The organism is Streptomyces sp. NPDC006332 (assembly GCF_040612855.1).
GTDB lineage: Bacteria > Actinomycetota > Actinomycetes > Streptomycetales > Streptomycetaceae > Streptomyces.
Genome location: NZ_JBEXRA010000057.1, coordinates 1 through 53,163, shown reverse-complemented (window position 1 = coordinate 53,163; position 53,163 = coordinate 1). Strand labels below are relative to the sequence as shown.

47 protein-coding genes and 3 pseudogenes are annotated in these 53,163 nt (G+C 69.5%); 29 read left to right on the top strand and 21 right to left on the bottom strand.

Going from position 1 to position 53,163, the window contains the following annotated elements; translation table 11 throughout:
• The 5 genes from ABZ027_RS35710 to ABZ027_RS35690 all read left to right on the top strand — a co-directional run.
• Nucleotides 1–983 (top strand): VWA domain-containing protein (locus ABZ027_RS35710; RefSeq protein WP_356775785.1); only part of this gene is annotated, 983 nt, incomplete at its 5' end.
• 161 nt (nucleotides 984–1,144) lie between these two features.
• Nucleotides 1,145–2,860 carry a methionine--tRNA ligase gene (gene metG, locus ABZ027_RS35705; protein WP_356775783.1) on the top strand — a complete coding sequence of 572 codons (1,716 nt, stop codon included), beginning with the start codon at nucleotides 1,145–1,147 and terminating at the stop codon, nucleotides 2,858–2,860.
• Between the two features lie 113 nt (nucleotides 2,861–2,973).
• Nucleotides 2,974–3,450 carry a hypothetical protein gene (locus ABZ027_RS35700; RefSeq protein ID WP_356775795.1) on the top strand — a complete coding sequence of 159 codons (477 nt, stop codon included), beginning with the start codon at nucleotides 2,974–2,976 and terminating at the stop codon, nucleotides 3,448–3,450.
• An 88-nt stretch (nucleotides 3,451–3,538) separates the two neighbouring features.
• The gene (locus tag ABZ027_RS35695; RefSeq protein WP_356775781.1) at nucleotides 3,539–3,907 is read left to right on the top strand and encodes a MerR family transcriptional regulator; all 369 of its coding nucleotides are present in this window, start codon (nucleotides 3,539–3,541) and stop codon (nucleotides 3,905–3,907) included.
• Nucleotides 3,908–3,953: 46 nt separating this feature from the next.
• The gene (locus ABZ027_RS35690) at nucleotides 3,954–4,970 is read left to right on the top strand and encodes a zinc-binding dehydrogenase (RefSeq protein ID WP_356775779.1); all 1,017 of its coding nucleotides are present in this window, start codon (nucleotides 3,954–3,956) and stop codon (nucleotides 4,968–4,970) included.
• 48 nt (nucleotides 4,971–5,018) lie between these two features.
• Here the strand turns inward: ABZ027_RS35690 and ABZ027_RS35685 are convergent, their stop codons facing one another.
• Nucleotides 5,019–5,228 (bottom strand): DUF397 domain-containing protein, encoded by a 210-nt coding sequence (locus ABZ027_RS35685; RefSeq protein ID WP_356775777.1) that lies wholly within the window; start codon nucleotides 5,226–5,228, stop codon nucleotides 5,019–5,021.
• Nucleotides 5,225–5,518 (bottom strand): annotated as a pseudogene (locus tag ABZ027_RS35680) (Scr1 family TA system antitoxin-like transcriptional regulator); the annotation flags it as partial. The pseudogene ABZ027_RS35680 and the gene ABZ027_RS35685, both read right to left, overlap by 4 nt.
• Between ABZ027_RS35680 and ABZ027_RS35675 the strand changes: the two are divergent.
• From ABZ027_RS35675 to ABZ027_RS35655, 5 genes are all read left to right on the top strand, one after another.
• Nucleotides 5,484–5,921, top strand: a complete 438-nt coding sequence (locus ABZ027_RS35675; protein ID WP_356775793.1) for an ATP-binding protein — start codon at nucleotides 5,484–5,486, stop codon at nucleotides 5,919–5,921. The pseudogene ABZ027_RS35680 and the gene ABZ027_RS35675 sit on opposite strands and share 35 nt — an antisense overlap.
• A 231-nt stretch (nucleotides 5,922–6,152) precedes the next feature.
• Nucleotides 6,153–7,013, top strand: a complete 861-nt coding sequence (locus ABZ027_RS35670) for a helix-turn-helix domain-containing protein (protein ID WP_356775775.1) — start codon at nucleotides 6,153–6,155, stop codon at nucleotides 7,011–7,013.
• Nucleotides 7,014–7,028: 15 nt separating this feature from the next.
• Nucleotides 7,029–7,910, top strand: coding sequence for a hypothetical protein (locus ABZ027_RS35665; RefSeq protein WP_356775773.1), 882 nt, complete (start codon nucleotides 7,029–7,031; stop codon nucleotides 7,908–7,910).
• Between the two features lie 207 nt (nucleotides 7,911–8,117).
• On the top strand, nucleotides 8,118–8,381 hold the full coding sequence (locus ABZ027_RS35660) for a hypothetical protein (protein ID WP_356775771.1): 264 nt from the start codon (nucleotides 8,118–8,120) through the stop codon (nucleotides 8,379–8,381).
• A 205-nt stretch (nucleotides 8,382–8,586) separates the two neighbouring features.
• Nucleotides 8,587–9,198, top strand: a complete 612-nt coding sequence (locus tag ABZ027_RS35655; RefSeq protein WP_356775769.1) for a hypothetical protein — start codon at nucleotides 8,587–8,589, stop codon at nucleotides 9,196–9,198.
• Nucleotides 9,199–9,200: 2 nt separating this feature from the next.
• Here ABZ027_RS35655 and ABZ027_RS35650 read toward each other — a convergent pair.
• Nucleotides 9,201–9,371: pseudogene (locus tag ABZ027_RS35650) on the bottom strand (pectate lyase); the annotation flags it as partial.
• A gap of 7 nt (nucleotides 9,372–9,378) precedes the next feature.
• Nucleotides 9,379–10,215, bottom strand: a complete 837-nt coding sequence (locus ABZ027_RS35645; protein WP_356775767.1) for a helix-turn-helix transcriptional regulator — start codon at nucleotides 10,213–10,215, stop codon at nucleotides 9,379–9,381.
• Nucleotides 10,216–10,327: 112 nt separating this feature from the next.
• Between ABZ027_RS35645 and ABZ027_RS35640 the strand changes: the two genes are divergently transcribed.
• Nucleotides 10,328–10,924 (top strand): NAD(P)H-dependent oxidoreductase, encoded by a 597-nt coding sequence (locus ABZ027_RS35640; protein ID WP_356775765.1) that lies wholly within the window; start codon nucleotides 10,328–10,330, stop codon nucleotides 10,922–10,924.
• 100 nt (nucleotides 10,925–11,024) lie between these two features.
• Here the strand turns inward: ABZ027_RS35640 and ABZ027_RS35635 are convergent, their stop codons facing one another.
• Nucleotides 11,025–12,371 (bottom strand): polysaccharide lyase family 1 protein, encoded by a 1,347-nt coding sequence (locus tag ABZ027_RS35635; protein WP_356775763.1) that lies wholly within the window; start codon nucleotides 12,369–12,371, stop codon nucleotides 11,025–11,027.
• Between the two features lie 203 nt (nucleotides 12,372–12,574).
• Between ABZ027_RS35635 and ABZ027_RS35630 the strand changes: the two genes are divergently transcribed.
• Both ABZ027_RS35630 and ABZ027_RS35625 read left to right on the top strand, forming a co-directional pair.
• Nucleotides 12,575–12,940: a PH domain-containing protein gene (locus tag ABZ027_RS35630; RefSeq protein ID WP_356775761.1), complete on the top strand. Its 366-nt coding sequence runs from the start codon at nucleotides 12,575–12,577 to the stop codon at nucleotides 12,938–12,940.
• A gap of 67 nt (nucleotides 12,941–13,007) precedes the next feature.
• Nucleotides 13,008–14,459 carry an ATP-binding protein gene (locus ABZ027_RS35625; RefSeq protein WP_356775759.1) on the top strand — a complete coding sequence of 484 codons (1,452 nt, stop codon included), beginning with the start codon at nucleotides 13,008–13,010 and terminating at the stop codon, nucleotides 14,457–14,459.
• A 634-nt stretch (nucleotides 14,460–15,093) separates the two neighbouring features.
• On the opposite strand, the gene ABZ027_RS35620 is transcribed toward ABZ027_RS35625, so the two are convergent.
• From ABZ027_RS35620 to aspS, 4 genes are all read right to left on the bottom strand, one after another.
• Nucleotides 15,094–16,437 carry an MFS transporter gene (locus ABZ027_RS35620; RefSeq protein WP_356775757.1) on the bottom strand — a complete coding sequence of 448 codons (1,344 nt, stop codon included), beginning with the start codon at nucleotides 16,435–16,437 and terminating at the stop codon, nucleotides 15,094–15,096.
• Between the two features lie 164 nt (nucleotides 16,438–16,601).
• Nucleotides 16,602–17,552 (bottom strand): intradiol ring-cleavage dioxygenase, encoded by a 951-nt coding sequence (locus ABZ027_RS35615; protein WP_356775755.1) that lies wholly within the window; start codon nucleotides 17,550–17,552, stop codon nucleotides 16,602–16,604.
• Nucleotides 17,553–17,707: 155 nt separating this feature from the next.
• Nucleotides 17,708–18,592, bottom strand: coding sequence for an intradiol ring-cleavage dioxygenase (locus tag ABZ027_RS35610; protein ID WP_356775791.1), 885 nt, complete (start codon nucleotides 18,590–18,592; stop codon nucleotides 17,708–17,710).
• A 206-nt stretch (nucleotides 18,593–18,798) separates the two neighbouring features.
• Nucleotides 18,799–20,562, bottom strand: coding sequence for an aspartate--tRNA ligase (aspS, locus tag ABZ027_RS35605; RefSeq protein WP_356775753.1), 1,764 nt, complete (start codon nucleotides 20,560–20,562; stop codon nucleotides 18,799–18,801).
• Nucleotides 20,563–20,771: 209 nt separating this feature from the next.
• Between aspS and ABZ027_RS35600 the strand changes: the two are divergent.
• Nucleotides 20,772–22,892, top strand: a pseudogene (locus ABZ027_RS35600) (SpoIIE family protein phosphatase); the annotation flags it as partial.
• Here ABZ027_RS35600 and ABZ027_RS35595 read toward each other — a convergent pair.
• The 3 genes from ABZ027_RS35595 to ABZ027_RS35585 all read right to left on the bottom strand — a co-directional run bounded on the left by ABZ027_RS35595 (nucleotide 22,883) and on the right by ABZ027_RS35585 (nucleotide 25,889).
• Entirely contained in the window at nucleotides 22,883–24,031 is a 1,149-nt protein-coding gene (locus tag ABZ027_RS35595) for an AI-2E family transporter (protein ID WP_356775752.1), read from the bottom strand. The pseudogene ABZ027_RS35600 and the gene ABZ027_RS35595 overlap by 10 nt on opposite strands.
• Before the next feature lie 231 nt (nucleotides 24,032–24,262).
• Complete coding sequence (locus ABZ027_RS35590) at nucleotides 24,263–25,234, bottom strand: pirin family protein (RefSeq protein WP_356775750.1); 972 nt, start codon at nucleotides 25,232–25,234, stop codon at nucleotides 24,263–24,265.
• 181 nt (nucleotides 25,235–25,415) lie between these two features.
• Entirely contained in the window at nucleotides 25,416–25,889 is a 474-nt protein-coding gene (locus ABZ027_RS35585; RefSeq protein ID WP_356775748.1) for an SseB family protein, read from the bottom strand.
• Between the two features lie 153 nt (nucleotides 25,890–26,042).
• On the opposite strand from ABZ027_RS35585, the gene ABZ027_RS35580 reads away from it, so the two are divergent.
• The 5 genes from ABZ027_RS35580 to ABZ027_RS35560 all read left to right on the top strand — a co-directional run bounded on the left by ABZ027_RS35580 (nucleotide 26,043) and on the right by ABZ027_RS35560 (nucleotide 31,328).
• Entirely contained in the window at nucleotides 26,043–27,884 is a 1,842-nt protein-coding gene (locus ABZ027_RS35580) for an acyl-CoA dehydrogenase (RefSeq protein WP_356775746.1), read from the top strand.
• Between the two features lie 94 nt (nucleotides 27,885–27,978).
• Nucleotides 27,979–29,304, top strand: a complete 1,326-nt coding sequence (locus ABZ027_RS35575) for a M18 family aminopeptidase (protein ID WP_356775744.1) — start codon at nucleotides 27,979–27,981, stop codon at nucleotides 29,302–29,304.
• A gap of 99 nt (nucleotides 29,305–29,403) precedes the next feature.
• Nucleotides 29,404–29,649 carry a DUF6458 family protein gene (locus ABZ027_RS35570; protein ID WP_356775742.1) on the top strand — a complete coding sequence of 82 codons (246 nt, stop codon included), beginning with the start codon at nucleotides 29,404–29,406 and terminating at the stop codon, nucleotides 29,647–29,649.
• A gap of 419 nt (nucleotides 29,650–30,068) precedes the next feature.
• Nucleotides 30,069–31,121, top strand: coding sequence for a glycosyltransferase family 2 protein (locus ABZ027_RS35565; protein WP_356775789.1), 1,053 nt, complete (start codon nucleotides 30,069–30,071; stop codon nucleotides 31,119–31,121).
• A 45-nt stretch (nucleotides 31,122–31,166) separates the two neighbouring features.
• On the top strand, nucleotides 31,167–31,328 hold the full coding sequence (locus ABZ027_RS35560; RefSeq protein ID WP_356775740.1) for a hypothetical protein: 162 nt from the start codon (nucleotides 31,167–31,169) through the stop codon (nucleotides 31,326–31,328).
• Between the two features lie 72 nt (nucleotides 31,329–31,400).
• Here the strand turns inward: ABZ027_RS35560 and ABZ027_RS35555 are convergent, their stop codons facing one another.
• A complete protein-coding gene (locus tag ABZ027_RS35555) occupies nucleotides 31,401–31,787 on the bottom strand; it encodes a cupin domain-containing protein (RefSeq protein ID WP_356775738.1) in 387 nt (128 codons plus the stop codon).
• A 51-nt stretch (nucleotides 31,788–31,838) separates the two neighbouring features.
• On the opposite strand from ABZ027_RS35555, the gene ABZ027_RS35550 reads away from it, so the two are divergent.
• A complete protein-coding gene (locus tag ABZ027_RS35550) occupies nucleotides 31,839–32,828 on the top strand; it encodes a helix-turn-helix domain-containing protein (protein ID WP_356775736.1) in 990 nt (329 codons plus the stop codon).
• Nucleotides 32,825–33,328, top strand: coding sequence for an LURP-one-related family protein (locus ABZ027_RS35545; RefSeq protein WP_356775734.1), 504 nt, complete (start codon nucleotides 32,825–32,827; stop codon nucleotides 33,326–33,328). The genes ABZ027_RS35550 and ABZ027_RS35545 overlap by 4 nt, the downstream gene beginning before the upstream one ends.
• 12 nt (nucleotides 33,329–33,340) lie before the next feature.
• Here the strand turns inward: ABZ027_RS35545 and ABZ027_RS35540 are convergent, their stop codons facing one another.
• Nucleotides 33,341–34,114, bottom strand: a complete 774-nt coding sequence (locus ABZ027_RS35540) for a carbon-nitrogen family hydrolase (RefSeq protein WP_356775732.1) — start codon at nucleotides 34,112–34,114, stop codon at nucleotides 33,341–33,343.
• 181 nt (nucleotides 34,115–34,295) lie between these two features.
• Here ABZ027_RS35540 and ABZ027_RS35535 point away from each other — a divergent pair, with 181 nt between their 5' ends.
• Nucleotides 34,296–35,120 carry a maleylpyruvate isomerase family mycothiol-dependent enzyme gene (locus ABZ027_RS35535; RefSeq protein WP_356775730.1) on the top strand — a complete coding sequence of 275 codons (825 nt, stop codon included), beginning with the start codon at nucleotides 34,296–34,298 and terminating at the stop codon, nucleotides 35,118–35,120.
• A 67-nt stretch (nucleotides 35,121–35,187) separates the two neighbouring features.
• Here ABZ027_RS35535 and ABZ027_RS35530 read toward each other — a convergent pair whose 3' ends face one another.
• Together ABZ027_RS35530 and ABZ027_RS35525 are read right to left on the bottom strand one after the other, a co-directional pair.
• Entirely contained in the window at nucleotides 35,188–36,498 is a 1,311-nt protein-coding gene (locus tag ABZ027_RS35530) for an MFS transporter (RefSeq protein ID WP_356775728.1), read from the bottom strand.
• Nucleotides 36,495–37,145, bottom strand: a complete 651-nt coding sequence (locus ABZ027_RS35525) for a GntR family transcriptional regulator (RefSeq protein ID WP_356775726.1) — start codon at nucleotides 37,143–37,145, stop codon at nucleotides 36,495–36,497. The genes ABZ027_RS35530 and ABZ027_RS35525 overlap by 4 nt, the downstream gene beginning before the upstream one ends.
• Nucleotides 37,146–37,391: 246 nt before the next feature.
• Here ABZ027_RS35525 and ABZ027_RS35520 point away from each other — a divergent pair, with 246 nt between their 5' ends.
• The 4 genes from ABZ027_RS35520 (at nucleotide 37,392) to ABZ027_RS35505 (ending at nucleotide 41,966) form a co-directional block, all read left to right on the top strand.
• Nucleotides 37,392–38,294, top strand: a complete 903-nt coding sequence (locus ABZ027_RS35520) for a D-alanyl-D-alanine carboxypeptidase (RefSeq protein WP_356775787.1) — start codon at nucleotides 37,392–37,394, stop codon at nucleotides 38,292–38,294.
• A gap of 153 nt (nucleotides 38,295–38,447) precedes the next feature.
• Nucleotides 38,448–39,101: a class I SAM-dependent methyltransferase gene (locus tag ABZ027_RS35515; protein WP_356775724.1), complete on the top strand. Its 654-nt coding sequence runs from the start codon at nucleotides 38,448–38,450 to the stop codon at nucleotides 39,099–39,101.
• An 85-nt stretch (nucleotides 39,102–39,186) separates the two neighbouring features.
• Nucleotides 39,187–40,707 carry a PQQ-binding-like beta-propeller repeat protein gene (locus ABZ027_RS35510; RefSeq protein WP_356775722.1) on the top strand — a complete coding sequence of 507 codons (1,521 nt, stop codon included), beginning with the start codon at nucleotides 39,187–39,189 and terminating at the stop codon, nucleotides 40,705–40,707.
• A 257-nt stretch (nucleotides 40,708–40,964) separates the two neighbouring features.
• Nucleotides 40,965–41,966, top strand: a complete 1,002-nt coding sequence (locus tag ABZ027_RS35505) for a Bro-N domain-containing protein (protein WP_356775720.1) — start codon at nucleotides 40,965–40,967, stop codon at nucleotides 41,964–41,966.
• A 119-nt stretch (nucleotides 41,967–42,085) separates the two neighbouring features.
• On the opposite strand, the gene ABZ027_RS35500 is transcribed toward ABZ027_RS35505, so the two are convergent.
• Genes ABZ027_RS35500 through pdhA form a run of 3 tightly spaced genes read right to left on the bottom strand, consistent with a single transcriptional unit; the run spans nucleotide 42,086 to nucleotide 45,795 of the window.
• Entirely contained in the window at nucleotides 42,086–43,555 is a 1,470-nt protein-coding gene (locus tag ABZ027_RS35500; RefSeq protein ID WP_356775718.1) for a dihydrolipoamide acetyltransferase family protein, read from the bottom strand.
• Nucleotides 43,556–43,565: 10 nt separating this feature from the next.
• A complete protein-coding gene (locus ABZ027_RS35495) occupies nucleotides 43,566–44,573 on the bottom strand; it encodes an alpha-ketoacid dehydrogenase subunit beta (RefSeq protein WP_356775716.1) in 1,008 nt (335 codons plus the stop codon).
• Nucleotide 44,574: 1 nt separating this feature from the next.
• Nucleotides 44,575–45,795, bottom strand: a complete 1,221-nt coding sequence (gene pdhA, locus ABZ027_RS35490) for a pyruvate dehydrogenase (acetyl-transferring) E1 component subunit alpha (protein WP_356775714.1) — start codon at nucleotides 45,793–45,795, stop codon at nucleotides 44,575–44,577.
• A gap of 705 nt (nucleotides 45,796–46,500) precedes the next feature.
• Here pdhA and ABZ027_RS35485 point away from each other — a divergent pair.
• A complete protein-coding gene (locus ABZ027_RS35485; protein WP_356775712.1) occupies nucleotides 46,501–47,820 on the top strand; it encodes a phosphotransferase in 1,320 nt (439 codons plus the stop codon).
• Nucleotides 47,821–47,951: 131 nt separating this feature from the next.
• Here ABZ027_RS35485 and ABZ027_RS35480 read toward each other — a convergent pair whose 3' ends face one another.
• Complete coding sequence (locus ABZ027_RS35480) at nucleotides 47,952–49,550, bottom strand: protein kinase (RefSeq protein WP_356775710.1); 1,599 nt, start codon at nucleotides 49,548–49,550, stop codon at nucleotides 47,952–47,954.
• A gap of 335 nt (nucleotides 49,551–49,885) precedes the next feature.
• On the opposite strand from ABZ027_RS35480, the gene ABZ027_RS35475 reads away from it, so the two are divergent.
• A complete protein-coding gene (locus ABZ027_RS35475) occupies nucleotides 49,886–51,544 on the top strand; it encodes a protein kinase (RefSeq protein WP_356775708.1) in 1,659 nt (552 codons plus the stop codon).
• 187 nt (nucleotides 51,545–51,731) lie between these two features.
• Here the strand turns inward: ABZ027_RS35475 and ABZ027_RS35470 are convergent, their stop codons facing one another.
• Entirely contained in the window at nucleotides 51,732–52,274 is a 543-nt protein-coding gene (locus ABZ027_RS35470; RefSeq protein WP_356775706.1) for a bacterial proteasome activator family protein, read from the bottom strand.
• Nucleotides 52,275–52,743: 469 nt separating this feature from the next.
• Here ABZ027_RS35470 and ABZ027_RS35465 point away from each other — a divergent pair, with 469 nt between their 5' ends.
• Nucleotides 52,744–53,073, top strand: a complete 330-nt coding sequence (locus ABZ027_RS35465) for a hypothetical protein (protein WP_356775704.1) — start codon at nucleotides 52,744–52,746, stop codon at nucleotides 53,071–53,073.
• The last annotated feature ends 90 nt before the right edge of the window (nucleotides 53,074–53,163 follow it).

Here is a 53,163-nt window from a genome sequence, read left to right as displayed (position 1 = left end):
GCCACGCCGTCATCGACCTGCTCGAAGAGGCGCGCGCGATGGAGCTGAACGAGCGCCTGCGCACCCGCACCCGCGGCCACTGGACCGCCGCGGCCGCCGACGGCGACGGCGAAGACGCCCCACAGGGGCCACCCGCAGCCGAGAGCGAAACCGCCACGGTTGGTGCGGGTGGGAACACCCCCGCCGAAGGCGAAGCCGAGGCCGAGCCCAAGCCCGCAGCCGCACCCGCAGCCGCCGACGGCGAAGACGCCCCACAGGGGCCACCCGCAGCCGAGAGCGAAACCGTCACGGGTGGTGCGGGTGGGAACAAACCGGCCGAAGGCGAAGCCGAGGCCGCCACAACCGTGCCCCCCACCCTCCGCACCGCCTACACCGCCGCCGCCACCACCCTCGCCGCCAAGAACCTCACCGGCACCACCGCGAAGGTCTACCTCGTCCTCGACCGCTCCGCGTCCATGCGCGCGTACTACAAGGACGGCTCCGCCCAGGCCCTCGCCGAGCAGACCCTCGCCCTCGCCGCCCACCTCGACCCTGCGGCCCCGGACGCCAAGGTCCACGTCACGTTCTTCTCCACGGAAGTGGACGGCACCGGCGAGCTGACCCTCACCGACCACGACAACAAGATCGACGAGCTGCACGCGAGCCTCGGCCGCATGGGCCGTACCAGCTACCACGTGGCCGTCGCCGAGGTCCTCGCCCACCACGACAAGGAAACCCCCGGCACCCCCGCCCTGGTCGTCTTCCAGACGGACGGCGCCCCGGACGCGAAGACCCCGGCCACCCAGTCCCTCACGGACGCCGCGGCCAGCCACCCCTCCGTCTTCTTCTCCTTCGTCGCCTTCGGTGAGCACGACAACAAGGCCTTCGACTACCTCCGGAAACTGAAGGCCGACAACACGTCCTTCTTCCACGCCGGCCCGACCCCCCGCGAGCTCACGGACAACGAGCTCTACGAGGGCGTACTCGCGACCTGGCGCCCGTAACCCGCACGACCACCCCGCGCCACCCGCACCACCCGCACCACCCGCGTCGTACGACAACCGGCCGCCCCCTTCCCACCCCGTAAAACGGGAAGCGGGCGGCCCGCCCATGTCGGCTACGATTTCAAGGTTCGTAAGACGACCCGACCTGGGAGCAGCCCCCGATGGCTCGACACCTCATCACCAGCGCCCTTCCGTACATCAACGGAATCAAGCACCTGGGCAACATGGTGGGGTCCATGCTCCCGGCGGACGTGTACTCCCGGTACCTCCGCCAGCGCGGCCACGACGTGCTCTACATCTGCGCGACCGACGAGCACGGCACCCCCGCCGAGCTGGCGGCGAAGGAGCAGGGCATCCCGGTGGCGGAGTTCTGCGCGCAGGCGCACGACGCCCAGAAGGCGGTCTACGACGGCTTCAACCTGGCCTTCGACTACTTCGGCCGCAGCTCGTCCCCGCAGAACCACGAGATCACCCAGGAGATCGCCCGCGAGCTGAAGTCCAACGGCTTCATCGAGGAGCGGGCCATCCGCCAGGTGTACTCGAACGCGGACGGCCGCTTCCTGCCGGACCGCTACATCATCGGCACGTGCCCGCACTGCGGCTACGACAAGGCCCGTGGCGACCAGTGCGAGAACTGCACACGCGTACTCGACCCCACGGACCTCATCGAACCCCGTTCGGCGATCAGCGGCAGCAGCGACCTGGAGATCCGCGAGACCAAGCACCTCTTCCTCCTCCAGTCCGCGCTGGCCGGCGAGGTCGAGTCGTGGGTCGACGAGCGCGCCGAGAACTGGCCGGTACTCGCGTCCTCGATCGCCCGCAAGTGGCTCACCGAAGGCCTGCACGACCGCGCGATCACCCGTGACCTGGACTGGGGCGTTCCGGTCCCGGCCGACACCTGGCCGGACCTGGCGGCCGACGGCAAGGTCTTCTACGTCTGGTTCGACGCCCCGATCGAGTACATCGGCTCGACGAAGGAGTGGGCGGACCAGGACCCCGCCAACCGCGACTGGCGCTCATGGTGGTGGGAGTCGGACGCGGACGTCCACTACACGCAGTTCATGGGCAAGGACAATGTTCCCTTCCACAGCGTGATGTTCCCGGCGACCCTGCTGGGCACCCGCTCGCCGTGGAAGAAGGTCGACGTCATCAAGGCCTTCAACTGGCTGAATTACTACGGCGGCAAGTTCTCCACCTCGCAGCAGCGAGGCGTCTTCACGCACGACGCCCTCGAGATCCTCCCCGCCGACTACTGGCGTTACTTCATGATGGCCAACGCCCCCGAGTCGGACGACTCGTCGTTCACCTGGGAGCACTTCACGGCCACCGTGAACAAGGACCTGGCCGACACCCTCGGCAACTTCGTCAACCGCGTCCTGTCCTTCTCCCGCAAGCGCTTCGGCGACGACGTCCCGGCGGGTGGCGAGCCCGGCGAGGCAGAGGCGAAGCTGGGCGAGCAGATCACCGAACTCCTCGCCGAGTACGAGTCCCAGATGGAGGCCATCCAGTTCCGCAAGGCGGCGGCAGCGTTGCGCGCTCTGTGGTCGGCGGGCAACTCCTACCTGGAGGAGAAGGCTCCCTGGCTGGAGATCAAGACCAACCCGGAGGGCGCCGCCCTGACCCTCCGCACGGCGATGAACCTCATTCACCTGTACTCGGTCATCTCCGAACCCTTCATCCCGTCCTCGGCGAAGGCGATGCGCTCGGCGTTCACGCTGCCGGACGACACGGCCACGTGGGTCACACCGGACGAGGCCCGCACCCTGACCTCCGTCCCTGCCGGAACACCGTTCACGGTCCCCCCGGTCCTCTTCGCCAAGCTGACGGACGACGACCTGGCCGCGTACAAGGAGCGTTTCGGCGGCGAACCGGCGTAGGCGGCCGGAAGAACGAAGGGCCCGGGAACGCGCCACCGCGCGCCACTTCCCGGGCCCCTGCCGTACCCCCTGCCAAAACATCCACGCCAGACCGTATGGTTTCCGCCATGGCAATGGCAGTTCCCGAGGTCATTCCGATCGCCTACGCACCCAGAAGCCACACCGAGAGCATCGGCCGATACGCAAACGGTCAGTTCCTGGCGTCGATCACGTACGCCTTCCCCGAGGGGTTCCGTCCCGACGAGGGCTGGGAAGAGCGCAAACGCCTCTACACGGTGCTCCACACCTTCGACGCCGAGGGCCACTACCGGGACTCGGAGATCTGGTGTGCGGGCACCTGGGCCGAGCAGCAGCGGGCCCCCTCCGGCGACGACTCGGTCCTCGGCCGCGCCCGGATCCACCTGGCCAAACTCCTGCGCAGCCTCCCCCGCCGCTCCTACACCCACATCGCCATCCGCCCCTTCCAGGTCACCCTCGACGGCGTCCGCTTCGGCCTGGTGATCCGCGAGGCGGAAGGCGAATCCTGGGCCGAGCTCTACCCCGACCGCCTCGAATTCACCGAACCGTGGGACGGCCGGTACGAGACCTGAGCGGGCCGGCGCGAACCAACAAGGTGTGCACCTCGTCGTAGCCATGATTCCTGGAAGATCGCGGTACGCCCGGACGTTGCCTCCAGATATGAAGATCAGCCAGGCTTCCAGGGTCAGCGGCGTGAGTGCGCGATCGTTGCGGCACTACGAGGATGAGGGCTTGATCGTCCCCGGCCGCGGCAGCAATGGGTTCCGCGACTACTGCCAGTCCACTGTCGACCGGGTGCTGGTCATCCGTTCGCTGCTGGAGTCCGGGCTGCCCGTGCGGTTGATCAGGGAAGTTCTGCCCAGCCTCACAGACGGACCTGACGTCGTCGGCACGGAGATGGCGTGCGCGGAGTTCCTGCACGAGGTGCAGAGCTATCGCGATCGGCTCGCCGCCCGTATCGCCGTTCTCAGTGATCAGCAGGCGGCACTCGATGCCTACCTACGAGAGGCCCGTCGCACTGGCCTCTGACCGCCGCTTGACCTTGACACAAGTGTGAGACTCCTACGTTTCGTGCATGGAGATCAACGAGGAGCAGCACAGCGTTGAGCAGACGGTGCGAGCATTGGTCCAACGCTCGCACCGGGGCCCGAAGGACCTGGTCCTCACGACCGATCAGCGCCGCCCGACCCCGGGGCCCGGCGAGTACCTGATCCGGGTGGGCGCCGCCGGGGTCAACTTCGCTGACGTCATGCAGACCCACGGCACTTACGGAGGAGGCCCGCGGGCACCATACGTGGCTGGCTTCGAAGCCGCCGGCGAGATAGTGGGCGTCGGCCCGGACGTCGAGAGCCCGCTTCAGCTCGGCACCCACGTAGTCGGAGCCGGCCCGGGTGCCTTCGCGCAGTACATGACGATGCCGACCGCAGGTGTACTCCCCGTACCCTCCGGTTGGAACGACGCCGAAGCCCTCGGCCTGGTGTTGAACTGGGCCACCGCCTTGGCGGCACTGAAGCCTCTGGGTGAGGTCGTGTCAGGTGACGTGGTGCTCGTTCATGCCGCGGCCGGAGGCGTGGGGCAGGCCGCCGCCCGCCTCGCCCGCCACTACGGTGCGCGCGTGATCGCCACGGCGTCACCGACCAAGCACGAAACCGTCAAAGAGCTGGGCGTTGACGAGGTTCTGGACAACACGCGCCCCGATCTGGCCGGAGAGATCACCCGCCTGACCGGCGGTGTCGACCTGGTTCTGGAATCCGTGGGACAGGCCACGTTCAAGACCAGTCTGTCGGTGACCAAACCCTTCACAGGACGCATCGTCGTGTTCGGTGCCGCGTCCGGCGACGCCACTCTGACCACGCACGACCTGGTATTCACCCACCAGGTCCAAGTCAAGGGCCTGCACATCGGTGCGCTGGCGGCCGCAGCCCCGTCGATCTACCAGTCGTTGCTCGTCGAGATCGAGGCACTCATCGCCCAAGGCGTGTACCCGCCAGGCAACCCCCAGGTTCACCCCCTGGCCGAGGGGCCGGCAGTGCTGCGGCAACTCGAAGCCGGTCAGACCCGCGGCAAACACGCCCTCGATCCCTGGCGCTAGGAACTGCCCGTGACTCATCAACCAGGACCGGGCGCGAGCATTCGAGGGTCAGCTGAGCGACGCGTACGACACGAAGTCGGCCCAGGCGTCCGGCGCGAAGCCCAAACGGGGGCCCCGGGTGTTCTTGGAGTCGCGGACGTGGATGGTGCCGGGGGTGTTGGCCACCTCGACGCAGTCGTTCGGGTTGCTGCTGTCGCTGTAGCTGCTCTTGAACCACGCCAGCTCGGAAGTGTCTCCGGCGGAGGCTTTGCGGATCATGTCTCTCCCAGCAGTCGTTCGATGAAGGCCAGGGACTCCCCTGCGGTCAAAGCCTCGGCCCGGATGATGCCATAGCGCAGTTCAAGGATCCTCAGCTGCCTCGGGTCGGTGACCGGTCGCCCGCCGAACTCGTCGTCCATACGCCCGATCGCCGTGCCATCCAAGAACTTGAGCATCTGGATTCGTCCTCCTGTTCCGGGGTGGTCCCACCGCTCCGACGGCATCACCTGAACTTCGACGTTCCGCAACTGGGCGATCTCCAGCAGGTGTTCGAGCTGCCTGCGCATCACACGCGGCGCCCGCCTAGCCCGTCTCCTCGCCACGGAGTGGCTGCGCACCTGGGACCTGCCGACCGGCGTCACTGACACCGCCGCACACCTCGTCGCCGAGCTCGCCTCGAACGCCGCCACCCACGGTCGGCTCCCCGGCCGGAACTTCCGTCTGGCCCTCGACGCCACCACCGCCGTACTCCGCATCGAGGTGACGGACACGCGCGGTGACGAACTGCCGTGCCCACGGCCCCCGTCCACCGAGGCCGAATCAGGGCGCGGACTCCTCCTCGTCGATGCACTCGCCGACCGCTGGGGCGTCGAGCCCGACCCCGTCCCGCGCAAGACCGTCTGGGCCGAACTGAGCCTTCGGAGACCGGAGCATGAGGCGTTGTGCTCCGGTGCAACCGGCGGCCTTTTCTAAAACCACCGGGGAGAAAAGAAACCCCACCAAGCCCCGCCCCTCCCGCCCGCAGCGCAAACTCACTCGCCCGAGTGAATATGCCCAACTCGGCTAGGTTTGCGACGGGTTGCCTGCCCTACGCTCAGCGCGACAGAGCACGACCGCAGACATGCGGCAGAAAATGCGACGGCCCCCGCCGGGACTGCAATCCCAGTGCGAGGGCCTGACCACCGAGGAAGTAGGAGCTTCCCGATGGACACCGAAAACCCTAGCGCGCCCCCGCGCGCCCAGTCCCGTATCCCGGGCAAAAACCACCCCCACAGGCCCCCTCATTCCGGCGTCATTCACGACAACGCCCGGCACACCACCCGCTTCACGGTGATCGGCAACCACCTCGCCCAGCACCGGGAGCTGTCCGGACTCGCCATCGGCCTGGCGGTCTACATCCAGTCCCTCCCCACCGGCGCCCCCGCCGACATCAAGACCCTCGCCGCCCGCTTCCCCGAGGGCGCGACCCGTATCGCCGCCGCCCTGCGCGAACTCGAAGCCCACGGCTACCTCCGTCGCACCCGCGTACGCACCGAGACGGGCCGCATCGTCACCCGCACGGTCTCCTGCAACCAGCCCGGCCACCAGGGGGCCGCGTCCGAGGCCGTACGGAAACCCGCCCGACGGCCCGCCCCGGAGGACCGCCCGCCCCGCAAGAAACTCCCCCCGGTCCCCAAACCCGCGTACGCCGCCCCCACCCTCCTCCAGACGGCCACCGACCTCCTCGCCGGCCTCCGCCGGGCGGACCCCCGCCTCCTCCTCTCCGCCACCGACGCCGAGCACCTCGCGCCCGGGGTCGCCGCCTGGCTGGAACGCGACCTCACCCCCACCGCCGTACGCGACGCCCTCACCACGAACCTCCCCCAGGAGCCCCTGCACCGCCCGGCCGCCTTCCTGGCCCACCGCCTGGCCGCCCAGCTCCCACCCCCTCCCCCGTTCCGGGCCCCCTCACCTCCACCTGCCGTCCGGCACCCGCTCCGGAACTGTGAAGGCTGCGACCGCGGTTTCCGGGGCCCGGAGCCAGGCGTGTGCGGCGACTGCCGAGCCGATCGCCAACTCCCTTGATTACGAAGGAATTCCATGGTCAGCGCGCCCCATGAGGCGATGCACCGCATCTTCCAGGAGCACCCGGACCTCTTCTCGCGGGTCTCCGAGGTGCTCGGCGTCGACTTCCCCCCACCAACCTCGGTCACCGTCCTGCCCAACGACCTCACCGACACCCGCCCGATCGAACGGCGCGTCGACACATTGCTGCGGCTGGAGACGGAAGACGACGAGCCGCTTCTCCTCGCCATCGAGGCCCAGGGCAAGAAGGACCCGGACAAGCTCGGGAGCTGGGCGTACTACGCGTCGTACCTGCTCACGAAGTACCGGTTACAGCCGATGCTGCTGGTCGTCTGCCAGGACCGCGCGACTGCCGAGTGGGCGGCACAACCGGTCGACTTCGGCCCCCGGCAGTGGCCCTTGCTCACCCTGCGCCCGCTGGTCGCGGGACCGCACAACATGCCGGTGATCACCGACCCCACCGAGGTCCGCAAGGACCTAGCGCTCGCCACACTGTCCACGATCACCCACGCCAGGAACCCGGAGATCGGGGCCATACTCAAAGCCATGACGACCGTCCTGCGGGACACACCGGACGCCGTCAAGAACCCCGTCATCGAATTCATCTCGCAGGGCCTGGGCAAGCTGCCTGCCGCAGCACTTTGGAGGAAACTGGTGGCCGTGGACCTTTCTTTCTACAAGTCGCCCCTTTTTGAAGAAGTCCGCGCCGAAGCGCGGGCCGAGGGCCAGACGCGACGCGCCGCCGAGGACATCCTGGCCGTCCTGGCGGAGCGCGGCATCGATGTCTCCGAGGACGCCCGCGAGCGCATCACGGGCTGCGGTGACCCCGAGGTCCTGCGCCACTGGCTCCGGCGCGCTGTCACCGCCCCAACAGCCGAGGACATCTTCGAGGACTGACAGCCGGGGCGGCAGCGTTGTCAGACTGCCCGACCAGAACGACCGCTCCCCCGGGGTTCAAAGGGGCCGTGCTGGTCAGGTGTTCTCCGGCCATGTCAGGCGTCGGGCGTAGTGAGCCCAGACGGCTACGACCATGAGTGCTGCTGTCATGCCGCCGAGGGTCATGACCATCGGGGGTGAGCGACCAGGGACAAATGGAGGAAGCTGATGCAGGACGTCGTCACCCACTTCCCGGGCCACAGGACGCTGTTCGAGGAAAAGTATCTGGAGGGCGAAGCCAAGGGCGAGGCCAAGGGAGTCCTGCGCGTGCTGGAGGTGCGAGGCCTCGCGATCTCCGACGACGTGCGCGCGCGCATTACCACCTGCATGGACCTCGACCGCCTCGACGACTGGCTCGTACGCGCCGGTACCGTCTCACGCGCCGAGGAACTGTTCGCCGGAGAAGAGCCGGGCGAGTCGGTTCAAGCCTGACCGTGCGCACGCAGGGAGGGCCCGGGAAACCGAAGTCTCCCCAGCCCTCCGGTGCTCAGGACAGGGCGCCCAGCGCAGTCGTGGAGGTCGTCGTCCAGTTGGCTGTGGTCTTGGACGACAATGCCTCGGACATCGGGAGCGGTTTCGCCGGCGGGGCGAATGGACTGGGCAGCGCCCCCAACCCGCTGGACCAGCGAAGGACGACATGCACAAGGCCGTCAGCCCGTTCACACTCACGTACTGGAAAGAGAAACAGCCGGTCGGGCGAACGAAGTTCGGCTGGGAGGGCACTTCGCCGGAGCTCGGGGACATCCGGGTGGTGTACCCGGCGGGCCGGGACGTGCCGAACGCCATCGTCACGGAGGTGCGCGGTGCTCTGATCCCCACCGCCACGTTCGAGACGCGTGGAGCGCACACGGACGTCGTGTCGATGCCGACCCTCAACCTCGCGACGCTCCGCGTGGGCGACGGGCTCGTGCGGATGAGCCGGACCCGGTGGGCGCTCACGCACGTGGGGCGCTCCTTGCACATGACCTATCTGGGCGACACGTACAGGCTCACGGCGATCAACCGCCGGGCGTACAGGGTGTCCCGGCAGCCCGACGCCGAAGACCCCGGTGTCGTCATCACGGTGCGGCAGTCGGGTCTCGGCAGCGGCAGGAGAGTAACCGTGCAGGCGGCGGGCCGGATCCTGCCTGCCGATGTCTCCCTCGCGGTTCTCTTCTCCGGTGTCGACCGGTCCGTGCTCACACGGCGCGGCGCCGTCCGGGCGGGCTTCTCGAGGATCTTCAACTTCTGGGCCGATTCCCAGACCTGAGCCAGGTCGGATCCCTTGGTGATGTCGAGGGCGCCGTCGTGGATCTGGTACTCGCGGCCGTAGTACTTCGGGTTGACGCTGTCGAGGTGGGGCGCGTCGGTGAACGTGTTGTGGTCCGCCCAGACGTGGGTCGCGCCGCGCAGGCGGACGGAGTCGTAGTCGGACGAAGGCCAGGGCAGGTCAGGAGATCGCCCGCAGCCCGCCGTGAGACCGACGGCTGAGTTCGTCGACAGCCTGCGCCGTTTTCTCGTCCGCGGGGAGGAAGACGACCAGTTGTTGGGCGTCCGAGGAGAGGTCGAGCGTCTCGCGGAGGAGCCGGAGTTGGCGTCCGGAGGTGTGGTTGAGGCGGAGTTCTCCGCGTCGCGGAACCATGTGACGGTTCAGGCGGCGGGTGAAGTCGGGGCCGGCGGTGGGGGCGAGTTCCGCGGTCAACCACTCCGAGTTCTCGACGGATGGTGCGAGCCACAGATCGAAGACCTGCTCGTCCGCGACGTCGTCCCAGTCCGCGAAGAACGCCTGGGCGCGGGGGTCGGTGAAGAGGTAGCGGGTGAGGTTCGGGGCGTCTGCGTCGAGCAGTCCGGTTCCGCTGGTCACCGACTCGTAGCCGCTGGTGTGGGCGAGGATGTCGCCGAGCCGGTTGGTCACCATGGCGATCCCCGGTTCCAGGAGGCGCAGTGTCCGCAGGACCGACGGACGGACGGTGCGGGGCGGTGGTGCGGGCCGGGTGTGAGCGCGACACGCGCCGCCAGTGATCTTCGTGAGGTAGCGCAGGTGGTTGCGTTCCGACGGGTCGAGGCTGAGCGCATCGGCCAGCGCGTTCACCACTGCCACCGACGGATTGCGGTCACGGCCCTGCTCTATGCGGGTCAGGTATTCGACGCTGATGCCCGCCCGCGCGGCGAGATCCAGCCGCCGTAGACCCGGTGACCTGCGGCGGCCGTGATCCGGCAGGCCCAGCGATTGAGGCTGGGTGCTGTCACGCTTGGCCCGGATGAAGTCCCCTAACGGCGTACCCATGTGGGGAGCATACGGCGGCGACCGCCGATCGAGGACTGCTCAGGCTGGCCCTGCGGGGGCCAGCCTGAGCACGGTCTGGCTGGCACCACGGTGCGGCCTGATCGTGGTGGGCATGGAGAAGAACAAGCACAAGCTGGTGATCATCGTCGGAAGCGTCAGGGAAGGACGGTTCGGCCCGACAGTGGCCTCATGGGTCGCCGAACAGGCCGGTGTCCAGGGCGTTTTCGATGTGGAAGTCGTCGATCTGGCCGAGATCGACATCCCGTTGGCGCTTCCCGCGGCATCGCCGAAGTACGCCGGCGACGACTACCCCCGTCCCGCGGGGATGGCGGCACTGACGTCGGCTCTGGAGGGCGCTGACGCGTTCATCGTGGTCACGCCGGAGTACAACCACAGCTACCCCGCGTCCTTGAAGGCGGCCATCGACTGGCACTTCACCCAGTGGACAGCCAAGCCCGTCGCCTTCGTCAGCTACGGCGGTGCGGCAGGCGGCCGGCACGCGGTGCTGCACCTGGAGAACGTGCTGACCGAGCTGCACGCGGTGACGATCCGCGATGGTCTCGCCTTCCCGAACTACTTCACGGCGTGGCAGGACGGCCGTCCCCTCGCCCCTGAGACCTCCGCGTACGCCAAGACGCTGCTCGACCAATTGGCCTGGTGGGCGGGCGCGCTGCGCTCCGCCCGCGACGCCGCTCCCTACCCGGTGTGAGCGTGGCGACGTCGCGACCCCGTCCGCGGCCGCAGGCTTCCCGCCTGGGACGCGAGGGCCGGGAGGCTCGTGGTCACCCGGCCCTCGCGCGTCTCGTGTGCTACTTGAGCACGCCCGCACCCGTCGTCGTAGCCAGCGACGTCGGCAGGTTCTTCGCCGAGGACTCCAGTTCCGCCGTCAGCGTCGGGGTCCAGTTGACCGTCGTCTTCAGGTCCTTCGAGGACGCGGCGTTGTATGCCGCGACGACGTCCGTCACCGTCCCGTTCACCAGGTTCCCGCTGCCCGCGACGGAACCCGTGCCGTCACCGCTCAGCAGCTTGGCGACCTTGCCGCCCGACGGGAGCTTCCAGTAGTTGTTCTGCGCGACGACCTGGGCCTTGGCTCGGGAGTTGATGCTGTACTGCGTCGCGTAGCCGTTGAGGGTCGTGACGTCGTAGTAGTTGTTGTAGATGTGGATCTGGCCGATGCGGGCCAGCGGCGCGCGCTGGACGATGCCCTTCCACACGTTGTGGTGGATGGAGACCCGCAGCTTGCCGACGCTGTCGGTGTCGCTGCTGCCGATCAGCATCGTCTTGTCGTGGTTGGTGAACTGGTTGCGCGAGACGGTCACCAGGTCGGAGCCCTTGGTGATGTCGAGGGCGCCGTCGTGGATCTGGTACTCGCGGCCGTAGTACTTCGGGTTGGCGCTGTCGAGGTGGGGCGCGTCGGTGAACGTGTTGTGGTCCGCCCAGACGTGGGTCGCGCCGCGCAGGGTGACGGAGTCGTAGTTGGAGTTCCAGTTGCCGTCATCGCCGTCGGTCGGGTCCCACTGCGGGAAGCAGTCCTCGGTGGCGGCGAAGGTGAGGTTGCGGACGACGACGTTGTCCACGCTCTGGATCTGGAGCATGCCGCCGGTGATGCCCGCCTTGGTGCCGGGGACGCCGACCACGGTGGTGTTGGCCGGCACCTTGAAGACGATGTTCTTGGCCTGCTTGGACTGGGCGGCGGCGCGGGCCGTCTCCTGGGTGCCGGACGGGAGCTTGGAGCGGCCGTAGGTGGCGGGGTCGAACGCCTTCAGGTACGCCGACAGCGAGTAACCGGTACCCGCCGCGTAGTCCGCGCAGGTCAGCTTCTTGCCCGCGTCGTCGGTGTTGGCGTCGATCGTGCCGTTGACCTTGATGATCCGCGGGGTGGTGTCGGAGGCCGACCCCAGCGCCTTCACCAGCTGCGCGCGCGTGCTGACGGTGAAGGTGTGCGCGGCGTCGGCCTTCGCACCGCCGGTCGTTCCGGTTCCGGAGGACGCCCAGCCGTCCTTCGCGGCCAGCGCCTGGTGGTACAGGTCGACGGAGTCCGCGTTCGCGTTCATCACTAAGAAGGAGGCGCCGAGACCGGCGGCCGCGACGGCGGCGGCGGAGACCACGAGGGTGCGTCGCTTGCGGAGGGACCGGCGGTGTGAGGGGGTTGCCACGGAGGGGGGTCCTTAGGGGTGCGTGGGACGTACTGTCACCCCGTCAGTGGCCGCGGGCCGCAGAAGGGTTGCCGCCCGCGATCACATCTCCCGGACCCCTGTACACCATTACCCCTCGAACGGTATACAGCACGAAGATCACGTGAAGCCGGGGCGTAACGGGACGCGCCCGGCCACATGAGCCAACCACATGGGGGATCCACATGGGCATGTTCGGAAACGCGCACACCGTCGACCCGAGCCAGGCGCAGCAGGACTACGCGCGTCTGCTGGGCGCGGGTGAGCAGGTGCAGGCCGCCTTCCAACTGGTGCGCGACGTCATCCTGTTCACCGACCGCCGCCTGATCCTGGTCGACAAGCAGGGCATCACCGGCAAGAAGGTGGAGTACCACTCCATCCCGTACCGCAGCATCACCCACTTCGCGGTGGAGACCGCCGGCACCTTCGACCTCGACGCCGAGCTGAAGATCTGGGTCTCGGGCAATTCCGTCCCGATCGAGAAGACCTTCACCAAGGGCGTCGACATCTACGAGGTCCAGGCGATCCTCACGCAGTTCGTGGCGCGGTAGGGCCGGGCCGAGATGCGGGTAGATTCATTCTACGTAGAATGAATCTACCCACTGCCCAGGAGGTCTCATGCCTGCCCCTTTCGTAGGCCGCCGGACTGAGCTGGCCCTCCTCCACAAGCGCCTCGACCGGGTCACAGCCGACGGGGCCGGGGTAGCCGTCGCCTTGAGGGGGCGGCGGCAGGTCGGGAAGTCGCGGCTGGTGCAGGAGTTCTGTGATCGAGCCCGGCGGCCGTACGTCTTCTTCACCGCGACCAAGGGCGCCTCCCCTCGGGAAGGCATCGCCCACTTCATGGACGAGCTGAGGGAGTCCTCCCTCCCCGCCGACCCGGAACTCGTACCGAAGAGCGCCCCGACCAACTGGCCCGACGCCTTCCGCGCACTCGCCGCCGTCCTGCCCGACGCACCCAGCGTGGTGGTCCTCGACGAGCTGCCCTGGCTCGCCGAGCAGGACCCCGTGTTCGACGGGGCCATGCAGACAGCCTGGGACAGACTGCTGGCCGGCAGACCCGTGCTCCTGCTGCTGCTCGGCAGCGATCTGCACATGATGGAGCGGTTCACGGCGTACGACCGGCCCTTCTACGGGCGGGCCGACAGCCTGGTCCTCGGGCCGCTCAACCCGGCCGAGACGGGGGACGCACTGGGGCTGGACGCGTCGGATGCCATCGACGCGCATCTCGTCTCCGGTGGGCTGCCGGGGATCCTGCGCGCCTGGCCCCGAGCGACCCCGGCACTCGATTTCATCGAGGCGGAGTGCGCGGACCCGGCCTCACCGCTGTTCGGCGTCCCGGAGGCGGCTCTCATGGCCGAGTTCCCCGCGCCCGACCAGTCGCGCCGGGTGCTGGAGGCGGTGGGCAGCGGAGACCGTACGCACGCCAACATCGCGGCGACGGCGGGGAGCCAGAGTGGTGCGCTGCCGTCGGGGATACTGTCCCCCCTGTTGCGGCGGCTCACCGAGGAGAAGCGGGTCCTCGCCACCGAGACTCCGCTGTCCACCAGCGCGGGCAAGCCCGCGCTCTACCGCGTGGCGGACAGCAATCTCCGCCTCTACCTGGCCGCCATGCGTTCCGCGCAGGCGTTGTCGCAACGCGGCCGCCCCGAGTCCGCGTACCGGCTCGTCGTACGACGCTGGGCCGCCTGGCGGGGCAGAGCCGTCGAGCCCTTGATCCGGGAGGCGCTGGAACTGGCCGCCGCGTCAGGGGACTTCCCCTGGCCGGACGCCGCGGTGGTGGGCGGTTGGTGGAACCGGAAGTTCTCCCCGGAGATCGACCTGATCGGCGCCGACCGCGCCCCCATCGCAAGTACCCTCCACTTCGCCGGCTCCGTGAAGTGGTTCTCCTCCCCGTTCGACCATCACGACCTGGCCGCCCTACGGACGGGCGCCGCCCAGGTGCCCGGCTTCACCCCCGGCTCCACGGGGCTTGCCGTGGTGTCCCTCTCCGGTACGACGGGGCCCCTGGCCGACGCCGGAGTCGAGCTGGTGTGGGGTGCGCGGGACGTGGTCTCCGCTTGGCGGGAGTGAGGTTCGAGACCACAACTGCCAGATGAACGAGTGTCGTTCGCACCGACCTGACGGAACCCCGCGCGTCCACGCCGCCGTTCGCCCGGCTCCGGCGACTGCTCGCTGTCGAGCCCGAGGGCGGTGCGGGCCTCGCGGACGTGCTGGAGGCCTTCCGCGGCGGTCCGCTTCACCTGGGCGTACTCCGTACCGGAGTGGGCGGTGGTCAGTTGGGCGCGGGCGGTGCGGAGCCGTTCGGTGGCGTCCGTCAGGGACTGGACGGCGTGACGGTCGGCGCCCGCCAGGGTCCGCACGTCGAGGGCGGACAGGCTGCCGCCGAGCCGTACCACCCACCGGTTGGCCTCGGCCTCCTCGTCCAGGTCGGACAGGGCGTCCGACCGGCGGGCGCGGCGGTGTGCGACGGCCGCGCCCACCGCACCGGCGATCAGCAGCAGGGAGAGCAGAACTGCGAATGCCACGGGTTTCCACCTCCGGCGACTCCGGGTCGTACGCGAGTCGTACGGCTGTCGTGTTCCCCATGAGACCGTTTACCTCTGTGCGTCCCCCGCGAGAAATCTGTGCGGCGACCATGAGGTGCCCGAGAGCGGCCGGGGCGCCCGGGTGCGGTCGACCCGGGCGCCTCGTGGTGCTCGCGGTGTCAGGAGACGACCGGCCGCGTGCCCGTCTCCGGGGCGGGGGTCCGCGCGGGGGTGCCCGGCTTCCCCCGGGTATTCCTGACGTAGAACACCCCGATCACCGCGAGCAATGACGCGGCGGAGAGGGTGTACAGGCCTCCGTTGGTGCTGCCGGTGGTGTCCTTGAGGTAGCCGAAGAGGGTGGGGGAGACGAAACCGCCCAGGTTTCCGATGGAGTTGACGACGGCCAGGCCCGGTGCGGCGATCTTGAGGTCGAGTCCGGACTGGGCCATCGGCCAGTACAGGGTGGCCGCGCACTTCCCGCCGACCGCGGCGAGGGTGAGGGCGGCGAGTCCGAACCAGGGGGAGCCGAGGGTGGCGAGGAAGGTGCCCACGGCCGACAGGATCAGGGCGATGGCGAGGTACGGGCGGCGGTCGGGCGCCTTGTCGGTGTAGTGGCTCACCGTGTACATCGCGATCACGGCGCAGATCCACGGGATGGCCGTGAGAAGCCCGACCTGGAAGGGGGAGAGCCCGCCGATGTCGTCGACCAGGCTCGGCAGCCAGAAGGTGATCGCGTAGCCGGTGAGCGCCATCGCGAAGAAGACGCCGGTCAGCAGGGCGACCTGCGGATGGAAGATGAGCTTGAGGCGGGACACCTTGGGGGCGCGTGCGCGGGCCTCCTCGTCACGGGCGACCGCCGCGCTCAGCGCGTCCTTCTCCTCCCGGCTGAGCCAGCCGGCGTCCTCGATCCGGGAGACGAGGAAGAACCCGGCGATGACACCGACGAGGATCGAGAAGGCGCCCTCCAGGGCGAACATCCAGCGCCAGCCGGCGAAGCCGCCCGCTCCGTGCAGTTCGAGCAGCGCGCCCGTGATGGGCCCCGTCACGATGTACGCCGTGGCCGAGCCGCCGAGGAAGATCGCGCTCGCCCGGCCCCGGCTGGAGTCGGGCAGCCACTGGGTGAAGTAGAGGAGCACTCCGGGGAAGAAGCCCGCCTCCGCGACACCGAGGAGGAAACGCAGGGCGTAGAACATCGTGACGTTGTGGATGAAGCACATCGCCACGATCACCAGACCCCAGGTGATCATGATGCGGGTCAGCCAGACCCGGGCGCCGAAGCGCTCCAGGAGCATGTTGCTCGGCACCTCGAACAGCGCGTACCCGATGAAGAAGAGGCCGGCGCCGAGACCGTACGCGGTGGCGCTCACTCCGACATCGGCCCGTAGTTCGTCCTGGACGAAGCCGACGTTCGTCCGGTCCATCTGGTTGACCAGCAGCATCAGGACCAGGATCGGCAGCATGCGGCGCAGGAACTTGCCGACGGCTCGGCGTTCGGCATCGGGTGGTGTCACGGGTTCTGACATCGTTGTCTCCCTCGGATGCACATACGTGAACTGCAATCACGTACGCGGGCACTGAGGGACGTTACGGAGGCTGATCTTCCGGGTCAATGGGTTGGTACGAGGTTCACGTATGGGAACAAGAGGAACCGGCTAAACCATGTAATACCCATTGACCCGGGCGATGATCAGGTGCCGTCGTTCGTCTCGTCCGGCACGACGCCCATCGTGATGGTGCCGAGGACGCCCCGGGCGATGTTCTTCTTGTCGTACTTCAGCTTGAGCAGACCGCCCTGGGTGCCGCTCTGGTCGTAGATGTGGTCCTCGGTGAGCGTGGTGCGCTCGGTGGTGCTGGTGGAGTACGGCTCCACCTCGGCGGCGGCGAGCACGGACTCCTCGTCGAAGAAGAACTGACCGGTGTGACAGGCGTGCCCGCCCTCGCAGCCGGCGTCCGTCCACTCGCCGTCCACGTGCACCTTGGTGTGGATGTGGACGCAGCGGCCCTGGTACCAGCCCGGGAAGATGGTCTTGAACGTGACCTGGCCCTGCTTGTCGGTCTTCCAGGTGCCGCGCAGATACCGCTCGTCGTCGGTGGGCTCCTCGTGGCCCCCGCCCCCGCCGGGTCCGCCGGACGGCCCGCCCGACGGCGGCTCACCCGTCGGGGTGCCGGTGGGTGTGCCCGAGGGGGCGTCGGTCGGGGCGTTGCCGCCGCCGGTCGACAGGCTCTCGTAGCCGGAGTAAATACCCAGCGCGTCGCAGTGCCAGATGTCGACGGCCGCGTTCCGGACCGGCTTGCAGGTCTCGGAGTCGATCACCTTGAGGGTGAGGGTGAGCGGGATGCCCTCCTTGTCCTCGGTGATGTCCCGGCGGAGCTTGTCGGCGTCGATGTAGTAGGGACCCTCGGTGGTCTCCGAGGTCAGCTTGTAACAGGTCTGGGCGGCACTCGACGACGTACTCGAAGCCGTGGTGGCGGCCGTGCTCGATGACCCGGTCGCCGTCGTCTCGTCCGCGGAGGCCGTCATGGCGAGTCCGCCGCCCACGCCCACCGCGGCCACCGCGGCGCTGCCCGCCACGACGACCTTGCGACGCGTCAGGTCCTGCTTGTGTTTCGGCCCTTGAGCCGTGTGGTTTCCCGTCATGAGCCGGGAATTTAGGTAAGAAGGCTGTCAACGCGGTGGGAAAGGGCTGTGGTTTCCCATGGCCTTCCCGCGCACAGGCAAAAGGGGCTTGAAACCGGTGCCGATTCAAGCCCCTTCTGGTCTCCCGTTCCGAATGGATTCGGAAATGCCTCCCCTTATGAGGAGGCCGAGGCACTCGGGCGCGGCGGGAGGCCCTGGCCGTCGTTCGTGGACTCGGGGTCGACGCCGACCGTGAGCGACGCGTGGACGCCCTTGGCGAGGTGCCGCCTGTCGTACCTCAGCCGGAGCAGGCCGCCCTGGGTGCCGCTGCCGTCGTAGATGGTGTCCTCGTCGAGCGTGGTGCGCTCGGCGGTGTTGGACGCGTACGGCTCCAGCTGCGCCGAGGCAAGCACCGACTCCTCGTCGAAGAAGAACTGGCCGGTGTGGCAGGCGTGCCCGCCCTCGTAGCCGGCGTCCGTCCACTCACCGTCCACGTGCACCTTGGTGTGGATGTGGACGCAGCGGCCCTGGTACCAGCCGGGGAAGACCGTTCTGAAGGTGACCTGGCCGTGCCGGTCCGTCCGCCAAGTGCCGCGCAGGTAGCGGGAGTCGTCGGTCGGCTCCTGGTGACCGCCGCCCGGGGGCGGCCCGGTGGGGGTACCGGTGGGGGCGCCCGTGGGCGCTCCGGTGGGAGCAGGTCCGCCCCCACCCCCGTTGCCCACGTCCTCGTACCCGGAGTAGACGCCCACCGCGTCGCAGTGCCAGATGTCGACGGCCGCGTTCCGGACCGGTCTGCAGGTCTCGAAGTCGATCACCTTGAGGGTGAGGGCGAGCGGGATGCCCTCCTTGTCCTCGGTGATGTCCCGGCGGAGCTTGTCGGCGTCGATGTAGTAGGGACCCTCGGTGGTCTCCGAGGTCAGCCGGTAGCAGTCCTCCGCCGAACCCGCGGAGTCGGCGCCCTGCTTGTGGCCGTCGGTCGCGTTCGTCGCGAAGGCGGTGCCGCCGAGGCCCACCGCCGCGATCGCACCGGCGCCCACGGCGACGACCTTGCGACGCGTCAGATCCGGAGAGTCCTGCGGATGCTGAAGCTGTCGGGGCTCTTGGGGACGTTGAGGCTGTTGATTCGCTGTCATGCGCCGGGAAGTTAGATAAGAACCCTGTCAACGAGCTGAGAAAACGGCCCGTTTTAGGCGCGTACGCAAAACGGACCGGAAATCGACGGGCGATTTCCGGTCCCTTTGCGATCAGCCGTATCGAAAGGCTTGCCTTACTTCGGCTGGGGCTTGCGCACCGACAGGTGCAGCTCCCTGAGCCGCGTCTCCTCCAGCTCCGTCGGCGCGCCCATCATCAGGTCCTGGGCGTTGCCGTTGAGCGGGAAGGCGATCGTCTCGCGGATGTTCGGCTCGTCCGCCAGCAGCATCACGATGCGGTCGACGCCGGGCGCGATGCCACCGTGCGGCGGGGCGCCGAAGCGGAGCGCGCGGAGCATGCCGGCGAACTCGCGCTCGACGGTCTCCTCGTCGTACCCCGCGATCCCGAACGCCTTGAGCATGATGTCCGGCTCGTGGTTCCGGATCGCGCCGGAGGACAGCTCGACGCCGTTGCAGACGATGTCGTACTGCCAGGCCAGGACGTCCAGCGGGTCCTGGTTCTCCAGGGCGTCCATGCCGCCCTGGGGCATCGAGAACGGGTTGTGCGAGAAGTCGATCTTCCCGGTGTCCTCGTCCTTCTCGAACATCGGGAAGTCGACGATCCAGCAGAACCGGAAGACGTTCTCCTCGAAGTGGCCGGCGCGCTGGGCGGCCTCGACCCGCACCGCGCCCATGATCTTCGAGACCTCGTCGAACTCGCCCGCGCCGAAGAACACGGCGTGACCGGCGGCCAGGGACAGCCGCTTGGTGAGCTCGGCGACGTTCTCCTCGGTGAGGAACTTGGCGATCGGGCCGGAGAGCGACCCGTCCTCGGCGACGCGCACCCAGGCCAGGCCCTTCGCACCCTGCGAGACGGCGTAGTCACCGAGCTGGTCGAAGAACTTGCGGGGCTGCGCCGAGACGTCCGGCACCGGCAGCGCGCGCACGTGCTTGCCGGCGAACGCCTTGAACTCCGAGCCCGCGAAGATGTCGGTGATGTCGACGAGCTCCAGCTTGGCGCGCAGGTCCGGCTTGTCGGAGCCGTACTTCAGCATCGCCTCGCGGAACGGGATGCGCGGGAACGGCGAGGTGACCTCACGGCCGCCGCCGAACTCCGTGAACAGCTCGGTCATCAGCTGCTCGATCGGCTGGAAGACGTCCTCCTGCTCGACGAAGCTCATCTCGACGTCGAGCTGGTAGAACTCGCCCGGCGAACGGTCCGCGCGCGCGTCCTCGTCCCGGAAGCAGGGCGCGATCTGGAAGTAGCGGTCGAAGCCGGAGATCATCAGCAGCTGCTTGAACTGCTGCGGCGCCTGCGGCAGGGCGTAGAACCTGCCCGCGTGCAGGCGGGAGGGGACGACGAAGTCGCGGGCGCCCTCGGGGGAGGTCGCCGTCAGGATCGGCGTCGCCATCTCGTTGAAGCCGAGGGTGACCATCTTGTGCCGGATCGCGGAGATGACCGCCGTGCGCAGCATGATGTTGCGGTGCATGCGCTCGCGGCGCAGGTCCAGGAAGCGGTACTCCAGGCGCCGTTCCTCGTTGACGCCGTCCTCGGTGTTGATGGTGAAGGGGAGCGGCTGGGCGGCACCGAGCAGCTCGACCTCGTTCACCTCGACCTCGACCTCACCGGTCGGCAGGTCCGGGTTCACGTTCTCCGTGCCTCGGGAGACGACCTGGCCGTCGACGCGGACCGTGGACTCCTTGGTCAGCCCGTCGAGGGCCTCGTAGGCGGGCGTGCCGGGACGGGCGACGAGCTGCGTGATGCCGTAGTGGTCGCGCAGATCGATGAAGAGGATGCCGCCCAGGTCGCGCCGATTGTGCAGCCAGCCACTCAGCCGGACGTCGGTGCCGACGTCAGTGGCGCGGAGCTCGCCGCAGGTATGGGACCTGTACCGGTGCATCGTCGTTTCATCCAGTCTTCGCGGATCGGGGTCTGTCGCACACGCCGGTCGCACGCGTCTGTCGCACGCGTCCGTTGCACGCTTGTGTTTCGCGCGGCTGTTTCACGTGAAACTCCGCCAAGCGTACCGGGCACCCCGAGATCGACTCCCCACCATTTAGGTCTGCGGATCAGTAGCAGTCTTCGAGCGCCTCTCCATAAAGTGGGTCAATGCGTACTGGAGAGCCCCTGCCCGCCGTGGGGGAGGCCCTCGTCGCTCTCGCGACTGGCCTGTGGCGCTGGGACAACGACGCGGGGCTCGTCATCTTGGACGCCGAGGCCGCGCGGCTGGTCGGGTTGCCCGCCCGGCCGATCACCCTCACCGAGGGTGCGATGCGCTCCCGCTTCCACCCCATCGACTGGAACGAGATCGACGGGATAGTCCGACTCGCCGCCGCCGAGGGCACTCTCGCGGAGGCCCGGCTGCGGATCATGGACGAACGCGGCCGTGTGATCCGTACGGTGCGCAGCCGCTCCAAGCCGATCGTCGACCCGACCACCGGCGAGTACGAGCTGATCGGCACGCTCCAGGAGGTCGCCGAGCCGCCGCCTGGTACCGCCGCGCGCACTCCGGTCACCGGGGACTGGCGCCGCTCCCGCGAGGCATTCCTGCTGGACGCGGGCCGTGGGCTGGCCGAGGCCCGCTCCACGGCGGAGGTCCTGCGGGTCGCGGCCGGCCTGTCCATGCCGGGTTTCTCCCCGGACGGCCTGGCCGTCTTCGGTGTGCAGGGCGACCGTCTCACGATCATCGGCCACCACGGCCAGCAGCCCGGTGACGAGAGCTCCTTCTCCCACATGGCGCTCGCGACGGACTATCCGGCCGCCGAGGTGGTCCGTACCGGACGTGCCGTCTACCTCTCCACGCCCGAGGACTACAAGTCCCGCTACCCGCTCACCTGGCCGCTCACCGAGCAGTTCGGCCGTCACTCCTGGGCGTTCCTGCCGCTGACGGTGGCCGGCCGCACGATGGGCGCGTGGATGGCGGCCTTCGCCTACCCGGTGGCGTTCACGCCGGACGAGCGCTCGGTCCTGACGACCGTGGCGAGAATGCTCGCGCAGGCCCTGTCCCGGGCGGGCCTCGCGGAGTCGGAACGGGAGCTGACGGACGGCCTCCAGCGGTCGATGCTCCCCTCCCTCGGCCCCGGGATCCCGGGCATGAGCGTCGCGGCCCGCTATGTGCCGACCGGCGGCGGTCTCCAGGTCGGCGGCGACTGGTACGACATGATCCCGCTGCCCAACGGCCGTTTCGCCCTGGTCATCGGTGACGTCCAGGGTCATGACGTGCGGGCGGCGGGCGTGATGGGGCAGCTCCGCATCGCGCTGCGCGCGTACGCCTCGGAGGGTCACCGCCCCGACGCGGTCCTCTCCCGCGCGTCCCGCTTTCTGCACGGGATCAGCTACGGCGACCCGGACGTCGCCGACCTGCGTTTCGCAACCTGTCTGTACGTGGAGGCCGATCCGACGACCGGCGTCCTGGACATCGCCAGGGCCGGCCACCCCGACCCGGCGATCCGTATGGCGGACGGCACGGTCCTGGCCCGCCCGACGGCCGGCGGCCTCCCGCTGGGCATCGACCCGGACGCCGACTACCCCACCACCCGGATCACCCTGGAACCCGGCGAGACGCTCCTGCTGTGCACCGACGGCCTGATCGAGACCGGCGGCCATGACATCGAGACCGGCTGGAAACGCATCCGCGCGATCCTCGAGGAACACGACGGCGGCCTCGAGGAACTGGCCGACGCCCTGGTGCAGGCCGTCCACGGGCCGTCCTCCCACCACACCACCGGCTCGCTGGCCGACCGCCGCGAGGACGACATCGCGGTACTCCTGCTGTGCCGGCAGGGGGAGGGCTGCGGCTGCGGCGACACGGTGGTCATCCGCCCCACGGTCCGGCGCACGATGCTGTCGGTGGCCCAGGCGGAACCGGAACGGGTGGCGGTGGCCCGCCATCAGCTGCGGGAGCTGCTGCATGACTGGAGGTCGGCGGACCAGGTCGACTCGGCGGTGTTGCTGTCGTCGGAGCTGCTGACCAACGTCCTGGTCCACACCGACGCGGACGCGCTGCTGCTGGCCGAGGTGCGGGGCGGTCCCAGCGGGCCGGACGAACCTGGACTGCGCCGGGTGCGGGTGGAGGTCACCGACACGAGCGACGACCTCCCGCACAAGCGCAGCCCGGGCGAGCTGGCCTCCTCGGGGCGGGGTCTGATGCTGATCGAACTGCTCGCGGACGGGTGGGGGGTGGACCCGCGGGGCGAGGGGAAGAGCATCTGGTTCGAGCTCTACGAGGCGCCGGACGGGCCGTCGGACGGGCCGTCGGACGGGTCGCCGGACGGGCCATCGGAGGGGCCTGGTAGGGGCTCGTCCGGTGAGTTCGCCGAAGACTCCACCGGGACTCCGTAACGCGTCCGCAGTTCGTGTACGACGCCGAAGGCGGCGGCGGTCAACGGCACGGCGAGCAGCATCCCCAGGATCCCCGCCACCGAGGCCCCCGCCGTGATGGCGAGCATCACCAGCGCCGGATGCATCTGCACGGTCCGGCTCTGGATCGCCGGCTGGAGCACGTGGCCCTCCAGCACCTGCACCGCGACCACCACCCCGAGCACCCACAACGCGATCACGAACCCGCGGTCGGCGAACGCGACGAGCACGGCGAGTGCGCCGGAGAGGAACGCGCCGAGGTAGGGGATGTAGGCCCCCACGAAGACGAGCGCGCCCAGGCCGACGGCGCCCGGCACATCGAGGATGAGCAGCCCGACGGTGATGCAGACGGCGTCGATGAAGGCGATCAGCGTGGTCCCCCGCATGAATCCCTCGACCGCCTCGAAGGCCCGCCGGGCCATGGCATCCATGAGGTCACCACTGTGCCGCGGGGCGACGGACCGCAGGGCGTCGGCGGCCCTGTCGGAGTCCCGCAGGAAGAAGAAGACGAGCAGCAGCGCGAGCACGGCCATGGCGATGGTCTCGCCGACGACACTGACACCGCTGATGACACCGGAGGCCGCCGTCCCGCCGAACTTGCCGAGGAGTTCCCGCGCGTTGGAGGCGAGGTCGTCCAGGGAGGTCCCGGCCGCCCCGAAGTGCTCCGCGACTCCCCGCGCCGCGTTCTTGAGCGAGTCGACGATCTCGTCCCCGGTGTCGATGAGCGCGGCCACCACGATGTACACGGCGCCACCGACGACGCCGACCACCGCGACACAGGTGAGCCCGGCGGCGAGGGACCGGTTGACCTTCGCCTTCACCAGCCGCCGGTGCAGCGGCCTGAGCAGAGCGGTCCCGAGCAGAGCGAGCAGGACGGGCACGACCGCCGTACGGAACTCCACGCAGAGCCGGATCCCGACGTAGACGACCCCGGCGACCAGCAGGGCGACGGCACACCAGGCACCGACCCGCCGGACGGGGTCGGGGAGGAGCGGCCGGGGTGCGTGCACGCTCCTATCTGGCCATACGTCAGGTTCGGTGTCGCGCTGGGGAGTCTGAACGGGGGCCGGTGTGCGGAATCGACGCGTCGGCCCGCTTTCGGATGAACATCCTTGCGCGGAACGTGAGTTGTACCTACTTGTGCCTGGCTTCCGAGGTGGAGGTGACGCTCGGACCGAGACAGGGCCCGAAGCCACAACACAAGGTTGCGGCTTCGGGCCCTGTCCTACCGTGCCGGAGAACTACAGCCCGCCCTCGGACATCCCGTGCACCGCCGGGATCGTCCCCAGCAGGCCCTTCTGGAAGTCGTCGAACGCCTGCTGGAGTTCGTCACGGGTGTTCATGACGAACGGGCCGTAGTGGGCCATCGGCTCACGGATCGGCTGGCCGCCGAGGAGGACGACCTCCAGGTCCGGGGTGTGGGAGTCCTGCTTCTCGTCCGCGCGGACGGTCAGCGAGGAACCGGCGCCGAAGACCGCGGTCTGCCCCACGTGGATCGGACGTCGCTCCGCGCCCACCGCGCCCTTGCCCGCGAGCACGTACGCCAGACCGTTGAAGTCCTCGCGCCACGGCAGGGTGAGCTCGGCGCCCGGCGCCAGCGTCGCGTGGACCATGGTGATCGGGGTGTGGGTGATACCGGGACCGTCGTGACCGTCCAGCTCGCCCGCGATGACGCGCAGCAGCGCGCCGCCGTCGGGACTGGTGAGCAGCTGGACGTTGCCGCCGCGGATGTCCTGGTAGCGCGGGGGCATCATCTTGTCCTTGGCCGGCAGGTTCACCCACAGCTGGAGCCCGTGGAAGAGACCGCCGGACATGACGAGGTGCTCCGGCGGGGCCTCGATGTGCAGCAGGCCCGAGCCGGCCGTCATCCACTGGGTGTCGCCGTTGGTGATGGTGCCGCCGCCACCCTGGCTGTCCTGGTGGTCGAAGATCCCGTCGATGATGTAGGTGACGGTCTCGAAGCCGCGGTGCGGATGCCACGGGGTGCCCTTCGGCTCCCCGGGTGCGTAGTCCACCTCGCCCATCTGATCCATCATGATGAACGGGTCCAGGTGGCGATAGTTGATCCCGGCGAACGCCCGGCGCACCGGGAAGCCCTCGCCTTCGAAACCGCTCGGCGCGGTCGTGACAGTGAGTACGGGACGGGCCACGGCGTCCGCGGGTGCGGCGACTCGCGGCAGCGTCAGCGGGTTCTCGACGGTCACTGCAGGCATGTCGGTACCTCCTTGTGCTCCGAGTTTAGTTGAGCGTTGAACTTTCTGCCACCCCTAACCGGCACAGCGGGGCAGGTATTCCCACCGGGTTCCGGGAGAGGTGGCGGACGCGGGGCAGCGCCAGGAGGCCGGTGCCCCGCGCGGGGCACCGGCCTCCTGTGGCGTGATCCGAACGAGGGGGCTAGCCGCCGTACATCCGGCGCATGGCGAACTCGACCATCTGCTCCACGGCCTTCGCGTCGAACACCATCCGGTGCTCGCCCTCCATGTCGAGGACGAAGCCGTACCCGGTCGGAAGCAGGTCGATCACCTCGGAGCCGGTGATCACGAAGTACTTGGACTCCTTGCCCGCGTACCGGCGCAGCTCCTTGAGCGAGGTGAACATCGGGATCACCGGCTGCTGGGTGTTGTGCAGGGCGAGGAAGCCGGGGTTGTCGCCGCGCGGGCAGTAGACCTTCGAGGTCGCGAAGACCTGCTGGAAGTCCTCCGCCGTCACCTGGCCGGTGGTGAAGGCGCGCACCGCGTCGGCGAGCGAGGGCGGGGACGGCTCCGGGTACAGCGGCGACTGCTGCCCGTAGCCGCCCGCGCCGGACATGGGCTGCTGCGGCGGGGCGTACTGCTGCTGAGCGCCGACGTTCTGGTCGTAGCCGTACATGCGCGCAAGCGTACCGACTAGACCCTTCTCACACTTGACCGAGTAGGGGTTGCTTCTTATTACCGACGGGTAGCATCATCGGAGCTACTTATTGGTATGTGAACTAGGTTGCGAGGAGTCAGTGCCTCGCCGATCCCTTACGGAGCCGTCGCCATGGGGCACTACAAGTCGAATCTCCGCGACATCGAGTTCAACCTCTTCGAGGTGCTCGGGCGCGACAAGCTGTACGGGACCGGCCCGTTCGCGGAGACGGACACGGACACCGCGAAGAGCATCCTGGAGGAGCTGACCCGCCTCTCGGAGAACGAGCTGGCGGAGTCCTTCACCGACGCCGACCGCAACCCGCCGGTCTTCGACCCGGAGACCAACACCGCGCCCGTACCCGCGTCCTTCAAGAAGAGCTACCAGGCCTTCATGGACTCCGAGTACTGGCGCCTGGGCCTGCCCGAGGAGATCGGCGGCACGACCGCGCCCCGCTCCCTGATCTGGGCCTACGCGGAGCTGATCCTCGGCGCCAACCCGGCCGTGTGGATGTACTCCTCCGGCCCCGCCTTCGCGGGCATCCTCTTCGACGAGGGCAACGACGTACAGAAGAAGATCGCGCAGATCGCCGTCGACAAGCAGTGGGGCTCGACGATGGTCCTCACCGAGCCCGACGCGGGTTCCGACGTGGGCGCCGGACGCACCAAGGCGGTCCAGCAGGAGGACGGGTCCTGGCACATCGAGGGCGTGAAGCGGTTCATCACGTCCGGTGAGCACGACATGTCGGAGAACATCCTCCACTACGTGCTGGCCAGGCCGGAGGGTGCCGGGCCCGGCACCAAGGGGCTCTCCCTCTTCCTCGTCCCCAAGTACCTCTTCGACTTCGAGACCGGCGAGCTGGGCGAGCGCAACGGCGCCTACGCCACCAACGTCGAGCACAAGATGGGCCTGAAGGCCTCCAACACCTGCGAGATGACCTTCGGCGACCGGCACCCCGCCAAGGGCTGGCTGATCGGCGACAAGCACGACGGCATCCGGCAGATGTTCCGGATCATCGAGTTCGCCCGGATGATGGTCGGCACGAAGGCGATCTCCACGCTGTCGACGGGCTACCTGAACGCGCTGGAGTACGCCAAGGAGCGCGTCCAGGGCCCCGACCTGGCGAACTTCATGGACAAGGCCGCGCCCAAGGTCACCATCACGCACCACCCCGACGTGCGCCGCTCGCTGATGACGCAGAAGGCGTACGCGGAGGGCATGCGCGCCCTGGTGATGTACACCGCCGCCGTCCAGGACGAGATCCAGGTCAAGGAGACGAACGGCGAGGACGCCGCCACCGAGCACGCCCTCAACGACCTGCTCCTGCCGATCGTGAAGGGCTACGGCTCCGAGAAGGCCTACGAGCTGCTCGCCCAGTCGCTGCAGACCTTCGGCGGCTCCGGCTTCCTGCAGGAGTACCCGATCGAGCAGTACATCCGCGACGCCAAGATCGACACCCTGTACGAGGGCACCACCGCGATCCAGGGCCAGGACTTCTTCTTCCGGAAGATCGTCCGCAACCAGGGCGCGGCCCTGAACTCCCTCGCCGAGGACATCAAGAAGTTCCTGGCGCTGGGCACCGGCGGCGAGGAGCTCTCCGCGGCCCGCGAGCACCTCGCCAAGGCCGCCGTGGAGCTGGAGGCGATCGTCGGTCTGATGCTGACCGACCTCGCGGCCACCGAGCAGGACGTCAAGAACATCTACAAGGTGGGCCTGAACACCACCCGCCTGCTGCTGGCCTCCGGTGACGTGGTCGTCGGCTACCTGCTCCTCAAGGGCGCCGCGATCGCCGCCGAGAAGCTGGAGACGGCCCCCGCCAAGTCCGTGTCCGCCAAGGACGTGGCCTTCTACACCGGCAAGATCGCGGCGGCGAAGTTCTTCGCGGCCAACGTCCTGCCCGGCGTGACCCTGGCCCGCAAGATCGCCGAGGGCGTCGAGCTGGACCTGATGGAGCTGGACGAGGCGGCGTTCTAAGCTCCGCCCACCTCTACACAGCCCCAGGAAGGCCCGCTCTCGCATGATGGGGAGCGGGCCTTCGCCCGTCGTTCCAGGGTCCTAAGGTGAACCCATGACCGAACCCTCCCGCTTCGACCGCGGACTCACCGATGACCTGATGTCCTTCCTCGCGGCCAGCCCGTCGCCCTACCACGCGGTGGCGAACGCCGCCGCGCGGCTGGAGAAGGCCGGCTTCAGGCAGGTCTCGGAGACGGACGCCTGGGACGGGACGAGCGGCGGCAAGTACGTGCTGCGCGGCGGGGCGATCGTCGCCTGGTACGTCCCCGAGGGCGCCGCCGCGCACACCCCGTTCCGGATCGTCGGCGCGCACACCGACTCCCCCAACCTCCGGGTCAAGCCGCGACCGGACATGGGGGCGCAGGGCTGGCGGCAGGTGGCCGTGGAGATCTACGGCGGGCCGCTGCTGAACACCTGGCTCGACCGCGACCTGGGGCTGGCCGGCCGGCTGACCCTGCGGGACGGTTCGACGCGTCTGGTGAACGTCGACCGGCCGCTGCTGCGAGTGCCCCAACTCGCCATCCACCTGGACCGTTCCGTGTCCGCCGAGGGCCTCAAGCTGGACAAGCAGCGGCATCTGCAGCCCGTCTGGGGGCTGGGCGGCGATGTGCGCGACGGCGACCTGATCGCCTTCCTGGAGGAGGAGACCGGGCTCGGCGCGGGCGAGGTGACCGGCTGGGACCTGATGACCCACTCCGTGGAACCGCCGGCCTACCTCGGCCGCGACCAGGACCTGGTCGCCGGACCCCGGATGGACAACCTGCTGTCGGTGCACGCCGGGGTCAACGCGCTGGCGGCGCTGGCCGGGGACCTCGGCAACGACCCGGCGGCCGCGCGGCAGGGGCCCGGCCCGTACATCCCGGTGCTGGCCGCCTTCGACCACGAGGAGACCGGCTCGCAGTCGGACACCGGCGCGGACGGGCCGCTGCTCGGCGGTGTGCTGGAGCGTTCGGTGTTCGCGCGCGGAGGATCGTACGAGGACCGGGCGAGGGCCTTCGCGGGCACCGTCTGTCTGTCCTCCGACACCGGCCACGCGGTGCACCCCAACTACGCGGAGCGGCACGACCCCACGCACCACCCGCGGGTCAACGGCGGTCCGATCCTCAAGGTCAACGTCAACAACCGCTACGCCACGGACGGTTCGGGCCGGGCGGTCTTCGCCGCCGCCTGCGAGAAGGCCGGCGTGCCCTTCCAGTCCTTCGTGTCCAACAACTCCATGCCCTGCGGCACCACGATCGGCCCGATCACCGCGGCCCGGCACGGCATCCACACCGTCGACATCGGGGTCGCCATCCTGTCCATGCACAGCGCCCGCGAGTTGTGCGGCGCCGACGACCCGTATCTGCTGGCGAACGCGCTGGTGGCGTTCCTGCGGGGGTAGGGCCCGCTCCGGAAAGGCTCGGCGCTGCATGGGGGTTGACAACCGGGGTACCCGCAGTCACGGACCGGAACGACCGGACCGGACAGGGAGGCAACAGCCATGGGCCTCGGCGGATGCATCATCCTCATCGCCGTGGGAGCCATCCTCACGTTCGCGACCGACTGGGACATGCAGGGGGTAAACCTCGACCTGGTCGGCATCATCCTGATGATCGTGGGACTGATCGGCGTCTCGACGTTCAGCAGCATCGCCCGGCGCAGGCGGGTCGTGGCACCGCCCACGACCACGGTCGTCGAGGAACGGCACCACACGCGCGACGGTTACAGCGACGGCTACGGCGTCTGACACGGCCTCTGATACGGCCTTTGACGGCGGCAGCCGCACGGCCGGAAACCGGATTTCGGGCACGAGCGGTCTGGGGCAGAAGGCTTTCCGGTCGCGAGCACCTCGGTCACGAGCATTTCGGGCACATGCACTGGAGCGGTACAGGACCCCCGGCACGGTATGCACAGGGTAAGAACTGACAACCTTGAGCATTCCGTGACCTGGGGTGTCTTGTGTGGTTGTGTGAGTGTCGTGAAAACTCTGGGTTCTGAAGCCCGGAGGTGGAGGCAGCGCCGGGCCCTACCACTGCACCTCGGGGGGTCCACGTGCTCGACCTCGCTTCCCCCGCGGCGACCGCCCCGGCCCGCGACCCGTACCCACGCCGCCACGGCCGGCACGCCGCCCGCCGAGCCCACGCCGCCCCGGAGGCCCCCGGCCCCGTGCCGCGGCTCGCGGTGCTGATACCGGCCCACAACGAGCACGACCGCATCGCCGCCGCCATCCAGGGCCTGTGGGACCAGACCAGGCGCCCGGACCTCGTCGTGGTCGTCGCCGACAACTGCACCGACGACACCGCGGCGATAGCCGAGGCGTACGGCGCGCAGGTCTTCCACACGCACGGCAACACCCACAAGAAGGCCGGTGCTCTCAACCAGGCCATCGCCTGGCTCCTGCCCCACCTGGACGACCTGGACCTGCTGCTGGTGCAGGACGCCGACACCGTTCTCGACCCGACGTTCGCCGAGACCGCTCTCGCCACCGTCAACCGCAGGGTCGGCGCGGTCGGCGGCGTCTTCTACGGCGAGTCGGGCGGCGGCCTCCTCGGTCTGCTCCAACGCATGGAGTTCCACCGCTACGCCTGGGAACTGGAACGCACCGGCGGCAAGGCCCAGGTCCTCACCGGAACCGGGACCATGTTCCGCGCCCGGGTGCTGCGCGAGGTGCGCGCCGCCCGCCGGGCCGGGGTGATCGGCGGCGGCACGAGCTACTACAGCCTCGCCTCGCTCACCGAGGACGACGAGATGACCAAGGCCGTCAAGACCCTCGGCTACCGCACCATGTCACCGGCCGGCTGCGCGGTCACCACCGAGGTCATGCCCACCTGGGGCAAGCTGTGGCACCAGCGTCTGCGCTGGCAGCGCGGCGCCCTGGAGAACCTGCGCGACTACGGCTGGACCCGGGTCACCGCCCGCTACTTCGCCCAGCAGTTCCTGATGGGCTTCGGCGCGCTGTCCTTTCTCGTCTACCTGACCTTCATGGCCACGTACACCACGTTGTACGGCTGGCCCGGCTTCTCCCCGTTCTGGACCGCGATCGGCCTGATCTTCCTGGTCGAGAAGACCGTCTCGGTACGCCGCGCCGGCCCCCGGGCCGTCCTGGTCGCGGCGTTGATGATCCCGGAGATGCTCTACGACCTGTTCCAACACGCCGTCTACTTCTCCTCCCTGTGGGGCCTGCTGCGCCGCAGCGAGGAGAAGTGGGTGGCCACCTGAACCGCCCCCCACGCCGCAACGCACAACCCTCCTAGGAGAACGACCATGTACGGAAGAGTGATCGGCGCCGGTACCACGGGCGCGGGCGGGGCCACCCTCGCCGCCACCGGCATGTGGCACAGCATGGCGCTGATGGTCACGGCCACCACGCTGATGGCCGCGGGCTTCGCCCTGTACAAGCTGGCGCCGCGTCCGCGCCGGCGCTGACCACGAGGCCCGAAAGGCGCCCGGCGCTCCGTAGCGAGGGGCCGGGCGCCGCGGCGTGCCGTCGGTGACGGGTCAGGCCAGCGCGTGGCCCGTCGTCGCGTCCACGTGCTCCGGCACCTCGTCGTGACGGTCGCCGACCGTGAGGGTGCCGGTGGGTTCGAGGACGAGGATCGCGGCCGGTGCGGGGGCGTACGGCTTGTGTTCGGTGCCGCGGGGGACGGTGAAGACCGAGCCCCTGGGCAGGACGACCGTGCGTTCGCCGTCCCGCTCCCGCAGGGCGATGTGCAGTTCGCCGTCCAGGACCAGGAAGAACTCGTCGGTGTGGTCGTGGACGTGCCACACGTGCTCGCCCTCGACCTTCGCGACACGTACGTCGTAGTCGTTGACGGTGGTGACGATGCGGGGGCTCCACCGCTCGGTGAAGGAGGCCAGGGCGTCGGGCAGCGAGATGGGTTCCATGGGGCCATCGTGCGGGTGCCCGGCGCACCGTACGAGTGCTAGAAATCGCATATGACGCAAGGATCCTCGCAACCGCACACCGTGGTGCTGCTCGTGGACGAGAACTCCAATCCGTTCGAAATGAGCTGCGCCATCGAGGTGTTCGGGCTGCGCCGGCCCGAGCTGGGCCGGGAGCTGTACGACTTCCGGCTGTGCGCCGCGGACCCCTCGACGCGGATGCGGGACGGGTTCTTCACACTCACCGGGGTCGCCGGTCTGGAGGCGGCCCGGGACGCGGACACGCTGATCGTGCCGAACCGGCCCGACACCGACACCTCCCGCGACCCGCGGGTCCTGGACGTGGTGCGTCAGGCGCACGCACGGGGCACCCGGCTCATCGGCTTCTGCTCCGGCGCGTTCACGATGGCGGAGGCCGGACTGCTGGACGGGCGCCGCGCCGCCTGCCACTGGATGTGGGCGGAGTCCTTCCGGACACGGTTCCCGCACGTGCGGCTGGAGCCCGACGTGCTGTTCGTCGACGACGGCGACATCCTCACGGCCTCCGGGAGCGCCTCGGCGCTCGACCTCGGACTGCATGTCGTACGGCGGGACCATGGCGCCGAGGTCGCCAACCATGTCTCCCGACGGCTCGTCTTCGCCGCGCACCGGGACGGCGGGCAGCGCCAGTTCGTGGAGCGACCGGTGCCGCACGTGCCCGACGAGTCGCTCGGTCCGCTGCTGGCGTGGGCCCAGGAACGGCTGGGGGAGCCGCTGACGGTGACCGGCCTCGCGGCGCGGGCGGCGGTGTCGCCGGCGACACTGCACCGGCGTTTCCGCGCGCAGCTCGGCACGACCCCGCTGGCGTGGCTGACGGGGGAGCGGGTGGCGCTGGCCTGCCGGCTGATCGAGCGCGGGGAGGAGCGGCTCGACGTGGTGGCGGCGAGGAGCGGGCTGGGGACGGCCGCGAACCTGCGCGCGCTCGTCCGGCGCGAGACCGGGCTCAGCCCGTCGGCCTACCGGCGGCGTTTCGGACCTGCCGCCGGGGAAGCGGTGACGGTATGAGATTCCTCGTGCGCGACCGGCTCCTCGGCATCGGTGACGACTACTGGATCGAGGACGACCACGGCAACAAGTTCTTCCTCGTCGACGGCAAGGCCATGCGGCTGCGGGACACCTTCGAGCTGAAGGACACCCAGGGGCGGGTCCTGATCGACATCCACCAGAAGATGTTCGCCCTCCGGGACACCATGGTGATCGAGCGGGACGGCGAACCGCTCGCCCGCATCAGACGCAAACGGCTGTCGCTGCTGCGCAACCACTACCGGGTGTCGCTGGCGGACGGCAGCACGGAACTCGACGTCAGCGGCAAGATCCTGGACCGCGAGTTCGCCGTCGAGTACGACGGTGAGCTGCTCGCCGTCATCTCCCGGCGGTGGCTGCACGTGCGGGAGACCTACGGCCTGGACGTCGTACGGGAGGACGCGGACCCGGCGCTGCTGATCGCGGTGGCGGTGTGCGTGATCCACCTGGCGGAGAAGGAGCGGGAGGGGGACGAGGACTGAGCTGGGAGAGGGCTAGAGAACCCGGTCCTTGAGGGCCGGGAACTGCTCCCGGGTCGTCGCGACCTTCCCGGGGTCGAAGTCGACGGTGAGGGTCTCCTCGTCCGCGCCCGCCTCCGCCAGGACCTCGCCCCAGGGATCGACCACGATCGAGTGACCGGCCTGCGGAACTCCCGCATGGGTCCCGGCCGTTCCACACGCGAGCACGAACGCCTGGTTCTCCACCGCCCGCGCCTGGGCCAGCAGCGTCCAGTGCCCCCGGCGGCGCTCCGGCCAGCCCGCCGGAACGACCAGGGTCTCGGCGCCGGCGTCGACGAGACCGCGGAAGAGTTCGGGGAAACGGAGGTCGTAGCAGGTGGCCACACCGATGACGGTCTCCGGCAGACGGACCGTCACCAGGTCCCGGCCCGCGCCCATCAGCACGGCCTCGCCCTTGTCGAAGCCGAAGCGGTGGATCTTGCGGTAGGAGGCGGCCGGCTCACCGGAGGGTGAGAAGACGAGGGAGGTGTTGTAGAGGGAGCCGTCAGGGGCACGTTCGGGAATCGAGCCCGCGTGCAGCCACACACCCGCGTCGCTCGCCGCCTTGGCCATCGCCTCGTACGTCGGCCCTTCGAGGGGCTCGGCCTCGCGCCCGAAGTCCTCGTAGGCGAAGGCTCCGGTGGTCCACAGCTCCGGCAGTACGACGAGGTCCGACCCGGCCTGGCCCCGGACCATCGCGGCCACCCGACGTCGGCGGGATTCCACCGATTCGCCCTCGCCCACGGCGATCTGGATCAGAGAGGCGCGCACACTACCACCGTCCTGGCGTTCAAGCCGTCCATACGGGCCTACGATCGTCACACGAAAGCACTGCCGGGGTGCCTCTTAGCAGCGTAACTTAGCGTTCCAAGACACCCGCCGACAGCCACCTCCCGCAGGCAACGCCGCCGCACCCACCACCCGAGTACCGACCGCCGAGGGGTCCCGTTCCGTGAGTCTGCATCCCACTCTCCAGCCCTACGCCGACGCCTGGACCCACTCCATCGACGCGATATCCGAGCTTGTGCAGCCCCTCGCGGAGGGGGAGTGGAACCGGCGCACCCCGTGCCCCGGCTGGTCGGTGCGTGACGTGGTCTCGCACGTCATCGGCCTGGACTGCGAGATGCTCGGCGACCCGCGCCCCATCCACACGCTGCCGCGCGACCTGTTCCACGTCACCAACGACCACCAGCGCTACATGGAGATGCAGGTCGACGTCCGCCGCCACCACACGGCGCCCGAGATGACCTCCGAGCTGGAGTACGTGATCATCCGCCGCAACCGCCAGCTGCGCAACGAGTCACGCGACCCCGGCACGAAGGTGCGCGGCCCGCTCAGCACGGAGCACACGCTCGAAGCGTCCATGCGGGCACACGCGTTCAACGTGTGGGTGCACGAGCAGGACCTGCGCACCGCCCTCGGCCGCCCCGGCAACCTCGACTCCCCCGGCGCGTACGTCGCCCGTGACGTGCTGCTCGAAGAACTCCCCGAGGTCGTCGCGGTGGCGGCCGACGCCCCGCGCAGCTCGGCGATCGTCTTCGACGTGCACGGCCCCATCGAGTTCCTGCGCACGATCCGCATCGACATCCAGGGCCGCGGCACCCTCGAATCCACCCCCGCCCTCGGCCCCGCCGCCACCCTCTCCCTCGACTGGGAGACGTACGTGCGTCTGGCCTGCGGACGCGTGACCCCGGAACAGGTGAAGGACCGCGTGAAGACGGAGGGGGAACCCGCTCTCACCGGGGCGATCCTGCGGAACTTCGCAGTGACTCCGTAGCGGCGGGCGGTCGGGCTGTCGGGCCGTCGGCGCCGCGCGGAGGTGGGGTCCGGTGGGCGCGGGCGGCCTAGGCCGGGACGTGCACCGTCTCCACCCGGCTCGCGACCAACCGTTCCCGCTCCCGGCGCGCCGCCCGCTTGCGCAACCGCAGGATCTGGCTGACGCCCACCGCCTGCAGGACGAACACCGCGGAGAACGCGACGCGGTAGTCGTCCCCGGTCGCGTCCAGCAGGACCCCGATCGCGAACAGCGTCGTCATCGAGGCGACGAAGCCGCCCATGTTCGTGATCCCGGACGCGGTCCCCTGCCGTTCCGGCGGATTCGCCGGCCGCGCGAAGTCGAACCCGAGCATCGACGCCGGTCCGCACGCCCCCAGCACCGTGCACAGCACCACCAGCAGCCACATCGGTGCCCGCTCACCGGGATACGTCAGCGTGAGGGCCCACATCAGGGCCGTCGCCGCCACGGTGCCCAGCGCCAGGGGCAGCCGCGCCTCGTGATGCCGGGCGACGACCTGCCCGTACACCAGCCCGACGACCATGTTGGAGAGCACGACCAGCGTCAGCAGTTCGCCGGCCGTCGCCCGGGACAGTCCCTGCGCCTCGACCAGGAACGGCAGCCCCCACAGCAGCAGGAACACCATGGCCGGGAACTGGGTCGTGAAGTGCACCCACAGCCCGAGCCGGGTTCCCGGCTCCCGCCAGGACGCGGCGATCTGCCGCCGGACGTACGCCGCGCCATGGTGCGGGAACGGCTCCGGTTCGTGTCCCCGGGGATGGTCCTTGAGGAACAGCAGTACCAGCAGGAGTACTACGGCACCGGCGAGCGCGCTGCCCGCGAAGGCCGCCGTCCAGCCGATGCCGTGCAGCAGCCGGGCCAGCACGAGGGTGGAGACCAGGTTGCCCGCCATGCCGATCAGCCCGGCGAACTGCGCGACCATCGGTCCGCGCCGGGCCGGGAACCAGCGGCTGCCGAGACGCAGTACGGCGATGAAGGTCATCGCGTCTCCGCAGCCCAGCAGCGCACGCGAGGCGAGGGCCGTCCCGTACGACGGGGAGAACGCGAACCCGACCTGTCCGGCCGTGAAGAGAACGGCCCCCAGACTCAGCACCTTCTTCGTGCCGAGCCGGTCGACCAGCAGGCCGACGGGTATCTGCATGCCCGCGTAGACGAGGAGTTGGAGGATGGAGAAGGTCGACAGCGCGGAGGCGCCCACGTGGAAGCGGTCGGCCGCGTCGAGGCCTGCCACCCCCAGGGACGTACGGAAGATGACGGCGACGAAGTAGACGGAGACGCCGACGCCCCACACGGCCATCGCGCGTCGTCCGCCCGGCGGATCGCCCGGCAGCGAGACCGAGGCGGCCGAGGATGCGCTCATCGGACCTCACCCCGGGCGAGGTGCGAGAACCAGCCGACGTGCCGTCGGACCAGGCCGACCGCGGCCTCCGCGTCGCCGGAGCGCAGTGCTTCGAGGATCTCCGCGTGCTCGACGAGGGTCTTGGCGATCCGCTCGGGGTTGGAGTGCATGAGGGCGACGCCCATCCGCAACTGGCGGTCGCGGAGCTGGTCGTAGAGCCGGGAGAGGATCTCGTTGCCGCCGCTGCGGACGATCTCGGCGTGGAAGCAGCGGTCGGTGACGGCGGCCGCGGCCAGATCACCGGCGGCGGCCTGCTCCTTCTGCTTCGCCAGCAGTCCCTCCAGGCGCTCGATCAGCCCGGCGGGGGCCGGTACGGCCTTGCGCGCCGCGTGTTCCTCGACCAGGAGCCGGGTCTCGACCACGTCCGCGATCTCCTGGGCGGAGACCGGCAGGACGAGCGCTCCCTTTTTCGGATACAGCTTGATGAGTCCCTCGACCTCGAGCCGCAGCAGCGCCTCACGGACCGGCGTCCGGGAGACGCCGACGGCCTCCGCGAGTTCGCCCTCGGTGAGGAGGCTGCCGCCTTCGTAACGGCGGTCCAGGACACCCTGCTTGACGTGGGCGTAGACACGGTCGGCGGCGGGAGGTTGCTTCACGGCCAGACTCATGCCGACATCATAGATACAACAGGTACCCATGGTGCGGGCCGGTCCGGCATACGGAACGGTAGTGACGCCCTCGCCACACGGACGGGGGATCTTCCGGCAAAGAACCCCACCCCGATCCAGCGGCCGCACAACCTTCTGTGCTACTTACGTGTCACACACCTGCGGCCCCATTTTCTTCGCACCACCGCAACCGGCCGCATCTCAGGGGCATTCGAGACAATCGGGGTATCTCAGTTGATAATCGGCATCAAGGACGGCTTCCAGGTTGTCCGCTTCCGCCGAGCCGCCGCCGTCACCGTGACCGCCGGCGCCGTCCTGGCGACCGGAGCCCTCACCGCGGCGCCCGCGCAGGCCGTCACCGCGCCCACGATCGTCGCCAAGGGCGGCTACGTGATGAACAACGCGAACGGCGCGGGGCTGTACAGCAAGGCCGCGAACACCAAGCGCTCCACCGGCTCCACGACGAAGATCATGACCGCGAAGGTCGTGCTCGCGCAGTCCAACCTGAACCTGGACGCCAAGGTCACCATCCAGAAGGCCTACAGCGACTACATAGTGTCGAAGGGCGCCTCGTCGGCGCGCCTGATCGTCGGTGACAAGGTCACCGTTCGTCAGCTGCTGTACGGGCTGATGCTGCCGTCCGGCTGCGACGCCGCGTACGCGCTGGCCGACAAGTTCGGCTCGGGCACGACGCGGGCGGCGCGCGTGAAGTCGTTCATCGGCAAGATGAACGCCAGCGCCAAGAGCCTCGGCCTGACGAACACGCACTTCGACTCGTTCGACGGCATCGGCAACGGCGCGAACTACTCGACGCCGAAGGACCTGACGAAGCTCGCCAGCAGCGCGATGAAGAGCTCCACGTTCCGTACGGTCGTGAAGACGAAGGCGTACACCGCGAAGACCATCACCAAGACGGGCAGCACCCGCACGATGGCCACCTGGAAGAACACGAACACGCTGCTCAGCAACTACAGCGGCACGATCGGCGTGAAGACCGGTTCGGGCGACGAGGCCGGGTACTGCCTGGTCTTCGCCGCCACCCGCAACGGCAAGACGGTCTACGGCACCGTCCTCTCCTCCACCAGCGCCACCCAGCGCGAGACGGACGCGAAGAAGCTCCTCAACTACGGCTTCGCCAAGCTCGCCTGACGCCACAGCGGGTAACACATGGACAACGGGCCCCTCGCCGACGGCGGGGGGCCTTCACCATGTGGTCGTGACGATCCTCCCGGCCCCCCGGCCGCCCCGCGCCCCGCTCTCCACGCCCCTCGAAGAACCGCGTACGCCCCCAGGAGGCGGACGATGACCGAGGCCTCGTATCTCGCCGCGGTGCGCACGTCCTACGACACCGTCGCCGACGCCTACACGGAACTGGTCAAGCGGCCCGCGGACCTGGACCCGTTGTCCCGGGCGCTGCTGGCCGCGTTCGCGGAGACCGTGCGGTCGGCGGGGATCGGGCCGGTCGCGGACCTCGGCTGCGGTCCCGGTCTCGTGACCGCGCACCTGGCCGAACTGGGCGTGCCGGCGTTCGGCGTCGACGTGTCCCCCAGGATGGTGGAGCTGGCCCGGCGCGCCCACCCCACCCTGACGTTCAGCGTCGGCTCGCTCACCGCCCTGGACATCGAGGACGGCACCCTCGGCGGCATCCTGGCCTACTACTCCACCCACCACACCCCGCCCGAACTCCTGCCCCGCGTCTACGCCGAGTTCCACCGCACCCTCGCCCCCGGCGGCCACCTGATGCTCGCCGGTTACGTGGGAGACGGCGAACAGTTGCGCCCGACGCAGGCTTACGGCGGCCTTCCGGTGTCCTACGAGTCCCACCTCGTGCCGATGGACCACCTCGCCGAATTCCTCGGCCGCTCGGGACTGGTGGTCACCGCGCGGATGGTGCAGGAACCTGCCCACGGGGTGAAGCGGCACATCGCCACCCTGCTGGCCCACAAGCCCGTCTGACGCCCGGGCAGGAGATCATGGCCGGCGTGACCGCCCGGGACCGATGCCTTTCGGACCGACGCCCGCACCTGAAGGAGAAGACTCCATGTCGCACCCGCCCGTGCCACCCGAGCCGCATGGCCAGCCGCAGCAGCAGTCCGGGCCGTACGGGCAGCAGTATCCGCATCAACCCGGGCCGTACGGGCAGCAGTACCCGCACCAACCCGGGCCGTACGGGCAGCAGTACCCGCACCAACCCGGGCCGTACGGGCAGCAGATACCGCAGGGTGGGGGGTACGGTCCGCACAATCCGTACGCGCAGCCCTACCCGCAGCCTCCCTTGCAGCCCCCGGTACAGACTGGCCCCGGTGGCCCCGGTGGCCCGGGCGGCCCCGGTGGCAAGCGGCGGCGTCTCGTTGTCGTGCTCGGGTCCGTGGTCGCCGCCCTCCTCGTGATCGGCGCAGGCGCCGTCGCCCTGCTGAGTGGTGACCAGGGTTCCGAGCGGGCCCACGGCACAACGACCGGCGCACCCCGTTCGGCTTCCCCGAAGCCCACCGGCACCAAGGGCACGGAACTGTTCCAGGTGGCCGCACCCAAGGAGGGCGAGGACGAGTACGTGCAGACGCCCGGCGCCTGGGTCACCTCCCGCTACTTCGCGTCCGGCGAGAAGAACGCCGTCACGGGCTACGACGTGGCGACCGGCAGACGCGCGTGGACCATCCCCCTGCCCGGCGGCCTGTGCGGAGCCTCCCGCGACATCACCAGCAGCGGGCTGGTCGCCGTCGTCTTCCACGCGACGAAGGACACGCACGACAGCCTGTGCTCCCGGTTCGCGGTGATCGACGTGAACAAGGGCGCCACGGTGTGGGAGAAGCCGATCGAGGACAAGAGCATCAGCCTCGGTCTCGGCCTGAACGTCGCGGTCAGCGACTCGGTCGCGGCGGCGGGCTGGCCCAGCGGATCGGCCGGGTTCAAGACATCCAGCGGCGCCCCGCTCTGGGGCGCCCCCGCTCAGGGATGCGCCCAGGAGGAACACCTCGGCGGGCGGAAGCTGCTCACTCTCGCGTACTGCCAGACCTCCGCGGGCATGCGTTTCCGCGTCGGCGAACACGACCCGCGGACCGGAAAGGCGACCTGGACCTACCACGTTCCGAAGGTCAGGGGCGCCTGGCTCATCTCCAGCGAACCGCTCGTGCTCGGCCTGGTGCAGAGCGAGGACGGCCTCGACGCCGAGCAACTCGTGACCGTCTCCGACCAGGGAAAGGTGGAGTCCACCGTCGAACTCGGGGACGACTACGTCGCCGGCTGCGGTGATACCGGCGCCTGCGCCGCCACCGTCGTCGCGGGCAACACCGCCTACATCGCCACCGACCCGCACAGCTACACCACGGGCAACAAGATCACCGCCTTCGACCTGCGCACGGGCAAGCCCCTGCGGTCCTTCGACGCCACCGACAAGTCGACCTGGGTGCCACTGCGCGCCGACGGCAAGGCCCTCATCGCCGTCCAGACGGCCGAGCCCACGACGCCCGCCCGTGTCTTGCGCCTGGACCCGGCACCGGCCAGGTCACCAAGCTGCTGGAGATGCCCAATGAACTGGCCGTCAACAGCATGCTGCACTCGATGATCAGCAAGGACGGCGAGGACCCGGCGCGGTACGAGGACGGCCGACTCTTTCTGCATGACGCCGGCGGCTACCAGGCGGCCGTCAACCCGATGACGCTGGCCTATTCGAACCGGTGAAACCGTCCCGGTCGTCGTACATGCGCCGGTCGCGTCTCGCACCAGGTTCGGTGATCCATTCCCTCGCAATCGTGAACATCCCTGTATCGGCTGGCATATTCGATTTGCTCCGCTTTACGTTCCGCGGCGGAGGTGGTTCAGATGATCGAACCCAGCAAGCACCAGCCCGACCCTCGGGTACAGCGCGACGCGATCGACGTCAGCGACTTCGTCTACGCGGCCACGGGAGCCCGCGTCCGAAGGCTGACGATGCCGGACGGGACACACTGGTTTCCGGCGGTGGATGTCTGCAAGGAGTTGGGGTACACCACCCCTCGAAAGGCCCTGCTCGACCACGTCCCAGAGGAGCATCGAGAGATTCTCGAGACAGTGACTGGAGGTCACTGTCTCAGCATTCCCGCAGGTCGGGAGTGGCGCCGAGACTTGCGTCTCATCAACCTTCAGGGCCTCATCCTCCTCGTCAACGGCTGCACCAAGCCCACCTGCGCCCCCTTCAAACAATGGGTCGCCGAGGTGATCGAGACGGTCCAGCGGGAAGGCTCCTACGCCCTCGATGAGGCCGAGGTGCAGCCCGTCGACCCGGCCGCACCGGTCGTGTACGCGATGCCGGATCAGGTCGCGGAGGCCATCGTCCGGCTCGAGACGCACAACCTTCAACTGGACGAGGAGCTTGCGAACGCGCAGCATGCATCGCTCGCGCTGCAGAAGGAAACGGTGACCCTGCACAAGGAAACGGTGACCCTGCAAAGGGAGGTGCTGGCCACGCAGAAGGCCACGCTCGCCGTACAGCAGGCCATGGTCCGGGCGATGGAACGCATCGCGGACCGTCTCGACGCGCTCGTCCTCGAACGCCGGGCGCCGGGCGGACGCCTCACGGTACTGCCCACCACGGAGTCCCTGCTGGCCGACTGGCGGCACCGGCTGTCCGTGACGGAGGACGTGTGGACAGTGGCCGTGGTGATCGCCCCGGTCCTCGTGGAAGAGGGTGAACTCCGCGAGCCGCTCGCAACGATCGCGGCCCGTACGGGGCTTCCGGTGCGCCGCGTCAACGAATGCCTCCGCCTGCTGCAGAAGCACGCTTGCATCCGCTCACAGGGCGGTACGGAGGACGGGGCGCCGGTGTACGTCCTGAACCAGGCCTGACAGGTCTGAGAGAGAAGGACGGCTGAGGGAAGGACGGCGGGAGAAGGACGGAGGGGGCGGTCGCAAACCAAAGTTGCGGCCGACCCCTCCGAGCCCCCGAGATTACCCTGTGACGCGCATCACGCCCAACTGATCAACCTCTTCGGCTGTTCCAGAATCGCCGCCACGTCCGCCAGCACCTTCGACCCCAGCTCCCCGTCCACCAGACGGTGGTCGAAGGAGAGGGCCAGCGTGGTGACCTGACGGGGCTTCACCTTTCCCTTGTGGACCCACGGCTGAAGCTTGATCGCGCCGACCGCGAGGATCGCGGACTCGCCGGGGTTGAGAATCGGCGTGCCCGTGTCGACGCCGAAGACGCCGACGTTGGTGATCGTCACCGTGCCGCCCTGCATCGCGGCGGGCGATGTCCTGCCCTCACGTGCCGTCGAGACCAGCTCGCCGAGGGCTTCCGCCAGTTGCGGGAGCGTCTTGGCCTGCGCGTCCTTGATGTTCGGCACGATCAGGCCACGCGGGGTGGCCGCCGCGATACCGAGGTTCACGTAGTGCTTGACCACGATCTCCTGGGCCGCCTCGTCCCAGGACGCGTTGACGTCCGGGTTGCGTTTGATCGCGACCAGCAGGGCCCTGGCGACCAGCAGCAGCGGGTTGACCCGCAGGCCCTGGAGCTCCTTGTCCTGCTTGAGCTCCTCGACCAGCTTCATCGTCCGGGTCACGTCGACCGTCACGAACTCCGTGACATGCGGCGCCGTGAAGGCCGAGCCGACCATCGCCGCGGCCGTCGCCTTGCGGACGCCCTTGACCGGGATGCGGGTCTCACGGGCGGTGTCGTACGTCGGCGCCGGAGCCGGTGTCCGAACACTGGTGGGCGTCTCGACAACCGGCTCGGGAGTGGGCGCCGGCGCCACCGCCGCGTGCACGTCCTCCCGGGTGATCACGCCGTCCGGGCCGGACGGGACGATCGTCGCCAGGTCGACGCCCAGGTCCTTGGCGAGCTTGCGCACCGGCGGCTTGGCCAGCGGACGCGGCTTCACGGCGGCGGCAGTGCCGTGGCCGTTCAGCTCCGCGTGGTGCGCCGCCGGCGCCTCCTGGACCTGGACCTCCGGGCCCTTGCGGGGGCGGCGCTTGGTGGAGGACGTCGCCACGCCGTAACCGACGAGCACCGGCTGACGGCCGGAGCCCGCCGAGCTCTTCTCCTCGGTCTTCCCGGCTGAGGACTTCTGCTCGGCGGGCTTCTGCTCCGCGGAGGCCGGAGTCTCCACCGAGGCGGAAGCCGCAGCCGGGGCCGGGGCCGACGCCGCCGAGCCCGACGCCCCGGCCGGAGCCGCGCCGCCCGCGACGTCGACCGCGATGATCGCCGTGCCCACGTCCACCGTGCTGCCCTCGGCGAAGCGGAGTTCCCGCACGACCCCGTCGTAGGGGATCGGCAGTTCCACGGCCGCCTTCGCGGTCTCGACCTCGCAGACCACCTGACCGTCCGTCACCGTGTCGCCGGGCTGGACGTACCACTTGAGGATCTCTGCCTCGGTGAGCCCTTCGCCCACGTCCGGCATCTTGAACTCGCGTACGGACGCTTCCGTCATCGTCGTCACGACCCTCTCCTCAGTACGCCAGGGCACGGTCGACGGCGTCGAGCACCCGGTCCAGACCCGGCAGGTACTCCTCCTCCAGACGCGCCGGCGGATACGGGGCGTGGTAGCCGCCGACCCTCAGCACCGGGGCCTCCAGGTGGTAGAAGCAGCGCTCCGTGATCCGGGCGGCGATCTCCGCGCCCGAGCCGAAGAACACCGGCGCCTCATGGACCACCACCAGGCGGCGGGTCTTCTCCACCGACGTCTGGATCGAGTCGAAGTCCAGCGGCGACACCGAGCGCAGGTCCAGGACCTCCAGGGACTTGCCCTCCTCGGCGGCGGCGTCGGCCACCTCCTGGCAGAGCTTCACCATCGGGCCGTAGGCGACGAGGGTCAGGTCAGTGCCCTGGCGGACCACCCGCGCCTTGTGCAGAGGTCCGGGGATCGCCTCGGCGTTGACCTCGCCCTTGTCCCAGTAGCGCCGCTTCGGCTCGAAGAAGATCACCGGGTCGTCGCTCTGGATGGCCTGCTGCATCATCCAGTACGCGTCGGACGCGTTCGAGGGGGAGACCACCTTCAAGCCCGACACATGCGCGAAGAGCGCCTCAGGGGACTCCGAGTGGTGCTCCACCGCGCCGATGCCGCCGCCGTACGGGATACGGACGACGACCGGGAGCTTGACCTTGCCGAGGGAGCGGGCGTGCATCTTCGCGAGCTGCGTGACGATCTGGTCGTACGCCGGGAAGACGAAGCCGTCGAACTGGATCTCCACGACCGGGCGGTAGCCGCGCAGGGCGAGGCCGATCGCGGTGCCGACGATGCCGGACTCGGCGAGGGGGGTGTCGATGACGCGGCTCTCGCCGAAGTCCTTCTGCAGGCCGTCCGTCACCCGGAAGACGCCGCCGAGCTTGCCGACGTCCTCGCCCATGACGAGGACCTTGGGGTCGGCCTCCAGGGCCGCGCGCAGCGACTCGTTGATCGCCTTGGCGATCGCCATGCTCTTCGCGGTCGCCGCTGTGGACGTCACGGTTGTGGCCATCTCAGTTTCCCCCCTCGGTGTCCGCGAACGACGCCTGGTAGGCGGCGAACTGCGCTCGCTCCTCGTCGACGAGCGCGTGCCCGTCCGCGTACACGTTCTCGAAGATGGCGAAGTGGTCCGGGTCCGGCATGGCGCGGACCGCTTCGCGCACTCGCCTGCCCAACGCCTCGCTCTCCGCCTCCAGTTCCGCGAAGAATCCCTCGTCCGTGTGGTTTGAGGCCTCCAGGTAGCGGCGAAGGCGCAGGATCGGGTCCTTCGCCTCCCAGGCCTCACGCTCCTCGTCGGCCCGGTACTTGGTCGGGTCGTCGGAGGTGGTGTGGGCGCCCATGCGGTAGGTGAAGGCCTCGACCAGGGTCGGCCCCTCGCCGCTGCGGGCGCGCTCCAGCGCCCACTTGGTGACCGCGAGACAGGCCAGTACGTCATTGCCGTCGACGCGGACGCCCGGGAAGCCGTAGCCCTGCGCGCGCTGGTAGAGCGGAACACGGGTCTGCTTCTCGGTGGGCTCGGAGATCGCCCACTGGTTGTTCTGGCAGAAGAACACCACGGGGGCGTTGTAGACCGAGGAGAAGGTGAAGGACTCGGCGACGTCGCCCTGGCTGGAGGCACCGTCGCCGAAGTAGGCGATGACCGCGGAGTCCGCGCCGTCCTTGGCGACGCCCATCGCGTAGCCCGTGGCGTGCAGCGTCTGGGAGCCGATGACGATGGTGTAGAGGTGGAAGTTGTTGCTGTTGGGGTCCCAGCCGCCGTTGTTCACGCCACGGAACATGCCGAGGAGGTTGGTCGGGTCGACGCCCCGGCACCAGGCGACGCCGTGCTCGCGGTAGGTCGGGAAGACGTAGTCGTCCTCCCGGGTGGCGCGGCCTGAGCCGATCTGGGCGGCCTCCTGGCCGAGCAGGGAGGCCCACAGGCCGAGCTCGCCCTGGCGCTGAAGCGAGGTTGCCTCGGCGTCGAAGCGACGGGTGAGCACCATGTCGCGGTACAGGCCGCGGAGGTCTTCGGGGGTGATGCCGGCGACGTACTTGTCGTAGTCGGCGTTCTTGACGCGCTTGCCCTCGGGCGTCAGCAGCTGGACGAGCCCGGGCTCGCCACTTGGCGAATTCTTTGCGGTCGCCGAGGGCTTCTTGGCGGTCGTTCGTTTGCCGGCCGTGCTCTTAGTACCGGTCGTACCGGTCGTACCCGCGCTGCGTCGCGGTGTGCGCGCGGCAGTGCTCTCCACGGTCACGTGTGCTCCTCCGTCGGTCCGGCTACCCGGGTTCGCCGGGCGCCAGTGCGGCTCGCCCGCTGCCTCACGAGCGCACGGGGTGGGTGCGGCTCGTTCGGAACGGGCGTGACAGGTTGCCCCGGCGAGCGCCCTGCACCAAGGCACGTTACCCAGTGCTCCACAATTCTGTGAAACCCCTCCTGACCTGCGTTTTTGCTTGGATTTCCAAGTAAAAATCGCAAAACCGGGAACAGTTCCTGGTCACAGCCTTGCAGGGGGCCGGAACAACGGCACGTTATCCCGGTGACCCAGCTCACGGGAAGAGTCACCGAGGGCGGGTCCACAAGCCCTGCGCGAAACCCACCGCTTGCGCGAATCAGGGAGAACCGCATATTTCCCCCTGGTCGGCCTACAGCCATATGGTGACCCGCCGGGTCGCGCACGAACACCTGCCCGACGTGGCGACATGGGGTCGTCGAACAGACAGTCGGCGAGCTCGGCGCGGCGGCCGACGCGACGGCACGGATCCGGCCATCCGGGGGATCGGCCGCGGGGGCCGTGAGGGGCGGTACCGCCAACAGGTCAGGTCGGCGCGAGGTCGGCGCCGGGGCCCGAGGCCCTTACTTCCAAGGAAGAAGGCACTTCGAGCTCATCCTGTGACCGAAAGCGACTGTCTGTGACAACGCCCAGCTCAGGGGCCCCGTGAGTGCCCTAGCATCGGGCAGCGTGCCGCGCTCTTGTGTACCACCCCCCACGCCCTACGAGCCCCCGTTGGGCGCCCTCCTCCGCCAGTACGCCGCCGGGTCCGCCCTCACCTGCGAGCCCGTCGTCCAGGGGCTGCTCAACGGCGGCTACCGCCTGCGCACGACCCGCGGCCGCTACTTCCTCAAGCACCACTTCGACCCCGAGACCGCCGCCCCGGACGCGATCGCCCGCCAGCACCGGGCCACCCAACGTCTCGCCGACCTGGGCGTCCCGGTGGCGCCCCCGCTCACCGGTCGCGACGGTCGCACCTTCGCGATCGTCGGCGGCCACGCCTATGCCCTCCACCCCTGGATCGACGGTTGCCACCGACACGGCGGTCAGCTCACCACCGCGCAGTGTGCGCGGCTCGGGTCTCTGCTCGGGACGGTGCACGCGAGTCTGGAGCACGTGATGCCGACGCAGACACCGACACAGACACGCGCCCGCACGACGGGGTGGACGCCGGTCCAGAGCCCGGGTACGCGTGCGTACGGCCGCTTCCCCCCGGCCCCCGCGGCACGCGTCCCGGGCCCCCGCCCGTCCACCGGACCGCCGAACCACGGCAACGACAGGCGTGCCTCCCGTGCGACGGCGTACCGCGGCGACCCACGTCTGTCGGCGCCGTCCCCGGGGGCCCAGGGCGCTCCCGTACCGCCCGCGCCGATCCTCCCGGCCGCCGGGCCACCCACGTCGTCCCCGTACGTCTCCGGACCGTCCGCCCCCGGCCCTCGCCCGCTGAGCGCCGACCCCGCCGACACCTTCACCCTCATCGACGAGCTGCTCGGCCGCGTGCACCGGCACCGGCCCGCCGACTCCTTCGACGAACTGGCCCGCTACCGGCTCCTGGAGCGGCGGGCGCTGCTGGAGCGGCACGCCGACCGGCGTCCTCCGCGCGGCGCCTCGGTGGGCTGGGTGCACGGGGACTTCCACCCCTTCAACCTGCTCTACAAGGGGGACGCCCCGGCGGCGATCGTCGACTGGGACCGCCTCGGCGTGAAACCCCGCGCGGAGGAGGCCGTACGGGCCGCCGCGATCTTCTTCGTGCTGCCCGTCGGCGCTCTCGACCTGCCGAAGGTACGGGCCTACGCACGCGCGTACCGGCGTACGGCCGGCGCCACGCCCTCCCAGCTCGCGGCCGCCGTGCATCGCGTGTGGTGGGAGCGGCTGAACGACTTCTGGATGCTGCGCTGGCACTACGAGCGCGGCGACACCCGCGCGGACCCCCAGTTCCCGGCGGCCTCGGCGCTCGCGGTGTGGTGGACCGGGCAGTACGACGCGGTGTGCGACGCGTTCACGGACTGAGCAAGGCGACGCGGTCACGGACCGAGGACAGACGCGGTCACGTACCGGGGACAACAGCACGCGCGCGTGGAGCCCGTTTCCGGGTCGCACGCGCGCGTGATGTGTCCAGTCGGGTGCCGCGGGTCGGGCGGTCAGGTCCCGCCGTCGCCACCCTCCGTGCCGCCCAGGGCGCCAGAAACGGTGCCGCCGCTCGGATCCGGCGGATCGGCCGTCGGTTCGTCCGTGGGCTCCGCGGTCGTCGGATTCCCGGTCGGGCCCGCGGTCGTCGGGTTGTCCGTCGGATCGGCGGTCGGGTCCTGGGTCTGCGGCTGTGTCGGGGTGTAGGACGGCGTGTACGACGGCGTGTAGTCCGGACCGGAGCCGGTGCCCGTGCCTCCGCCCGTGCCGTCGTCCGTGTTCGTGTCGGTGGGCTCTTCGCTCGTGTCTTCGCTCGGTGTCTCTTCGGCCGTCTTCTTGTCGGTGGTCTTCGACGTGGTCGGCGACGTACTGGTGCTGGGTTCCTGGCTCTCCCCGTTGCCGTTCTGGAGCGCCAGCGCCACACCCGCCGCGATGGCGATCACCGCGAGGACGGCGAGGATCCACAGCTTGCCGCGGCCGCCGCCCCGGTTGCCGTTCCCCTCGAAGCCGCCGTCGTCCCTGCTGCCGTAGCCGGAGGGCAGGATCTGCTGCGGGATCTGCGCGGTGCCGGAGGCGTCACCGGGGTGCGGCATCACGGAGGTGCCGGCGAGGCCTGCCGCCGGGGTGCTCCGGCCGTCGTGCACGGCGACGTGACCGGTGTTCCAGGTACCGGTGTGGCCGCCCTGCTCGTACAGCATCTGCAGGCCGTACTGGACCAGGCCGCGCATCTCCTCGGCCGTCTGGAAACGGTCGTCGGGCTCCTTGGCGAGGGAGCGCATGACAAGACCGTCGAGCTCGGGCGGGACGGCGTCGGAGACCTCCGACGGGGGCTTCGGAATGTCCTGGACGTGCTGGTAGACGACCGACAGCGGGGTCTCGCCGGTGAACGGCGGCCGCAGCGCGAGGAGTTCGTAGAGGAGGCAGCCCGTCGCGTAGAGGTCGGAGCGGTGGTCGACGGCCTTGCCGAGCGCCTGCTCCGGGGAGAGGTACTGCGGGGTGCCCATGACCATGCCGGTCTGGGTCATCGTCGTGGACGCGCCGTGCAGCGCGCGGGCGATGCCGAAGTCCATCACCTTCACGGCGCCGTTGTGGGTGATGATCACGTTGGCCGGCTTGATGTCGCGGTGCACGATGCCGTGCTGGTGCGAATACGCGAGCGCCTCCAGGACACCCGAGACGATGATCAGGGCCTGCTCGGGCCCGGGCGCCTCGGCGTTCAGGAGCAGATCGCGGATCGTGCGCCCCTCGACGATCTCCATCACGATGTACGGCACTGACTGGCCGCCGACGAAGTCCTCGCCGGAGTCGTACACGGCGACGATCGCGTGGTGGTTGAGGCCCGCGACGGACTGGGCCTCGCGCGTGAAACGCGCCTTGGAGGTCGGGTCCTCGGCGAGGTCGGCACGCAGCAGCTTGACCGCCACGGTGCGTCCGAGACGTACGTCCTCGGCCGCGAACACCTCGGCCATGCCGCCCCGGCCGAGTCTGCGGGTCAGCCGATATCGGCCGTCCCCGACCAGTCCGCCGTTCCCCCACATTTCCGGCGCGTCTGACATCCCGCCGCCAGTCGCCTCGGGGTCGGACGGGCCCTGAGCGCGCTGCTGCTGTGCCATCAGTCCTCGCCGTCGTTTCTGCCCGCGGTGCGCGCGGTGTTGTTACGGGTCTCCGTCGGCCACGCTACAGCCTCCGCGCAAGCCGCCGATCCGGGAAGACCCCGGGAACCGGCCCGACGCGGACCGGCCATCAAACCGTTATCAAGTGCCGACGTGCAAATTGTGTGTACCGGCCGTACGCCAGCTGTAACGCTTGCGCGACCTTTCTCTCTCGTACGGTCACGGAACGGGCACCGCGCTTGACGTGTCCGTGCCCTCCGGCAGACTTGGCCGTAAATGCACTTTGGATCAACGGCACGCATCGGCGCATGAGGGCCTACGGGGGACGCAGAGAGATGAGCCAGGACGGCGCTCAGGGCCGGTACGCGGGGCGTGCGATCGCCGGCGGCCGCTATCAGCTGCGCGACTTGCTCGGTGAGGGCGGCATGGCCTCGGTGCACCTCGCGTACGACTCCGTGCTCGACCGGCAGGTCGCGATCAAGACACTTCACACCGAGCTCGGTCGCGAGCAGGCCTTCCGTGAGCGCTTCCGCCGCGAGGCCCAGGCCGTGGCCAAGCTCACGCACACCAACATCGTCTCCGTCTTCGACACCGGTGAGGACGCTGTATCCGACAGCGGCTCCGCCGCGGGGTCCGGCACGCCGATGCCGTACATCGTCATGGAGTACGTCGAGGGACTGCCGCTCGGTTCGGTGCTGAACACGGACGTGCGGCAGTACGGCGCGATGCCCGCCGACAAGGCGCTGAAGATCACCGCGGATGTGCTGGCGGCGCTGGAGATCAGTCACGAGATGGGCCTGGTCCACCGGGACATCAAGCCGGGCAACGTGATGATGACCAAACGCGGGGTCGTCAAGGTGATGGACTTCGGCATCGCGCGCGCCATGCAGTCCGGCGTCACCTCCATGACCCAGACCGGCATGGTCGTCGGCACCCCGCAGTACCTCTCCCCGGAGCAGGCGCTGGGACGCGGCGTCGACGCCCGCTCCGACCTCTACTCCGTCGGCATCATGCTGTTCCAGCTGGTCACCGGGCGGCTGCCGTTCGACGCGGACTCGCCGCTTGCGATCGCGTACGCGCACGTCCAGGAGGAGCCGGTGGCTCCTTCGTCGATCAACCGCGCCCTGCCCCCAGCGGTGGACGCGCTGGTCGCCCGCGCGCTGAAGAAGAATCCCAACGAGCGTTTCCCGAGCGCTGAGGCCATGCGCGACGAGTGCCTGCGCGTGGCCGCGTCCTTCCAGCCCGCCGCGCCGAGCATCGTGCCGGGCACGCCGACGCAGAGCGGCGCGGGCGTCGGTTCCGCGGTGTTCCCGCCGGTCGACCAGACGCCGCCGCACCAGGGCAACGTACAGACGCCGTACCAGCCGACGCCGAATCCCTACGGCGCCCCGGCCCCGTCGGCGCACTCCCCGGCGTACGGCTATCCGCATCAGCACGGTTACCAGACGCCGGGCCCGGCCGGGTACGCCCCGCAGCAGGGCCCGTCGACGCCACCGCCGTACAACCTCACGCCGCAGACGGCGGTCGGCTCCCCGGGTGGCGGCGGCAAGGGCAACAAGCCGGTGATCATCGGTTCGATCGTCGTCTCGCTGGTCGCCGTCGGGGGACTGATCGCGGCGCTGATGATGAACAGTGGCGGCAGTGAGGACGCGGGTGGGGACACCAGCGCCAGCCCGTCCGCCTCGGCGACCAAGGCGGCGGGCTACCGCGGGCCGGACACGACGAAGACGATCGAGACGACCGAGTGCAGCGAACCGGAGGAGTCGTACAACGACCCCAAGCAGGTGCGGATGCCGAACTTCCAGTACAAGAACTGGGACTCGGTTCTGGCATGCCTGAAGGCGGCGGGCTGGAACTACACCACGAACGAGGTGGACGAGAACACCTTCGGTGACGGCGCCGTCATGAAGCAGTTCCCCGAGAAGGGGACCGACTTCGATCCGAAGAAGCCGCCGAAGATGCAGTTCGACGTGTCCACCGGCAACCCCTCCTGATCGCGGGGACGCAAGGGGGCGGAGGCAGCCGCGGACAGGTAGGGACAGGCAGGGGCAGGCCGAAGATCAAGGGCCCGGCAGCACTGGCTGCCGGGCCCACTTCATAGGTACGAGCGAAGTTGGTTACGGGTACGGCCGATTTACGGGTACGGCCGCTTACCGGTCAGCCGCTTATCGGTTCAGCCGTTTACAGGTACGGCCCGCCCGAGCGGCCGCCCGCGCGCGGGTCGTCGGTGTCCTCGTGGCCGCCGACGCCCGGCGGGAGGGCCCGGCGCATCTGCTCCAGCTGGGCGCGGGCCGCCATCTGCTGGGCGAACAGGGTGGTCTGGATCCCGTGGAAGAGTCCTTCCAACCACCCGACCAACTGCGCCTGCGCGATCCGCAGTTCCGCGTCGCTCGGGGTCGAGTCGTCCGTGAAGGGCAGGGAGATCCGCTCCAACTCCTCGACGAGCTCCGGAGCCAGACCGTCTTCCAGTTCCTTGACCGAGCTGGCGTGGATCTCCTTGAGCCGCGCCCGGCTCGCCTCGTCCAGAGGTGCCGCGCGGACCTCTTCCAGCAGCTGTTTGATCATGCTTCCGATCCGCATGACCTTCGCCGGCTGCTCCACCATCTCCGTCACCGGCACCTCGCGGGAGTCCTCGTCGCCTCCGCCGCCGAGAGCCATTCCGTCCTGACCCAGGACCAGGATCTGAGGGTTCTCCGGCGACCGTTCGTTCCTCGGCATCTCCATGCCGCCATTGTCTCGCACCGCTCCATCTCATCAGCGTGGTGCCCCCGAAAAGGACTGATCCACCTTCTCCGGCCGTTGTCGTCCCCTTGGTCCAACCCAGAATGCCCGCTCAGTCACCAAAAGTCATGATTGTTCCGTGACTTCATGGGTGCGGGCGACGGTACTGCTCATTGCCGTGGGGACGGGCACCCCCATCGCTCCCCCGGTCCCCTCACCGTTCGCCTCCCCCTCAGGCTCCGCCTCCGCCTCGCCCTCCGGTTCCGCCCCCGCCTCGTCCTCCGCCGCTGCCTCCGTCCACCCGTCGGGCTCCGTTCCCGCACACGGGCCGCCGCGTGGCACCGCCTCGGCCTCCGTCGTTCCGTCTCCCTCCCCAGCCGCGCCCTCGCTGGCGGGGAGCAGGGCGGGCGAGGGGCGGGAGCGGCCGGGGCGGCGGGAGCCGGTGGACTCGGAGCCGGCGGAACCGGCCGCGGTGGAACCAGACGCAGAGGAAACGGACGCGGAGGAACCAGACGCGGAGGAATCGGACCCGGCACGGGAGGACGGTGAGGTCCAGGACGCCGAGGAGGGCGTGGACGGCGACCTCGACGGCCAGGCGGACGGTGGGGTAACCGCCGTACCGCAGGCTTCTCGGGAGCCCACCCGCGTGCCGTCCGTGGAGCCGACGCGGGGCGTGGGCCGGGCCGATGGGCGTCCCGCCGAGCCCCGACTGCGGTTCCTGCCCCTGGGCGGTGGGCTGATCCTCGTCGGGCTCGGCCTGGGACTCGCGTTCATCGCGCTCCGGGTCCGGCGGGGGACCTAGGTGTATTGATCACGAGCGTTGTTAACGCTGGCCGGGCTTGATCATGGCGAAGGCCTCCGTGTGTGGTGGAGGTGTCGAATCTTCACCGCA

Coding starts and splice junctions, on each gene's coding strand:
- ABZ027_RS35695 (WP_356775781.1), top strand. CDS start 3,539: ATGAAGATCAGCCAGGCTTCCAGGGTCAGCGGCGTGAGTGCGCGATCG.
- ABZ027_RS35510 (WP_356775722.1), top strand. CDS start 39,187: ATGTCGCACCCGCCCGTGCCACCCGAGCCGCATGGCCAGCCGCAGCAG.
- ABZ027_RS35585 (WP_356775748.1), bottom strand. CDS start 25,889: ATGTACGGCTACGACCAGAACGTCGGCGCTCAGCAGCAGTACGCCCCG.
- ABZ027_RS35530 (WP_356775728.1), bottom strand. CDS start 36,498: ATGAGCGCATCCTCGGCCGCCTCGGTCTCGCTGCCGGGCGATCCGCCG.
- ABZ027_RS35655 (WP_356775769.1), top strand. CDS start 8,587: ATGCACAAGGCCGTCAGCCCGTTCACACTCACGTACTGGAAAGAGAAA.
- ABZ027_RS35505 (WP_356775720.1), top strand. CDS start 40,965: ATGATCGAACCCAGCAAGCACCAGCCCGACCCTCGGGTACAGCGCGAC.
- ABZ027_RS35570 (WP_356775742.1), top strand. CDS start 29,404: ATGGGCCTCGGCGGATGCATCATCCTCATCGCCGTGGGAGCCATCCTC.
- ABZ027_RS35625 (WP_356775759.1), top strand. CDS start 13,008: ATGCCTGCCCCTTTCGTAGGCCGCCGGACTGAGCTGGCCCTCCTCCAC.
- ABZ027_RS35550 (WP_356775736.1), top strand. CDS start 31,839: ATGACGCAAGGATCCTCGCAACCGCACACCGTGGTGCTGCTCGTGGAC.
- ABZ027_RS35645 (WP_356775767.1), bottom strand. CDS start 10,215: ATGGGTACGCCGTTAGGGGACTTCATCCGGGCCAAGCGTGACAGCACC.
- ABZ027_RS35590 (WP_356775750.1), bottom strand. CDS start 25,234: ATGCCTGCAGTGACCGTCGAGAACCCGCTGACGCTGCCGCGAGTCGCC.
- ABZ027_RS35580 (WP_356775746.1), top strand. CDS start 26,043: ATGGGGCACTACAAGTCGAATCTCCGCGACATCGAGTTCAACCTCTTC.
- ABZ027_RS35690 (WP_356775779.1), top strand. CDS start 3,954: ATGGAGATCAACGAGGAGCAGCACAGCGTTGAGCAGACGGTGCGAGCA.
- ABZ027_RS35525 (WP_356775726.1), bottom strand. CDS start 37,145: ATGAGTCTGGCCGTGAAGCAACCTCCCGCCGCCGACCGTGTCTACGCC.
- ABZ027_RS35615 (WP_356775755.1), bottom strand. CDS start 17,552: ATGACGGGAAACCACACGGCTCAAGGGCCGAAACACAAGCAGGACCTG.
- ABZ027_RS35575 (WP_356775744.1), top strand. CDS start 27,979: ATGACCGAACCCTCCCGCTTCGACCGCGGACTCACCGATGACCTGATG.
- ABZ027_RS35555 (WP_356775738.1), bottom strand. CDS start 31,787: ATGGAACCCATCTCGCTGCCCGACGCCCTGGCCTCCTTCACCGAGCGG.
- aspS (WP_356775753.1), bottom strand. CDS start 20,562: ATGCACCGGTACAGGTCCCATACCTGCGGCGAGCTCCGCGCCACTGAC.
- ABZ027_RS35495 (WP_356775716.1), bottom strand. CDS start 44,573: ATGGCCACAACCGTGACGTCCACAGCGGCGACCGCGAAGAGCATGGCG.
- ABZ027_RS35660 (WP_356775771.1), top strand. CDS start 8,118: ATGCAGGACGTCGTCACCCACTTCCCGGGCCACAGGACGCTGTTCGAG.
- ABZ027_RS35670 (WP_356775775.1), top strand. CDS start 6,153: ATGGACACCGAAAACCCTAGCGCGCCCCCGCGCGCCCAGTCCCGTATC.
- ABZ027_RS35480 (WP_356775710.1), bottom strand. CDS start 49,550: ATGGCACAGCAGCAGCGCGCTCAGGGCCCGTCCGACCCCGAGGCGACT.
- metG (WP_356775783.1), top strand. CDS start 1,145: ATGGCTCGACACCTCATCACCAGCGCCCTTCCGTACATCAACGGAATC.
- ABZ027_RS35630 (WP_356775761.1), top strand. CDS start 12,575: ATGGGCATGTTCGGAAACGCGCACACCGTCGACCCGAGCCAGGCGCAG.
- ABZ027_RS35700 (WP_356775795.1), top strand. CDS start 2,974: ATGGCAGTTCCCGAGGTCATTCCGATCGCCTACGCACCCAGAAGCCAC.
- ABZ027_RS35545 (WP_356775734.1), top strand. CDS start 32,825: ATGAGATTCCTCGTGCGCGACCGGCTCCTCGGCATCGGTGACGACTAC.
- ABZ027_RS35515 (WP_356775724.1), top strand. CDS start 38,448: ATGACCGAGGCCTCGTATCTCGCCGCGGTGCGCACGTCCTACGACACC.
- ABZ027_RS35685 (WP_356775777.1), bottom strand. CDS start 5,228: ATGATCCGCAAAGCCTCCGCCGGAGACACTTCCGAGCTGGCGTGGTTC.
- ABZ027_RS35560 (WP_356775740.1), top strand. CDS start 31,167: ATGTACGGAAGAGTGATCGGCGCCGGTACCACGGGCGCGGGCGGGGCC.
- ABZ027_RS35665 (WP_356775773.1), top strand. CDS start 7,029: ATGGTCAGCGCGCCCCATGAGGCGATGCACCGCATCTTCCAGGAGCAC.
- ABZ027_RS35475 (WP_356775708.1), top strand. CDS start 49,886: ATGAGCCAGGACGGCGCTCAGGGCCGGTACGCGGGGCGTGCGATCGCC.
- ABZ027_RS35620 (WP_356775757.1), bottom strand. CDS start 16,437: ATGTCAGAACCCGTGACACCACCCGATGCCGAACGCCGAGCCGTCGGC.
- ABZ027_RS35470 (WP_356775706.1), bottom strand. CDS start 52,274: ATGGAGATGCCGAGGAACGAACGGTCGCCGGAGAACCCTCAGATCCTG.
- ABZ027_RS35640 (WP_356775765.1), top strand. CDS start 10,328: ATGGAGAAGAACAAGCACAAGCTGGTGATCATCGTCGGAAGCGTCAGG.